Here is a 57,671-nt window from a genome sequence, read left to right as displayed (position 1 = left end):
CGCCGCTACCGAGCCGAACTCGCGGCGCCGGAGGTTCAGCAAGATTTGCGGGATTTGCGCGCCTTGGCCGCCGAAGGTCCGGTCACATTGCTCACGGCCGTACAGGATCCGGCGCACAGCCATGTTCCGGTATTGCTCGACGTGCTGCGTTGAACCCCCGCGACGTGCGGGTTTACGACAAATTCACGGACACGCCTCCCGGTCCCCGAGCGCGGACACCGTAATCGAAGGTAGCGTCGGGTGTGCGGGCCGCGGCGGTGTGGCTCGTACGGGAGGTCCTGACCGTGACTGAGCTACTCAGTACGAGGGGGCCGGAGCCCGGCCCTCGTGGCATCTGACGGCAACGTCGGGTCCATCAGGACGGACCGGTCCAGCGAGATCGTTCGTGCGACTGCCGCGCGAACACAGAGGAGCCCACCGTGACTGCTGCACGCTCCGTTTCCGCTCCCTCGGCGAACTCCAGCTCCGCGAAAGGCGGAGCCGCCGCGAAGGGGGCCCGCCCCTCGCAATTACCCGGCAAAACCTTCGTCATCGACACGTCCGTCCTGCTGTCGGATCCCTGGTCCTTCACGCGGTTCGGCGAACACGACGTGGTGTTACCCCTGGTGGTCATCAGTGAACTCGAAGCCAAACGGCACCATCATGAGCTGGGCTGGTTCGCGCGAGAAGCCTTGCGCAACCTCGACGATCTGCGCCTGCAGCACGGCAGGCTGGATCAGCAGGTGCCGATCGGCACCGAGGGCGGAACGTTGCAGGTGGAACTGAACCACACCGATCCCACGGTCCTTCCGGTCGGCTTCCGCACCGACACCAACGACTCCCGGATCCTGGCCTGTGCGCTCAACCTCGCGGCCGAGGGTCGCGAAGTGGTGTTGGTGTCCAAGGACATTCCGCTGCGGGTCAAGGCCAGTGCGGTGGGCTTGCACGCCGACGAGTACCACGCCCAGGACGTGGTGACCTCGGGCTGGTCCGGCATGGTCGAACTCGATGTCAGCACGGCGCGCATCGATCAGCTCTACGCCGAGTCGGTGATCGATCTCGACGAGGCGCGAGAGCTGCCCTGCCACACCGGCGTTCGGTTGCTCGGCGTCAGCTCCAGTGCGCTGGGCCGGGTCACGCCGGACAAGCGGGTGCAGCTGGTGCGCGAGCGCGAGGCGTTCGGGCTGCACGGCCGGTCCGCCGAGCAGCGCATCGCGCTCGACCTGCTGCTGGACGAGAGCGTCGGCATCGTCTCGCTCGGCGGCCGGGCTGGTACCGGCAAGTCGGCGCTGGCGTTGACGGCGGGCCTGGAGGCGGTGCTGGAACGGCGCACGCAGCGCAAGGTGGTGGTCTTCCGCCCGCTGTACGCGGTGGGCGGCCAGGACCTGGGCTATCTGCCCGGCACCGAGAGCGAGAAGATGGGCCCGTGGGCGCAGGCGGTCTTCGACACGCTCGACGGGCTGGCCAGCCGCGAGGTGATGGAGGAGGTGCTCAGCCGCGACATGCTGGAAGTGTTGCCGCTGACCCACATTCGCGGACGGTCGCTGCACGACTCCTTCGTGATCGTGGACGAGGCACAGTCGCTGGAGCGCAACGTGCTGCTCACGGTGCTCAGCCGCCTGGGAACCGGCTCGCGGGTGGTGCTCACCCACGATGTGGCCCAGCGCGACAACTTGCGCGTCGGCAGGCACGACGGGGTCGCGGCGGTGGTGGAGAAGCTCAAGGGCCATCCGCTCTTCGCACACATCACGCTGACCCGCAGCGAGCGCTCGCCGATCGCGGCGCTGGTCACCGAGATGCTGGAGGAGTACGGCCCCAACGCCTGATCCAGCAGCGCCGTTCGACGGCGTGTTTCACCGCATGTCCGGCGGGTATCATCCGCCGCGATAGCTGATCGGTATGACCCGGTGGCCGCTCGTCGGTCACCGGGTCATCGTCTGACCATCGACCGAGGCTGTGCGCGGCGTCGCGACGGGACCCGTGCTGTGCCTACAGCCCACAGCGAGAGGATGGACATGCACCACTTCGCTCGACGAACGGCTGGATTCACCGCAGTACTCGCCGCGGCAGGGCTGGTCCTGGCCGGCTGCGGCGACGACGACAACAAAGGCGACGGCGCCAAGACCGGTATGGCCAGCATGACCGGTATGGTCACCTCGATCGCGAACCCCACCACCAGCGCCGGGATGACCACACCCACCGGAGCGAGCCCGACGAGCCCCACGGGCGCGGCCGAGGCGACGACCAAGATCGCGACACCGGCGGGCGAGATCGCCGTCGAAGGCGACATCTACGACAAGTATGTGCAGCTCGGCGGCCCTACCGGCCCGCTCGGCCTGCCGCTGCAAGCCGAAGAGGACGCCCCCGACGGGGGTGACTACCAGGACTTCGCGGGCGGCACGATCTACGAGCCCAAGGAGGGCGAACCGCACGTCGTCTGGGGCGAGATCCGCAAGGCGTGGGAAGACAACGGCGGTGCGCAAGGGCCGCTCGGCTACCCGGTCAGCGACGAGAAGGACATCCCCGGCGGTAAGCAGAGTGACTTCACCGGAGGCACCATCACCTGGGTGAACGGTACTATCACCGTCACGCCGAAGTAGGGCCGTCTGCTCGGCGTCCGGGATCGCGGTGTGGTCTCGGTTGTCTGTGAATCCCATCCATCCGTTCCCGCTCCGCGGGCCAAGCCGCTAGGTTGTCTCGGTGCAAACTCTCCTGACCGATCGCGAATTGCTCGAATCGCTCGCGGTGGACGTAGAACTGCTGCTGCGTAAGCACGTGGACGTCGCCGACGGGTGGCAGCCGCACGACTTCGTGCCGTGGGACGACGGGCGCAACTTCGCCTTCCTCGGCGGTACCGACTGGGCGGCGGAGCAGTCCGAGCTCAGCGAAACCGCCAAACTGGCGTTGACCGTTTCGGTGCTGATCGCCGACAACCTGCCCTCGTATCACCGCGAGATCGGCAAGTACCTGCGCACCGGCGCGTGGTGGCGCTGGGTCGGCCGCTGGACGGCCGAGGAGAACCGCCACGAGATCACCATCCGCAACTACCTCATGGTGACCAGGGCCGTCGATCCGGTGGAACTGGAGCGGTTGCGCATGGAGCACATGACCAAGGGCTTCCGCCGCCCGGCGATGCACTTGCTCGACGTGCTGGCGACCTGTGCGTTCGAGGAGGCGGCCAGCGCGGTCCGCCATCGCAATATCGCGGCGCTCGGCGAGAATCCCCTGGTCACCGCCATCGCCGAGCGCATCGCGCTGGACGACGAACTGCAATCGGTGTTCTTCGCCGACCTGGTGGCGGCGGCGCTCGATCTGGCGCCGGACCAGACCGTGCGGGCCATCGCCGACCGGGTCGCCGGCTTCGAGGTCCCGACGGTGACGCTGGCGGACGGCCGCAGCAGCGACGTGGTGCTCGCCGAGGCGGGCATCTACGACCGGGCCAAGGAGGGCGAGCTGGTCTTCGCTCCGCTGCTGAAGCGATGGAACATCTTCACCCGCACCGATTTCGGTCCCGACGGTGCGGCCGCGCGTGACGAACTCGCGCACCTGCGCGACTGAACCGCATCGCGGAACAGCGAACGAACGCCGCCTCGGCAGCCACCGGCTACCGAGGCGGCGTTCGTTTCCGGTGCCGCTCAGTCCTGGTTCTTCACCTTGGCCATGGCCAGCACGTCGAGGCGGCGGTCGAGTTCCTCCTCGGTCAGCTTCTCGTCCAGCAGGCCGCGGTCGATGACCGTCTGCCGGATGGTCTTCTTCTCCTTCAGCGCTTCCTTCGCGACCGCCGCCGCCTCCTCGTAGCCGATCGCCGAGTTCAACGGCGTCACGATCGACGGGGAGGACTCGGCGAGCGTGCGCAGGTGCTCGACGTTGGCGACCAGGCCGCGCACGCACTTGTCGGCGAACAGGCGGGAGACGTTGGCCAGCAGTCGGATCGACTCCAGCAGGTTGCGCGCCATCACCGGGATGTACACGTTCAGCTCGAAAGCGCCGTTCGCGCCCGCGAACGCCACCGCGGCATCGTTGCCGATCACCTGCGCGCCGACCTGGGTCACCGCCTCGGGCAGCACCGGGTTCACTTTGCCGGGCATGATCGAGCTGCCCGGTTGCAGATCCGGCAGCTGGATCTCGGCCAGTCCGGTGAGCGGGCCCGAGCCCATCCAGCGAATGTCGTTGGCGATCTTGGTCAGGCTCACCGCGATCGTGCGGAGCGCGCCGGACGCCTCGACCAGGCCGTCGCGCGCGGCCTGCGCCTCGAAATGGTCCTCGGCCTCGCGCAACGCATCGATGTCGGTGGCGCGCACGAGTTCCGCGACGACCCGCGCGCCGAAGCCATCGGGCGCGTTCAGGCCGGTACCGACCGCCGTGCCGCCGATGGGCAGTTCGCCCAGCCGCGGCAGCGTCGCCATGATGCGGTCGATGCCGGCGGCCACCTGCCGGGTGTAGCCGCCGAATTCCTGGCCGAGGGTCACCGGGACGGCGTCCATCAGGTGGGTGCGGCCGGACTTCACCACGGTGCGCCATTCCGCCGACTTGTCCAGCAGCGCCAGCCGCAGATGCTCCAGCGCCGGGACCAGATCGGTGATCACCGCTTCGGTGGCGGCGAGATGCGTTGCGGTGGGGAAGGTGTCGTTGGACGACTGGGACATGTTCACGTCGTCGTTCGGGTGAACGGTGACGCCCTTCGCCTTGGCCAGCGAGGCGATCACCTCGTTGGCGTTCATGTTCGAGCTGGTGCCGGAACCGGTCTGGAAGACGTCGATCGGGAACTGATCGTCGTGTTCGCCGCGCGCGATCTCGTTCGCCGCGGCGATGATGGCATCGGCCTTCACGGGATCGAGCAACCCCAGGTCACGGTTGACCGTGGCGCACGCCGCCTTCAGCAGGCCGAGCGCGCGAATCTGCGCCCGCTCCAAGCCGCGTCCGCTGATCGGGAAGTTCTCCACGGCCCGCTGGGTCTGCGCCCGCCACAAAGCGTCCACCGGAACCCGGACCTCGCCCATGGTGTCGTGCTCGATGCGGTACTGCGTCTCCTCGCTCATGATCCCGACCCTATGCCGCGGCAGCGGCCCGTGGGGCAGCCACGCCTGAGGTCATTGGCACACCTCGGCAGGCCTGCGCTCGGGAATAGGAACCGTCCGCTCGGGTGCCCGCACCATGGCCCGAAGCTGTGCGTCACGAACACGCGCGGGTACATCGGTCCGCAAGAGGGCACGGTGAAATCAGGTGCCGCGGTTCCCGCACTGCGGCACCACCGACCCCAGCTCCCTATTTGGAGCGAAGCGAGACCGAGCATGCGCCGCGACGAAGTCGCGGCCGAATATCACGGCAGCGGCGGCACCGCGTGTTCGTCGCCGATGAAATCGACCGAGGAGTATTCGCGCAGCTTGGTCAGGCGGTGGTAGGCGTCGATCATGCGGACCGTGCCGGACTTCGAGCGCATCACGATCGACTGGGTGGACGCGCCGCCGCCGTAGTAGCGCACGCCGCGCAGCAGGTCGCCGTCGGTCACGCCGGTGGCGCAGAAGAACACGTTCTCACCGGAGACGAGGTCTTCGGTGCTCAGGACGCGGTCGAGGTCGTGGCCGGCGTCGATGGCCTTCTGCCGCTCCTCGTCGTCCTTCGGCGCGAGCATGCCCTGCAGCTCACCGCCCATACAGCGCATCGCGGCGGCGGCGATGATGCCCTCCGGGGTGCCGCCGATGCCGACCAGGATGTCGGTGCCGGAGTCGGGGCGGGCCGCGGCGATCGCGCCCGCGACGTCGCCGTCGGAGATCAGGCGGATGCGGGCGCCCGCCGCACGCACCTGCTGGATGAGCTCGGCGTGCCGGGGACGGTCCAGGATGCAGACGGTCATGTCGGACTTCGAGGAGTGCTTGGCCTTGGCGACGCGGCGGATGTTCTCCGCGATCGGGGCCGAGATATCGATCACATCGGCGGCGTCGGGGCCGACGGCGATCTTGTGCATGTAGAAGACCGCGGACGGATCGAACATCGCGCCGCGCTCGGCGACCGCCAGCACCGAGATCGCGCCGGGGACGCCCTTGGACATCAGCGTGGTGCCGTCGATCGGGTCCACCGCGAAGTCCACTTCGGGGCCGGTCCCGTCGCCGACGGCCTCGCCGTTGTACAGCATGGGCGCCTCGTCCTTCTCGCCCTCGCCGATGACGACGATGCCGCGCATGGACACCGAACTGACCAGCTGCCGCATGGCGTCGACGGCGGCGCCGTCGCCCCCTTCCTTGTCACCGCGACCGACCCACCGGCCCGCGGCCATCGCCCCGGCCTCGGTCACGCGGACCAGCTCGAGTGCGAGGTTGCGGTCGGGCGCCTCGCGGCGGCTAGGTGTGGGGGAAGTTGCCGTCATTGCGGGGTGCCTCCTGTGCGTCGGGACGTACCGGTCGATTGTCTCATTCGATGTGGCACGGCCGTACACCCCTGCTCGTGGTGTCGGGGTGCGCGGGGCTGCGTCGCCGCACGAGTGGATACTGGGAGCGTGTCGTACCAAAAGCCGCGCATCTTGAACGACTACCGGGATCTGTTCTGGTCGCTGATCCCGTTGGTCCTGATCGCGCTGGTGTTCGCCGGGCTGGCCAGCCAGTGCAGTTTCGCCGCGAACGGTCCGACGCAAGGGCAGATCCCGCATTTCGACGCGCGCGCGGCGCTCACCGCCGACGCTCGTTCCCTGCCCTTCCCGATTCGCAACCCGGACCTGCCCGCGGACTGGACGCCGAATTCCGGCAGTCGCGAGTCCATCGGCGGCAACGGCGGCGGGCCGGTCAGCACGGTCGGCTATATCACGCCGCAGGGCACCTACATGCGGTTCACCCAGAGCAACGCCACCGAGGAGGCGCTGGCCAGGTTCGTGCTCGGGTCACGCTACGCCAGCGGCACCGAGCAGGTCGGCGCCCAGAAGTGGATCGTCTACGCCGAGCAGGGCTCGGAGACCGCGTGGATCACCGACCTCGGTCGGTCCCGCGTGCTGATCACCGGCGCGGGCAACCACGCGGCGTTCACCACGCTCGCCGAGGCGATCACGGCGGCGCAACCGCTGAAGCCCTGAAATCCGCTTGTCGTCGGCGGCGCGCGTTCGTTAGGCTCGCCGCGGTACGAGACACGTGCCGAACCGGTTTTCGGAGGTCGATGAATATGGCTGCTCCCAGCCGTCTTTCGCATGCCCTTCGCCGGTTCGCGCGCCACTGATTCCCCGCAGACGCGGACCGGTCTTCCCTAGACGACCAGGAGTATCACGTGTCTGTTTCCCTTTCCTCCGATCTGCGCACCGAACGGCTGATCCTGCGGTCGTGGACCGCGGATGCGGCGGCCGCCGTGCTCGACGACCGCCGTGACGCCGCGTGGGCGGCGGATTTCCCGGCGGATGGCGATCGCGTCATCGCCGGCCTGCTCGCGGCGCATCCAGCCTGGCTCGGGCCGTTCGGTCACCGGCTCGTCGTCGAGCGCTCGAGCGGGCTCGTCGTCGGATCGATCGGGCTGTTCTGGCCGCCCGCCGACGGCGATCTCGAGCTCGGGTACGGCATCGTCGCCTCGCGGCGCGGTCGCGGTTACGCCACCGAAGCCACCGTCGTCCTCACGGCGCACGCGTTCACCGCGCCGGGCGTTCGCGCGGTGCACGCCGATGTGGAACTGTCGAATCCGCCGTCGGTGCGAGTGCTGGAGAAAGCCGGATTCGAGCGGGTGAGCAGCGCGGACGGCATCGCACGGTTCCGCGCCGCGGCCGCGTCGCACTGACGAGGCCCGGGGCCGTCGTCAGCGGTGGCTCACCACGTTGACGATGGTCCCGCTCGGGTCTCGGACGAAGAAGCGGCGCACGCCCCACGGCTCGTCGCGCAACGGGTAGACGACCTCGGCGCCCGCGGCGGTCACCGCCGCGTGCACGGCGTCGACGTCGTCCACCTCCACGCTCATGTCCGGCTGGAGTTGTTCGGCGTCCGGACCGACGAGCAGCACCTGGGCGGTCGGGTTGGACGGCGAGGCCATCGTCACCACCCAGCCCAGGTCCATCGCCTCCTGGAAGCCGAGCAGCCGGTAGAAGTCGCGGCTGGCGGCCAGGTCGTCGGTGCGGATGTCGGGCGTGGCGCGGCGGATGGTCATTCCCGCCGCTCCAGATCGGTGCGGTGCAGCGCGTCCTCGACACGCTTGCGCGCACCCGCCAGATGTTCTTCGCAGCGGTTGGCCAGCGCCTCGCCGCGCTCCCACAGTGCGAGGGATTCGTCCAGGTCGAGACCGCCTTGCTCGAGGATCTTGACGACGTTGACGAGTTCGTCGCGCGCGCGTTCGTAGCCGAAACCGGCGATCTCGGCGGCGTCGTCGGCCGGGTCGGCGCCCGTCCCGTCGGTTCCCGTGGGCTTGCCGGACTCGGCCAAATCAGTTCCTCCCTGTGTCGGTGTTCTTCACGCCGAGGGCCTTGGTGCCGAGCGCGGCGGCCGAGATGGCGCCGTCGGCGACCCGGATGCGCAGCTGGCTGCCCGCGGGCGCGTCGTCGATCGAACGCACCACCTCGCGTTCCCGCCCGGTGACCCGCTGGACGACAGCGTAACCACGGGCCAGCGTGGCGGCCGGGCCGACGGCGGTGAGTTTCTCGCGCAGATGCCGGGTGGCGGTGGCTTCGGTGCGGATGAACTGCTCGGCGCAGCGGTGCGCGGCCGTGCGCAGGCGTTCGACCTCTTCGCGGCGGCGATCGATCTCGCGCAGCGGGTCGGCCAGCACGGGCCGCGACCGCAGCTGGGCGAGCGCCTTGGTCTCCCGGTCGACCCAGCCCCGCAGGGCGGCTGCGGTGCGTTCGCGCAATTCCCGGATGCAGGCCAGTTCGGCGGCGGCATCCGGGACGATTCGTTTGGCGGCGTCGGTCGGCGTCGCCGCGCGCAGATCGGCGACGAAGTCACTGAGCGGATTGTCCGGTTCGTGGCCGATCGCGCTCACGATCGGCGTGGTCGCGGCCACGATGGCGCGGCAGAGCGCCTCGTCGGAGAACGGCAGCAGGTCCTCCACGCTGCCGCCGCCGCGGGCGAGCACGATCACGTCGACGTCGGGATGCCGATCGAGTTCGGCCAGCGCCGTGAGCATCTGCGCTACCGCGGTCGGCCCCTGCACGGCGGTGTTGCGGACCTCGAAACGCACCGCGGGCCAGCGATTGCGAGCGACGCTCAGCACATCGCGCTCGGCGGCGCTCGCGCGGCCGGTGATCAGGCCGATGGTGCCGGGAAGGAACGGGATCGGGCGCTTGAGCCGGGGATCGAACAGGCCCTCGGCGTCCAGCAGCGCCTTCAGCCGTTCGATGCGGGCCAGCAGTTCACCGATGCCGACCGGCCGGATCTCCAGGACGCGCAGCGAGATCGTGCCGCGCCCGGTGAAGAAGGAGAGCTTGCCGTAGACGACCACCCGGCTGCCCTCTTGCAGGGGAACAGGGGAATTCCGGATGAGGTCGGGATCGCAGGTCACCGACAGCGACATGTCGGCGGACGGGTCGCGCAGCACCAGGAACGCGGTGCGCGTGCCAGGACGAAGATTGATCTGGGTGATCTGGCCCTCCACCCAGATGCTGCCGAGCCGGTCGATCCACTGGGCGACCTTGATGGAGACCGAACGCACCGGCCACGGGTGCTCGGCGGAGTTGGCCGGTGCGGCGGGTTGGCCGGAGGTCTCCCGGCCAGCCGTCGGCGTCGAGGGTGTCCGGGGTTCGGTCACTGGGCCTGCACAGTGGCGATCCGGTTCGTGAGCATGGTGACGAACGGCGCCCTGGCGCGGGTGTGCTGCTCGTACTCCAGCAGCGCGGTGAGGTCATCGATCGTCAGCAGGCGCAGGCGGGCGCGCAACTGGGCCAGGGTCATGTTGGCGTAGTCGTAACGGGTGGCGACTTCCGGTTCGGCGATGACGGGCGCCTCCGCGGCGGGCTCGGGATCGGTGTCCGGGTCAGCCGGTGCCGGGTCGGCCGGGTCCGGCTCTTCGGCCGGTGGTTCGCCGATCGGCGTCACCGAGGCGACATGACCGTTGGTCGCACCGGTGTGGGTGTCGTCCGTGGCGAAGGACTCGGGAGCGAGGGACGGCTCGGGATCGTCGGCGGTGTAGAGGTCGAATCGGCTGGTGCGCAGCGTGCCGGGGCTCGGGTCGTCGGCGAGGTCCTCGTCGAAGGTGGCCCACTCCGGCTGCTCGACCGGGCGGTTGGACAAACGGTCGAAAACCGCGTCGCCCTTCAGGGCCAGACTGGTGACGAACTGCTGAACGTGCATCGTCGTCTGCAGTACCTGACTGATGGCCGTGATCGGGAAATTCATTGCCGCCGTTGGTAGCCGGCGGGATTCCTCGAGGGCGTATACGGCCGCGCCTGCGGCGACCCGGGCCAGAAAGGGTGGTCGAAACATGGTCCTAGCCTGCCCGAAATGGTGTGGTATGCAAAGGAGGGGCGCGCGCCGTCCGGCCATCCACCGGTTGCGGCGCACCGCCGCTCGGCGGGAATCGCGTGGCGGAGTGCTCATAGTGCGGAGAATAGACCCCGGCAGGAGTGTCCGAGACAATCGCGGCGGCCGGTCGTCGGCGCGGCCGTGTCCGCCTTCCCGCCGCTGCGGGGCGAGTTCACCCTGGTGTGACGGGCAACTCCCGCACGTGGCGCGATCCCGGGTCGCACGTATCCTGTGGGCATGTCTTCGGCCATTCCCTTGAACGTCGGAATCGCCCGCTCGGCAGGCGCCGGAAGCGCCCTCGCCGACGGCGGAAAACGCGTGCTGCTCGCGGAGCCGCGCGGGTACTGCGCCGGCGTGGACCGGGCGGTCGAAACCGTGGAGAAGGCGCTGGAGAAGCACGGTGCCCCCATCTACGTCCGCAAGGAGATCGTGCACAACCGGCACGTCGTGGAGACGCTGCGCGAGCGCGGCGTGATCTTCGTCGACGAGACCGACCAGGTCCCGGAGGGCGCGGTCGTCGTGTTCTCCGCGCACGGCGTGTCGCCCGCGGTGCACGCGTCGGCCGCCGAGCGCAGCCTGCACACCATCGATGCCACCTGCCCGCTGGTGACCAAGGTGCACCAGGAGGCGAAGCGGTTCGCCCGTGACGACTACGACATCCTGCTGATCGGTCACGAGGGCCACGAGGAGGTCGAGGGCACCGCGGGCGAGGCGCCCGAGCACGTCCAGCTGGTCGACGGGCCCGGAGCGGTGGACCAGGTCAGCGTGCGCGACGAGTCGAAGGTGATCTGGCTCTCGCAGACCACGTTGAGCGTGGACGAGACGATGGAGACGGTGCAGCGGCTGCGCGAGCGCTTCCCCGCTCTGCAGGACCCGCCGAGCGACGACATCTGCTACGCCACGCAGAACCGCCAGGTCGCGGTGAAGGCGATGGCGCCGGAATGCGATCTGGTGATCGTGGTCGGCTCGCGCAACTCGTCGAACTCGGTGCGCCTGGTGGAGGTGGCGCTCGGTGCGGGCGCAAAGGCCGCGCACCTGGTGGACTTCGCGCGCGAGATCGACCCGGCCTGGCTCGAGGGTGTTCGCACGATCGGCATCACCTCGGGCGCCTCGGTGCCCGAGATCCTGGTCCGCGGCGTGCTGGACATGCTGGCCGAACACGGCTACGGCGACGTCCAGCCGGTCACCACGGCCAACGAGACCCTCGTCTTCGCCCTTCCCCGCGAATTGCGCGACGCCCGGCGCTGAGGCCCGGCCCGCTGCTGTCGGCCCGTGGCGGCTCCGCCTACAGGTTTTCCGGCCTGCGCCGCTCCGGGCGGTTCGAATCGCGTTCCCGATAGCGCACATTGGGCTGGGGATGCGGCGGCGCATCGCGGCGGCGGCTCGCGCCGCGCGGTGGTTCACCTTCGGGCCGCGGCATGGCGGCGGTCGGGCGGGCGGCGCCCCGGGCGGGCGTCCGTCCTTCACGCGGCCGGGACGGGGCGACGCGCGGCGGCGCATCGGCTACTTGCGCCGCCGGTCGGCGGGTAGGCCGCGAAGCGGGCTGGTGGTCCGCGTCGACCGACTCCGGCTCGGCGGGCTCGTCCTTCGGGCGGCGGGTTTTGCGGCGCGACGGATCCGCGGGGCCGCGGGACGAACGGCCGGGCCTGCTCTTCTTCGCAGGCGATTTGCCCCAGCTGTCGCCCCGGCGTGACGACAGCGGCTTGTCGGCTCCCTCTTCGCGGCGGTGCTGGTAGATCCGGGCGCCACCGATCAACAGGACCACCACCGTGGCCAGCGCCATGGTCGGGAACCGGTTCACCAGCGGGATCGCCAGGTTGAGCAGGATGTCCTTGATCGAGGTCGAGTCGCGGCCGGTGAGCTGCTGATAGGCCAGTGGCACGGCGACGAACAGCAGCAGTGGCGGCAGCACCATCGTGCTGAACAAGCCCCGGTAGCGGACGGCGGCGACGGCCGCCACACAGCCGACGACGTACAGCGCGGCGAACGTGCCGGTCAGCTCGGCACTGCCGCCGCTGGCATCGATCAGGAATCCCAGAAACGTGCAGGCAACCGCGATCAGGATCGCCGCGCCGACCGGGATCCCCGGCACCGACGGCAGGATCGAGCGTTGCGGCGCGGGCACCCGGGATCGCACACGTTCGGAAGCAGCCACGATATGCACACTAGTTGCCGCCGCTCGCGGCGGCGTGGCGGCACGGCCATACTCCCGGTTACTCGCCCGCGTCGGCGAAGCTCACCACGCGAGGCCGGGAATCCACGCGCCCTATCTCGGGCACTTCCTGCTCGGCTATCTCCAGCTCGTGCAGTTTGCGCGCGGTGACCATCACCCGCGACTCCACCGAGGCCACGGTGTCATTGAAAGCCTCGACGGCCCTGCCGAGTTGCGCTCCCAGCCGGTCCAGGTGTTTTCCCGTCATGCCGAGCCGGCGATACAGCTCGCGGCCGAGACGCTGCACCGTGGCCATGTCCCTGGACAGCGCCTCTTGCCGCCAGCCGAAGGCGATGGTGCGCAGCAACGCGATCAGGGTGGTCGGAGTAGCGAGGATCACATTGCGGCCGAACGCGTACTCCAGCAGCTCGGAGTCGGTGGTCAGGGCGGCGTCCAGGAACGGATCGCCGGGCACGAACAGCACCACGAATTCCGGCGCGGGGTCGAAGGCGGCCCAGTACGCCTTGTCCGACAGCTGGTCGACATGCGCGCGTAGATGTCTGGCGTGCCTGCCGAGCAGCTCGGCGCGCAGGTCGGGGTCGTCGGTGCCGCAGGCGTCCAGGTAGGCGGCGAACGGCACCTTGGCGTCCACCACGATGTGCCTGCCGCCCGCCAGGCGCACCACCAGATCGGGTCGCACCGTGCGGTCGTCGGCGCCGCGACCGGTGCGGCTCACCTGGGTCTGGAAATCGCAATGCCTGGTCATCCCGGCCAGCTCGACCACCCGCTCCAGCTGGATCTCGCCCCATCGTCCCCGTACCTGCGGCGCGCGCAGCGCCGCGACCAGCTGACCGGTCTGCCCGGTGAGCTGGTGCGAGGTGCGCTGCATGCTCGCGACCTGCTCGCGCAGGCTCGAATACGCCGACAGCCGCTGCCGCTCGACCTGCTGGATGTGCTCGTTCAGCGCCCCCACCGCCGCGCGCAGGGGTTCCACCAGCGCCCCGACGGCATGCGAATGCCTGCGCGCGGCATCCTCGTTGGCCGCGGTGAGCGACTGCCGCAGCAGCCGTTCGTTGTCCGCGGCCACCGCGAGCCGCGCCTCGGCCGCCGCCGCGCGATGCCCGGCCCGCGCCGCGCGGCCCAGCCAGCCGAGGCCGAAACCGGCGGCGAACACCAGCGTCAAGGCGACGAGCATCGGTGCGGTCATAGCGCAGATAGTGCCGTACGTCACCGACAAGAACGAGTATTCGGCAACCGCCCGGCATCGCGTCGGAAACCGGCTGGGCCAGCGCGTTGCCGAGTATTCCGCATACCTGTTCGGCTTCCGGCATCCGGATCGGCCCATGTCACCGGGTTTGGGAGACCAAGAGATGCGCGAGGTTTCGGCTCGTTGCCGAACCGGGACCTGCCCGCTCGAACTCCAGTGGACACGCCGGGCCTGTGCTGGGCGAATCCGGCACAGCGGGCGGGGGCGATTGAAGTCTGTCGGTGCCTTGCCCTACGGTTTCGCGGCATGCGGATGCTGCACACCTCGGACTGGCACATCGGGCGCACGTTCCACGGGGTCGATCTGCTTGCCGACCAGGCTCGTTCACTGAACGCCATCGCGGAGCTGGTGGCCGAGGAGTCGGTCGATGTGGTGGTGCTACCGGGTGACGTGTACGACCGGTCGATCCCCAGCGCCGACGCGATCGCGGTGTGCAACCGGGGATTCGAGGCGATCCGCGCCGCGGGAGCCCGGATCGTCGCCACCTCGGGCAACCACGATTCGCCCGCACGGCTGGGCGCGGGCGCGAGCTTCGCCGCGGCGGGCGGGCTGCATCTGCGCACCACCGTGGCCGACGCCGACCGGCCCGTGCTGCTGGAGGACGAGCACGGGCCGGTGGCGTTCTACGGCATCCCCTACCTGGAACCGGAGATCACCCGCGCCGAACTCGAAGTGCCGCAAGCACGCTCGCACGCCGAGATCCTGGACGCGGCCATGGCGCGGGTGCGTGCCGACATCGCGCGGCGGCCAGGGGTGCGGACGGTGGTGCTGGCGCACGCCTTCGTGGTCGGCGGGGAAGCCACCGGATCGGAGCGCTCCATCTCGGTCGGCGGCGTGGAGACGGTCCCGCTGGCCGCTTTCGACGGCATCGACTACGTGGCCCTCGGCCACCTGCATTCACCGCAGACGCTCGCGGAGGCGGTCCGCTACTCCGGCTCGCCGCTGCCGTATTCGTTCGGCGAGAATGCGCATCGCAAGGCGGTTTGGATCGTCGAACTGGATGCGGCCGGCCTGCACGATGTGCGCCGCCGGGACCTGCCGACGGTCCGTGGCCTGAGCAAGCTGACCGGCACCCTGGACGAGTTGCTGAGCGGCGCTGAGTACGGCGCGGCCGAGGAGCACTACGTGTCCGCCGTGCTCACCGACGTCGCCCGCCCGGTCGACGCCATGCGCAAACTGCGTGAGCGGTTCCCCTACGCGGTGCACGTCGAATGGATGCGGCCCGAGGGCAGCCCGGACCTGCGCTACCGTGAGCGGGTGCACGGCCGCCGCGACATCGAAGTCGCCCACAGCTTCCTCACCGACGTCCGCGGCGCACCCAGCTCGAGCGAGATGACCTGGCTGGAGCGGGCGCTGGCCGCCGCCGTCGCCGAACCGGAGCAGGTGGCCACGGTGGCCGCGGCGGAGGAACTGACCGCATGAGCGCCCTGCCGAGTCCGGGCGTAGGCGCGGCGGCATGAGGCTGCACAAGCTGGAGATGACCGCGTTCGGCCCGTTCGCCGCCACCACGGTCGTCGACTTCGACGCGCTCGGCGCCGACGGGTTGTTCCTGCTGCACGGCCAGACCGGCGCGGGCAAGACCACGGTTCTGGACGCCATCGCGTTCGCGCTCTACGGCCGGGTTCCCGGCGCACGCGGGGAGAGCAAGCGGCTGCACTCCGATCACGCACCGGAGCACACACCGCCGCAGGTGGTGCTGGAGGCGACCTTGGGCGGGCGGCGAGTGCGGCTGACCAGGAGCCCCGAGTTCCAGCGGCCCAAGCGGGACGGCACCGGCATGCGCACGATCAATCCGAAGGCGACGCTGACCTGGCTGGACGGCCGAGGGGAGAACCTCTCCCGCATACCGGATATCGGCGACGAGGTGCTGCGCCTGCTCGGCATGAGCGCCGACCAGTTCTTCCAGGTGGTCCTGCTGCCCCAGGGTGACTTCGCTCGCTTCCTGCGGGCGGACAACGAAGATCGCGAGAAACTGCTCGAAAAACTCTTCGACACACGGCGTTTCGGCACCGCCGAGCAGTGGCTCGCCGACAAACGCCGCGCCGCCGAAGCGGATCTGGACGCTCGTACCGACGGCATCAAGCGGCTGATCACGCAGGTGGGCATGGCCGCGGGAGTCGCGGATTCGGTCGGTACGGGCGAGTGCGTCGGGTGGTCGCAGGATCTGCTTGCCACCGCGCGAGCCGATCTGGCCGCTGCCGTGGCGGAGGTCGAACGGTGCCAACAGGAATCGGCGCGCGTCCGGGAGCAGGCCGAACAGCAGCGCCGGCTGCACGAACTGCGTCGCCGCATGAGCGCGGCGCGCGCGCAACTGGACGACTACGCCGCGGGCGCCGAGCGGCGCGCCGCGCTGCAAGCCGAGCTCGACCTCGCCCGCCGGGCCGAGCCGGTCACCGCCGCCATCGACGAAGCGCGTACGGCGGTGCAGAACCAACGCAGGCGCGAGAGCGACAAGCGGACGGCGGCAACGCGACTCGCGGCCCGCCTGCTGGAACCGGCGAGCGCCGAACTCGGCGGCGCCGAACTGGTCGACGGCGATCGGGTCCGCGACAACGCCGATATCGACACGGCGATCCAACGCTGGAGCGCGCAGATCGGCGCGCTGGACGAAGTGCGGACCGACGTGGCCACCGCCACCCGGCTCGGCGGTGAACTCGACGCCCTGCGCACCGAGGACGCGAGGCTGGCCCGGCGCGTCGCCGAGCTCGCCGCGCGGCGCGAGGAACTGCCCGCCGCGCTCACCGTGGCCGAGGCCAGGCTGCGCGAGGCCACCGAAGCGGTCGCCGCACTGCCCGGCATCACCGCCGAGACCGAACGGTTGCAGGCCGCCGCCACGGCCGCCGTCGAGCTGGCCGCCCGGCGCACCGCGCTCGATCACGCCCGCGTCGAGTTCGACGCCGCCCGCGCCGCGCATCTCGACGCCAAAGAACTCGTGCTGGACCTGCGGGAGCGCAGGTTGAGCGGAATGGCCGCCGAACTGGCCGGCGAACTGGTCGACGGAAGTCCCTGCTCGGTCTGCGGTTCGACGCGGCATCCCGCACCCGCCCAGCCGACCGACAGCGCGGTGTCCAAGGACGAGGAGGAGGCCGCGGCGGCGGCCGAGCGCGCCGCGGAGGACACTCGTGATCGCGCACTGGCTCGCATCACCGGCCTGGAGCGCGAGATCGAAGCGCTGGTCGCGCGCGGCGGCGACACCGACCGTGTCGAACTCGCCGCGGCACTGCGCGCCGCGACCGACCGTTACGAGGACACCGCGGAGTCGGCCGCCAACGCCGATGGGCTGGAAGCCGAACTCACACGTCTGCGCGACGACGAGGCGCGCCTGCACGACGAACTGCGCGCATCCGAAGCGCGCCGCAGCGCGGTGGCCGCCACCGTCGACTCGACCGAGAAGCGCCTCGCCGAACTCACCGACCGGCTGCGCAGCGCGGCGGGCGCGGACCAGACCATCGACCGCCGCCGTGCCCGGCTCGCCGCCCTCGTCGCCGAGGCGACCGCCCTGCGCGATGCCCGCGCCGAAGCGACGGCGGCGCGTGAGCGGGTGTCCCTGATGGCTGATCGTGTCGAAAACCTCGCTCGCGCAGCCGGTTTCGTGCCAGAAGGTGAGTGCGGCGGTCTGCTGTCGGCTCCTGGCTCCGCGACTGCCGCCGCCGAGGGCGCGGCTCTGTCCGGGGTAGGTTCGGCTCCGCCCGGTGAGACGGCCGCGGCTTCGGGTTTCGTCGGCGCCGAGGAGCCGGCGCTTCTCGGCGTCGGCGCTCACAGCGCAGGGCGAGACGATGTCGCACGCTTGACCGCCTACGCGAAAGTCGTCAACGCCGCGTCGCGTGATCCGCGACGGCAGGCCGAGATCGAAGCGGAACTGGTCACCGCCGACCGTGCCCGTGCCGCGGCGGAAGCGGTGCTGGCGGAACCGGAGATCCGAGCGGCGTCGGAGCAGGAGCCCGGCGATCCGGCCGAACTCGACGCGCTGGTGACGGCCGCGCAGGCCGCGCTCAACGCCGCGGTGGCCGCCCATGCCGAGGCGAGCAGGCGAGCGAGCCAGCTCGAGGAGCTCGGCGGCCAGCTCTGGGCCGCCGTGGACCGGATCGCCCCGGCACAGCGAGCGTTCGAGGAACTCGACGGTCTCGCCGACCTGGTCGCCGGGCGTGGTGCGAACAACCGCCGCATGTCGCTGCACTCCTACGTTCTGGCCGCCCGCCTGGAAGAGGTCGCTCAAGCGGGATCGCTGCGACTACGCCGGATGTCCGGCGGTCGATACGAATTCGTCCACTCGGACAAGGCCGGACCGCGCGGTCGACGAGGCGGCCTCGGCCTGGACATCCGCGACGACTACACCGGAGCCATCCGCCCGGCCAAGACGCTGTCCGGCGGCGAGACCTTCATGGCCTCCCTCTCGCTGGCGCTCGGCCTTGCCGACACCGTCGCCGCCGAATCCGGTGGCCTCGTGCTCGACACCCTGTTCATCGATGAGGGTTTCGGCAGCCTGGACGCCGACACCCTCGACGCCGTCATGGGCGTCCTGGACGACCTCCGTGCGGGCGGCCGCGTGGTCGGCGTGGTCAGCCACGTGGACGAGATGCGCCAGCGCATCCCCAGCCGCCTGCACGTCGTGCGCGGCCGCGACGGCTCCCACCTCCAGGCGACCATCGCCTGAGCGCGGGCTGCTTCCGGCCCGATAGCGTCCAGCCCGTCCCACGCAGCGTTGGCGATACCGGGCTTGCGGGCGTGAGCTTCTGCGGGCGGTGGTCGCGGGACAGGACATGAGTCGGCGGACTACCCGTGTCCCTGCTCGGTGCCCCGCCGGAAAGGCGGACCGAGATCATCGACGCCCTGCCCGGTTTTCCGTCGCTCGAACGGACTTCCGCCGAGGCATCAGCGCGGGACAACCCGCATAACTCCGCAGGGCTGACCTCCGTCCGCAGCTGCCTTCTCCGCTCACCCCTCGTGGTCGAGCAACCACCGTTTGACCGGCAACCCCCAGCGGAAGCCGCCGAGTGCGCCGCCGATGCGCAGGATCCGGTGGCAGGGCACGAAGAGAGCGGCGGCGTTGCGGGCACAGGCGTTGGCCGCGGCGCGGGTGGCGTCGGGGCGGCCGGCGCGAGCGGCGAATTCGGTGTAGGTGAGTGGGCTGCCCGCCGGGACGGCGCGGAGTACTTCCCAGGCGTGCACGAGGAATTCCCCGGACTGCTGGCGAACGGGAATCGGGTCGATCGCGGTGAGATCGCCTGCGTGATAGGCGGTGACGGCGCCGGTCACCTCCCCCAGCGAATCTCGCTGCCGCAATCGGCCGGGCCGCAAGGTGGGATGGATCAGGCCGCGCAGGTTTTCCGCGTCGGAAGTCCAGCCGGAGGCCAGTACCGCGCCGTCGGAGTCGACGAGTGTGGTGAACGGACCGAGGGGTGTCTCCGTAACGGCGAAATCCGCTGTGGCGGTGGAGGCGCCGACGAGGTCGGTACGGACGGCGATGCTGGCGTTCATGGTTCGACACTGCCTTTCGTGGTGGCGAGCGCGGGGACATCGGAAGGTGTGGCGCGGTTGGTCAGTGCCGTTTTCCACAGGTGCATGGACAGGTACGACCGCCACGGCGCCCAGCGGGCGGTATCCGTCAGGTCGATGCCGAGCAGGCTCGCGCCGCGGCGGACGACCAGGTCGGTGCCGAGCAGGACGTCCGGATCGGCCAGCAGGCGCATGGTCACGTAGTCGGCCGTCCACGGCCCGACGCCGTCCAGGGCGAGTAGGTCGCGGCGCAGGTCGGCGGCGGTGCGCCCCTGGTGCAGCGCCAGCTCGCCGGAGGCGAGCGCCTCGGCGGCCGCGATGATGGAACGGACACGCCGCGCCGGTCCGGTCAAGACCTCGGCGCCACGTGCGGCGATCAGCTCCGGCGCCGGGAACAGCAGCGGGATCGGCCCGTCCACCCGTTCGCCGAGCGCCTCGACCAGGCGCGCGGTGTGCGTCGCCGCGGCGGATACCGAGATCTGCTGTCCGATCATGGTGCGCAACAACAGTTCGGCGCCGTCCACGCATCCGGGCACGCGGATACCGGGGGTGAACGACGGACGACCCACCTCGCCCGGGTCCATGTCGGGCAACGCTTCGCTCTCGGGCGGCGGCCCCGCTCCCGCGTCCGGCAGATATTCGGCGGCCTGCTCCGGCGGCCGTTTCGCGGAACCGCCGCGCGGCGTGGGCGCGACGCCGAGTGCTTCATCGACTCCGACCGGGTCGGCATCCAGGTCGAGCAGGTGCCGCAGCCTCGTCACCGTGGGTGCGAGATCGCGCATGTCGTGCAGGGACAGCTCCGCTCGCACATGGTCGCGCTGGAAGCTCAACCGCGCGGTGGCGTGCCCATGTGGCGTGCGCAGGTTCCTGGTGTAGGTGCGGTCCTCCCACAGCTCCATGCCCGGCACCACGTGCGCGGACAGGAACCATTCCAGCCAAGCTCGGTCGAGCGGCTCCCGGTAGGGCAGCCGCAGCGTGAGCGATCCGCTGCCGGACAGCACGGGACGCGCGGGCGCGCCGGTCTTCGCGCGCTGCGCTTCGAGCCGCATGGTGGTGGGACTGACCGCGAAGACCTCGCGCACCGTGTCGTTGAACTGGCGGATCGAGGCGAAACCCGCCGCGAACGCGATGTCGGACATCGGCATCGCGGTGGTCTGGATCAGCAGTCGCGCCGTGTGCGCACGGTGCGCCCTGGCCAGCGCCAGCGGCCCCGCGCCGAGTTCGGTGGTCAGCACCCGGGTGAGCTGCCGCTGGGAATAGCCGAGCGTGGCGGCCAGCCCGGGCACCCCGGCCCGCTCGACCACGCCGTCACCGATCAATCGCATCGCACGCGCGGCCAGATCCGCCCTCGTGTTCCACAGCGGCGAGCCGGGCGCCGCGTCCGGCAGACAGCGGCGGCAGGCGCGGTAGCCCGCCTGCTGTGCCGCGGCGGCGGTCGGCAGGAACGACACGTTGGCCCGTTTCGGCGTGATCGCCGGACACGAAGGGCGGCAATAGATTCCGGTGGTTCGCACCGCGGTGAAGAATTGCCCGTCGAATCGCGAGTCCCGGGTCGACACCGCCCGGTAGCAACGTTCGAAATCCAATGCCGTGATCGTCACGCACACCACAATGGCAGCTGCGGCGAACCCGTGCTAGCGGGAATCGGCCACCATCGCTGGTGGTACTCCCGACCTCGCACGACGGCCATCACATCGCACAACGGTTGCCCGGTCGACACTTGTGGGAACTACCGAACCGGTATGTGGCGACGCGCGCAGAAATACTTATCCGGTCAGCAGCACCGGTTGGCGGGATTGCGATCCGCCTCGGCATGCCGCTGGCGCCAGTACTCGCGCTCGGTGGGCACGGCGCAATCCGGATGCTCGCGCCGCAAGTGCTCCACGTAGCGCTGGTAGTCCTGCCCGCCCAGGATCGAGTCGAAGTACCAGACGCCAGCTAGTACCGCGTCGCCGCAGGCGCGGGCCGCGGCGCGCAGCCGGGCGCCGACCGGTCGCGCGGACCGTTCGGCGCCCTGCATCGCGGAGTCGCTCATTGCGCGTGTACGGGTGCCGCGCCGGAGGCGCGCACCTTACCGGCCGCGATCAACTCGTCCCACTGCTGCTGGACTTCCTTTTCCGCCGCGGTCGCGACGAACCCGCTGGGCGCGAAGATCTTCGACGGCTGTTCCGGCGTCTCGGTGGTCGTCGTCTCCCCGGAGCGCCAGGCGCGGAAGGCCACCAGCGCGCCGACCACGGCCACGATCAGCACCAGTACCGCGAACACGATCGACAGTGTGCCCTGGATGAAGGTGTTGCGCACGATCGCGTTCATATCGTCCTGCGTCTTCGCCGTCAGGCACAGCTTCCCGGCCTCCTGCGCGGCCTGGCAGATGCTGTGCTGCTTCCAGTAGCCGAGCTTGGGATCGGCGGAGAAGATCTTCTGCCAGGACGCCGTCATGGTCACCAGGAGGTCCCAGACCAATGGAATCGCCGGGATCCAGGCCCATTTCGCGAGGCCCTTCTTCACCACGATCACCAGCACCACGGTCAACGCGATGGCCGCGAGCAGCTGGTTGGCGATGCCGAACAGCGGGAACAGCGTGTTGATGCCGCCCAGCGGATCGGTGACGCCCATCAGCAGGATCGAACCCCACGCGCCCACCACGACGGCCGAGCACAGCCACGCGCCGATCCGCCAGGACGGATCGCGGAACTTCTTCGCCGCACCGCCGAAGTTGCCGAGCGCGTCGGAGAGCATGAACCTCGCCACCCGGGTGCCCGCGTCGATGGTGGTGAGGATGAACAACGCCTCGAACATGATCGCGAAGTGGTACCAGAACGACTTCATGCTCGCGCCGCCGAGGAACTGGTGGAACACCTCGGAGATGCCGACCGCCAGCGTCGGCGCGCCGCCGGTGCGGGAGATGATCGATGATTCGCCGACATCGCTCGCGGCCTGGCTCAGCTCGGCGGGAGTGATCGCGGGACCGCTGAGCCCGAGGCTGTTGGTGTAGGCCGCGGCCTTCTCCGCCGTGCCGCCGGTGAGACCGAGCGGCGCGTTCATCGCGAAGTACAGGTGCTGGTCGATGATCGAGGCGGTGATGATCGCCATGACCGCGACGAACGACTCCATCAGCATGCCGCCGTAGCCGATCATCCGCGCGTGCGATTCCTTCTCCAGCAGTTTCGGCGTGGTGCCGGAGGAGACCAGCGCGTGGAAGCCGCTCAGCGCGCCGCAGGCGATGGTGATGAACAGGAACGGGAACAGCGAGCCCGCGAAGGCCGGTCCGGTGCCGCTGGAGGCGAACGACGAGACGGCGGGCGCGTGCAGCACCGGCAGCGTGACCAGGATGCCGACCGCGAGCAGCACGATCGTGCCGACCTTCATGAACGTCGACAGGTAGTCGCGCGGGGCCAGCAGCAGCCACACCGGAAGCACCGAGGCGACGAAGCCGTAGGCGATCAGCAGCCAGGAGATGGTCACCGGCGAGAGCGTGAACCAGTCCGCGCCCCAGTCGGTTTCCGACACCCAGCCGCCGCCGACGATGGCGAGCAGCAGCATGGCGAACCCGAGCACGGAGACCTCGCCGACCTTGCCGGGCCGCAGGAACCGCAGGTACACACCCATGAACAGCGCGATCGGAATGGTCATGCCGATCGAGAACACGCCCCACGGGCTGTGCGCGAGCGCGTTGACGACCACCAGCGCGAGCACCGCGAGCAGGATCATCATGATCACCAGCACGCCGACGATGGCCGACCAGCCGCCGATCACGCCCAGCTCGTCGCGGGCCATCTGCCCCAGGCTGCGCCCGCGCCGCTTCATCGAGACCCACAGCACCAGGTAGTCCTGCACGGCGCCGGCCAGCACCACGCCGACCACGATCCAGATGGTCCCCGGCAGGTAGCCCATCTGCGCGGCCAGCACCGGACCGACCAGCGGACCGGCACCGGCGATGGCGGCGAAGTGGTGCCCGTAGAGCACCCGCCGGTCCATCGGCATGTAGTCCTTGCCGTTCTCCAGGATTTCGGCGGGCGTGGCCAGGTCGTCGCGTGGTTTGACGATCTTGCGTTCGATGAACCTGGCGTAGAACCGGTACGCGATGATGTAGGTGCTCACCGCCGCGATCACGATCCACACCGCGTTCACCGATTCGCCCCGTGAGATGGCGAGCACCGCCCAGGCTATGGCGCCGAGTACGGCGATCCCGGCGAAGATCAGTTTTTTGGCCGGTGTGATCGGGGACTTGTCGACCACGCCGACGGGCGGCAGATCGGGGTCGGTCCGCAGATATTCGATTGTCGCCATCTGCCTACTCTCCTGTAAAACGCGCAGGATCTTGCTGAAACACGTGACAACGTATCCGATCGGTGGGCGCCGTCGTGCCGATTCCGGACGCCGGGCGGGCACCGTGAAATATTGTTCATGTGTCGGCCGTCACCATGTGATTGCCGAACGTATGCTGCCATGCGGTTCGATGAGCTCCACATCCGCCCCGGAGGAGGGCTGTGTTGCGTGCGAATCCCGTCGCCCGGGTCCGTCGCCGGACGCTGCTCGCCTCGGCGCTGGCCGCGCCGCTGCTGGCGAGCGGCGGGTGCGGCTCCGATGACGACGCGCTGACCTTCTTCTTCCAGGCCAGGCCGGAAGAGGCCCGGGTCCGGCTGAAGATCATCGATGAATTCCGGAAGCTGCATTCCGACATCGGGATTCGCACCATCATGTCGGGGCCCGACCCGCTGCAACAGATGCTCACCTACTGCGCGGGCGGCAAGTGCCCGGACGTGCTGATGGCGTGGGAGCTGACCTATTCGGGGCTGGCGGAGCGCGGCGTGCTGCTCGATCTGAACACTCTGCTCGACCGCGATCCCCGGTACGCCGCCCAGCTCCGCGCCGACAGTTACCCGGCGCTGTACGACACCTTCACCTACACGGGCGGGCAGTACGCCTTGCCCGAGCAGTGGTCCGGCGTGTTCGTGTACTACAACCGGGCGCTGTTCGACGAAGCCGGAATCGCCCCGCCCGCCCGTTGGCGCGACGCCTGGTCGTTCGACGAGTTCCTGGCCGCTGCCCAGGCGTTGACCAGGCACGACTCGTCTCGAACCCGGTGGGGCTTCGCCGACGCCTGGGTGCCGTACTTCTCGGCGGCCTGTTTCGGCATGAACAACGGCGCCGAATGGTTCTCGCCCTCGGTGAACCCCACCAGGACCAACCTCGGCGATCCGCGGTTCGCCGAAGGATTCCAGTTCTACGCCGATCTGGCCGTACGCCACCGGGTGGCGCCGAAAGCCGCCGATACGCTCTCCGTCTCGGCTCCCGATCTGTTCCGGCGGGGCCGTGCCGCGATGGCGCTGGGCGGGCACTGGCTGTATTCCGAATTCGCCGGGCACGACGATCTCCCGATCGACGTCACGGTGCTGCCGGTCGGCCCACACGGCGGCCCAGGGGCCATCACCGATGTCGGCAGTACGGGGCTGGCCATCGCCGCGGACAGCCCGCGCGTCGAACAGGCCTGGGAGTTCGTCAAATTCGCGACCGGGCCGGTGGGGCAGGCGATCATCGCCGCGTCCGGACTGTTCGTTCCGGTGCTCGAGTCCGCGATGAACTCGCCGGGATTCGCCGCCGCGCACCGTGCCATCCGCAATCTGGAGGTGTTCACCGCCGGTCCGGCCAGTTCCCGCCCGCTGCCGGTCACCCCGGCCTGGGGAAAGGTCTCCGCCCTGCTCGAACGCGGCTCCAACCGAGTGCTGCGCGGCGCCGCGAGCGCCGCCTCCTTGAACGGTCGTTTCGCCTCCGACGTCGACGCCCTGCTGGAGACGCCATGACGGGAGCGCGGCGATCGCAAACACCCGGCAAAGCGCGTGTCGCGTCCCGATTGGCGCGGCGGCGCGAGCGGGCCGGTTGGGCATTCGTCGCGCCGAACGTGGCGGCCGTCGCGATTTTCCTGTTGTTCCCGTTGGGTTTTTCGCTCTATCTGAGTTTTCATTCGTGGGACCTGTTCAGCCCCATGCGATTTGTCGGTGTGGACAACTACCGGCGGTTGTTCACCTCGGACCCGTTGTTTCTCATCGCAATTCGCAACACCACCGTTTTCACGCTGTTGACCTTGGTGCCCACGGTGCTGATCGGTCTCGCCGTCGCCGCCGCGCTGAATCGAAAGCTGGGCGGTATCGGCATATTTCGCACCATCGCTTTTCTCCCGTTGGTCGCCTCGGCGGTCGCGATGGCGGTGGTGTGGCGGTTCCTGTTCACCGACGACGGATTGTTGAACGTCGCGCTCGGCTGGATCGGCATCGGCGCGGTGCCCTGGCTGACCGACCCGGACTGGGCCCTGATCTCGCTCGGTATCGTCACCGTGTGGAAGAGCGTGCCGTTCGCGACGGTCATCCTGCTCGCCGCCATGCAGGGCGTGCCGGAGACGCTCTACGAGGCCGCGAAGATCGACGGAGCCGGGGCGCTGCGGCGGTTCTCCGCGATCACCGTGCCGCTGATCCGGGGACCGCTGTCGTTCGTCTTCATCATCACGATCATCAATTCGGTGCAGGCGTTCGACCAGGCATACGCGCTGACCGGCGGTAACGGGGGACCGGAGACGGGAACCTACCTGCTGGGGATCATGCTGTTCCAGAACGCGTTCGGCTTCTACGAGGTGGGTTACGCCTCCGCGCTCGCCTGGGTGATCTTCGCGATCCTGTTCCTGCTGACGCTGGTACAACTGCGGATGGCCCGGCGGTCGGAGGTGGAGCAGTGAACACCTGCGAGGTGGTGCGGCGCGCGCTGCCGGTCCGGCGCGACCGCGCGTTCGCCGTGGTCGGTCGCGTCGACCGGGCAATCGTGCGGCGAGCGGTGCGCGGGATCGCGATATACGCGGTGCTGGTCGGCATCGCGTGGTGCGCCCTGTTGCCAATCCTCTGGGCGGTGTCCGGCTCGCTGAAGCGGGACGGCGAGATCGTCGACGCGGCCTTCCTCCCGCAGCGGCCGCAGTGGTCGAACTACGGGAAAGTTTTCGAGCTGCTGCCGATGGGGCGGATGCTGCTCAACACCACGATCTACGCGCTGTGTGTCACGGCGGGACAGGTCTTCTTCTGCTCACTGGCCGGTTACGCGTTCGCGCGCCTGCGCTTTCGCGGGCGCGACATGCTGTTCCTCGCCTACCTCGCGACGCTGATGGTGCCCCTGACCGTGACGGTGATCCCGCAGTTCCTGCTGATGCGGGCGTTCGGCTGGGTGGACACCCCGTGGGCGATGATCGTGCCCGGCCTGTTCGGCAGCGCGTTCGGCACGTATCTGATGCGGCAGTTCTTCCGCACGCTGCCCGAGGAACTCGAGGAGGCCGCCATCCTCGACGGCTGTTCCACCTGGCAGGTCTACTGGCGGGTCCTGCTGCCGCACACCCGTCCGGCTTCGATGGTGCTCGCCGTGCTCACCTGGATCACCGTGTGGAACGACTTCCTCTGGCCGCTGGTCATGATCCAGCGCGACGACGTCGCCACCGCGACACTGGGTCTGGTCCGGCTGCAAGGCCAGTACTACACCCAGTGGCCGATCCTCATGGCCGCCGCGGTCGTCATCCTGCTCCCACTGCTGCTGATCTATGCGGTGGCCCAGCGCGCGTTCATCCGGGGCATCGCGATGTCGGGGTTCGGCGGGCGGTGACCGGTGGCGGCTTCGCTTCATCGGCGCGGTACCGCGGCCGGGCGGAGGTCGTCGCCGGGCCGCGGTCGCGCTCTGGGAAGGGGTTTGTCGCCGGGCCGATCAGGCGCCCCAGTAGGTGCCGAAGCTCCAGAGGTTGCCCTCCCGGTCGCGGACCGTGAAGCCGCGTGAGCCGTACTCCTCGTCGCGCAGACCACGGACCACTTCGGCGCCCGCGGCGGTGGCGCGGGCGAACAGCGCGTCGGGCTCCTCGCAGACGAGATAGACCGAGTCGGTGCCGGTCGGGCGGGCGCTGAAGGGGCTGTCGTCCTTGCCTGCCGAGCCGAACATGACACCGCCGCCCAACGGCCAGCGCAGTTCCGCGTGCTCGACGATCGACGGGTCGTCCTCGCGGGTGTAGAGCGCGGCCTCCCGGAAGCCGAACGCCTCGACCAGGAAGGTGGCCATCGCGCGGGCATCACGGAAGGTGAGTGTGGGCCAGACCGCGGTGCGGGTGCTGGTTTCTGTCGGATTCGTCATGCGTTCATCGTCATCCGGCGGACTCGTCCGGGGCTTGGACGGATGGAACCTCCTCGGCCAGCCACGCCGTCGGGCTGGTCCCGGCGAGGCCGGCGAAGTCGCGATCCAGATGGGCCTGGTCGTAGTACCCGCACGTGGCGGCCACCTGGGCGATGGTGACGTAGGACGGCGTGTGTGCGAGCATCCGGCGGGCCCGTTCGAATCGGGTGATCCTGGCCGCGAGCTTCGGGCTCAAGCCGAACTCCCGATTGAACCGCCGCGTCAGATGCTGTCTGCTCCAACCGATTTCCTCGGCCAGCGGGCCGACCGCGATGCCGCCGCCGGAACCGACCACCGCACGCCACGCCCAGGTGAGTGCGGGACCGACCGCGCGGTCCGGATCAGCCAGCGCCGAGAGCACCCGATCGCAGACGCCGAAACGCTCCGGCCAGCTCGGCGCGTACTGCAACCGCTCCCACAGCTCCGATCCGACGGGTCCCACGACGTCGGCGAATTCGACCGACGTGTCCCACAGTGCCGCCGCGGGCATGCCGAACAAGACCCGGCAACCGAGCGGCGTGAGCGACACGGCCACGCCTTCCTGATGACCGCCGTGCGCGATCAGTGCCGTGCTCGCTTGCAGGCCGCTCAGCACGCACCGGTAGTTCTGCGGCGACTGTCGCGGGTCGGTCTGCTCGACGACGTCGATCGTGGGTCCGATCGCGACGATGAAAGTCATGTGCCGCGACGGCAACCCCCGATGGATTCCCGCCGAGAACCCGGACATGCGATAACCGACGTACCGGTCGATGAACGCGGCGAGCGCGGATGCCGGACGCGCTGTCACCACCTCGGAGGTCGGCTCCATGCGCCCACGCTACGCCGGAGGACCGACAGGTGAAGTAGCGATCAGTTCGCGATGTTCACGTGCTTGCGGATCGCCGATCCGTCGGTGACCGAGTCGAGCAGGCAGGTGGCCAGGTCGTCGCGGGTGACGCGGACGCCGAACAGCACGTTGCGTTCCATCGCGGTGCGGTAGGAGCCTTTCGCCGCGTTGTCGGTGAGGTGTGGTGCGCGCACGACCGTCCAATCCAGCGCCGAATCACGGACCACCTGCTCGGCCGCGGCCATGTCGGCCAGGCTGTGCCGCAAGAGCGGGCGCAGGATGAGCGGCTTCACCACGAAGCGGGTGAACCAGTCGTCGCCAGGTCCGGCGACCCGGGCGCTGTTGCTGACGATGACCAGCCGCTTCACCCCGGCTGTCGCCATCGCCTCCGCGATGGACCGGGCGGCGTCGGTGCGGACGGTAGTGGCTCCCTTTCCCGTGAACCGATGGTGTCGGTCAGGGGCGGACGCGGCGCCTCCGGCAGCTCTCCGCTGGTTCCGAGCAGCGGTGAGATCTACCACTACAGTGCGTAGTTGACTGTCCTCACCTGCCGCGATCCGGATACCGTTGCGCGTTCTGACGAAATCTGGAGGTGTGATGCGGCGGGTGCAGTACGAGCGCAGCGGTGGTCCCGAGGTGCTCGAGCTCGTCTCGGTCGAAGTCCCGACACCGGGGCCGGGTGAGCTTCTGGTCCGCGTCGAGGCGGTCGGAGTGACCCTCCCGGTGGTGCGGAAGGTGCGTGAGCAGCGCGAACCGATCGCGCTGGGCGGCGAGGTCGCGGGCGAGGTGGTCGCGGTTGGTGAGGGCGTCGACCGATACGCGCCCGGCTACCGCGTGACCGGCCTCGTGTTCGGACACGGCTACGCCGACTACGCCCTGCTCTCGGCGGCCATGGCGTCGCCGATTCCGGACGGCGCGTCGGCCGTCGACGCGGTCGCGCTGGTGCGCAGCGGCCTGGTGGCGCTCGGCGCGCTCAGCGCCGCATCGCCCCGGGAGGGCGAGTCCGCCCTGATCACCGCGGCCGCGAGCGGCGTCGGCCACCTCGCGGTCCAGTTGGCGCGGGTGCGTGGCGCGGCGCGCGTGGTCGGCGCGGTGTCGGATCTGGCGAAGGCGGAGTTCGTTCGAGAACTCGGAGCCGACGACGTGGTGGAGTACGGCCAGGACTCCTGGGGCGCTCCCGCCGACTACGCGCTCGACGCGGTCGGCGGCGACCTGCTCTCACCCGCGCTCGCCGCGCTGGCCCCCGGCGGCCGGTTGGTCGCCTACAGTTCCGGCGGCGGCACCATCCAGGCCTACGACCTGCTCGTCGGCGCGAAATCCGTCATCGGCTTCCAAATGGCCCGCATCGCGCAAACCCAGCCCGACGTCTACGAACACTGGCGCCAAGAACTCTGGCAGTACTACGCCTCCGGCCAACTACGCCCCGCCGTACACGCCGAATACCCCCTCGACCAAGCCGCCACCGCCCACGCCGTCATCGAAGCCCACGCCAACCTAGGCAAAGTCGTCCTCACCCCCTGAAATGGGCCGCGAGTGGCACATGGCTGCGGCAAAGTGCGAGAAGCCCCTCCACCATGTGCCACTCGAGGGAGGGCGGGGCGGGTGTGGCGCGTAGACTCTGTTCCTCGTGAGTCTCACCCTCGGAATTGTCGGTTTGCCAAACGTCGGGAAGTCGACGCTGTTCAACGCGCTGACCAAGAACGACGTGCTTGCCGCGAACTACCCGTTCGCGACCATCGAGCCGAACGTCGGCGTGGTTCCGCTGCCCGACCCGAGGCTGGGCAAGCTGGCCGAGATCTTCTCCTCCGAGCGGATCGTGCCCGCCACCGTGTCGTTCGTCGACATCGCAGGCATCGTGAAGGGCGCTTCCGAGGGTGCGGGTCTGGGTAACAAATTCCTCGCCAACATCCGCGAGGCCGACGCCATCTGCCAGGTGGTGCGGGTGTTCGCCGACGACGACGTGGTGCACGTCGACGGCCGCGTCGACCCGAGCGCCGACATCGAGGTGATCGAGACCGAACTCATCCTGGCCGACCTGCAGACCTTGGATAAGGCGGTCGTGCGGTTGGAGAAGGAGGCGAAGGTCAAGAAGGACCGCAAGCCGGTCGCCGACGCCGCCAAGGCCGCGCAGGAGATCCTCAACAGCGGCACCACCCTGTTCGCCGCGGCCGACAAGGTCGACACCGAGCTGCTGAAAGAACTTTCGCTGCTCACCACCAAGCCCTTCCTCTACGTCTTCAACGCCGACGAGTCGGTGCTCACCGACGAGGCGAAGGTCGCCGAGCTGAAAGCTTCCGTCGCTCCGGCCGATTCGGTGTTCCTCGACGCCAAGGTGGAAGCCGAACTGCTCGAACTCGACGAGGAATCCGCCACCGAACTCCTCGAATCCATCGGCCAGACCGAACCCGGCCTGCACGCCCTGGCCCGCGCCGGCTTCCACACCCTCGGCCTGCAGACCTACCTCACCGCGGGCCCGAAAGAGGCCCGCGCCTGGACCATCCACCAGGGCGACACCGCCCCGAAGGCCGCAGGCGTCATCCACACCGACTTCGAACGCGGCTTCATCAAGGCCGAAGTGGTCGCCTTCGACGACCTCGTCGAGGCAGGCTCCATGGCCGCCGCCAAAGCCGCGGGCAAGGTCCGTATGGAAGGCAAGGACTACGTCATGGCCGACGGCGATGTGGTCGAGTTCCGCTTCAACGTCTGACATTCTGTGAGTAGGTCAGCGCATCGCTGCTGGTAGAGACTCTGCTGAGCCCCTCCCGGTGCCCTGGGGGCTCGGTCGTTCGCCCGGCACCGCGCGGCGGCCGGTTCGGTCGGCGCGGTATGCGGCTGAAGCGGATGGTCGGGAGGCTGGTGGTCGACCCTTCCGTAGGGGATGACCACCGCGGTCGCCGGTATGGTGCTCGCGACGGCCGTGGAGATGAGGCGTGATGACGAGGGAAGACGGCTTCGATCGTCGGATCGAACCGTTCCGGACGGAGCTGCTGGCGTACTGCTATCGGATGCTGGGCTCGGCGCACGACGCAGAGGACCTGGTCCAGGACACGTATCTGCGGGCGTGGCGGGCGCGGGAGCAGTACGACGAAACGCGCAGCTCACTGCGCACCTGGCTCTACCGGATCGCGACCAACGTCTGCCTGACCGCGCTGCGGACTCGCGGCGGCCGACCGCTGCCATCTGGACTGGTGGCAGCGGCGGATCCGCTCGGGCCGTTCGTGCGGGGAGAGCACGCCGCCTGGCTGCAGCCCTTACCGGATTCGTTGCTGGACAACGCCGATCCGTCCGGGACCGTGATCGATCACAGCAGCCTGCGCTTGGCATTCGCTTCCGCCCTGCAGCACCTGTCGGCGCGTCAGCGCGGTGCGCTGATCCTGCGTGAGGTGCTCAGCTTCTCCGCGGCCGAGACGGCCGAAATTCTCGGCACCACCGTCGTATCGGTGAACAGCTCCCTGCAGCGGGCGCGCACCCGCCTGAAAGAGATCGGGGTCGGGTTGGAACGGGTCAGCGAACCGTCCACGACCGAGCAGCGCGCCTGGGTCGAGCGCTACATGTCGGCGTTCGCGCACGCCGACATCGAGGGCCTCAAGCGTCTGCTCACCGAGGACGTCATCATGGAGATGCCGCCGATGCTCAACTGGTTCTCCGGCCGCGGCAACTACGGCCGATTCATGGAATGGGTCTTCGAGGTGGCCGGGAAGGACTGGGTTCTCCAGCAGGTCGCCGCCAACGGCGGCCAACCCGGATTCGCCGCCTATCAGCGCGTCGGTGGCCGCTACGAACTGCATACGCTCCAGATCTTCACAGTCACCGCCGAGGGCATCAGCCGGAATTCGGTGTTCCAAGATCCCGAGGTTTTCGCGACTTTCGGCCTGGCGGCCCGACTCGACGCTTAGACCCGAAGTTTCCTTCCAGCGGCGCGATGAGTTCGGATGCCGCCGCCGGTATGTATTCCCGAGGTCGCCGGAACACTGCAGGCGATCCGACCAACAAGGGAGACTCCGATGTCGAACCATCGCGCCGCAGACGAGACCGCGATCCAGGCCGTGCTGGCCGATTCCTACAAGGCGTGGGAGGCGGGCGACGCCGACGCCATGGTGGCCAACTACACCGCCGACGCGACCGCCATCATGACGGGCTCGCTCCGCGACAGCCGCGAGGTGATCCGCCAGAGCATGGCACTGGCCTTCGCAGGACCGCTCGCGGGCAGCTCGACCTACAACAAACAGCTCAGCGTCCGCTTCATCGGCGCGGATGCCGCGATCGTCATCAGCGAATCCGCCATCCTGTTCGCCGGCGAGACCGAGGTTCCCACCGACGAGCGCAAGGTGAACGCGACGTGGGTCCTCGAGAAGCGCGACCATCAGTGGCTGATCGCCGCCTATCACAACAGCCCGGTACTGGCGCCTTCCCAGTGAGCCGCGGGGTGAACCAGCCACCGCACTGACTGGACGCCCCTCATCCGCCGATGTGGATGAGGGCCGTCCGTCGCAGGGTGTATCGCGCCCTCGCGCTCTCCTGTGGGTTCGACCTCTCGCCGGAGGATGCCACGTTCTTCGATCAGAACCAGAGCTACGACCGCGGCTTCACCGCTACCCACCTGAGAGACTCGTGTGAATTCATGTAGGGCTCACACGGCATACGGTCAACCGTGTTGCTGCTGGTTCGGTCAGCGCGATCAGCGGAAGGGCGGGTGGTGGCCAGCGGAGATGTAAAACCGGGTGCTGCCGCGGTCGGCGGCAGCTAGATTTGCATGATGCTGATGACGAAGCAGGAGGCGAACGAACTGCTTGCGAAAGCAGTTCTCTCCGAGGCGCTTAACGTACAGCTGGACAAGGTCGAGCCGGGGAAATCGAAAGTCCCAACTCCGGACTTTCGTACCAAGGACTCCTCGATCTCTGTAGAGGTCAAGGGACTGACGAGCCGAGAGCACATCGCTGTCACAGAGGCGATGCGGACAACAGAGTTTAACGTTCGGTCGAAGCTTTCTTGGCTGTGGACCTACCTCGTCATAACACCCAACGCGCTCGAAGCTATCACTGAGGATTGCCAGGCAGACGCCTTGCCGAGGGGCAGGAAGCTTGAGAAGATGCTTGAGCCGCACCTGCTGGTGCTCGAACGGAACGGCATCGAGGATTGGCGATTGCTCCCCGCGGAGCCAAACGAGGCGTACTGGGCATGTATGAATGTTGGCCGCCTAGTGCGTGGTGGGCAATGCGTTCGTATGAAGGACATTCCTGCCGGTCTGGGGCCGGGGATGTTTGCCCTGAGTGTTGGATTCGGGCACGCGAGAGCACTGGACTCCAATGGGATCATCGAGATCCTGCAGACATACCTCGACGGGGACCACAGCAAGAACCTGCGGAAGTCGCTCGGCCGGGAGGCGGGACAGCGCCACGCGGTACTTGTTGCCGACCTGACCGTCGGTGACTGGCACACCGTTGAGGAACTCGGTGAAGCGTACCTGCCCACCGAACCGCTTGCGGTTCCTGCAGAGATCGACTACCTATGGGTAATTATCCACGGTCGATGGCTGTGCTATAACGGCCGTGAACGCTCGTGGACCGCTGGTGCTGTCCCCGATCATCCATCTGCGAAGAAGTAGCACCTCCTCGCATGATCGCGCGACGGGACGGTCTCTCGTGGAAGACGACCATTGCGACTGAAGCGCTTCGGTTCTTCTCGCCGTTCAGGCAGGATGCTGTGCTGCCCGTACTTGGCATCGAACGGACTGGCTACGCACAGGTGCTCAACGCCCGCCAGTTTGCTGACTACCTCGGTAGGCGCGACGTGCGCGACGTCTGGACACATCCTGCGGATATCGAGAGACTGCTCAATGAAATGGTCCGGGTTGGGTTGTTGACTAACCTCGGGCGAGTGCATCGAACACCGGTCCTTGCACACGCATATTCGACGTCCGAGCCTCCGACGACCGCTCAGTTCTCGGGCGATCTCTGGCTCGCGGATGTGCTCGGCGCGGAGCTGATCATCCATCGCTACAGCGCGGCCGCTGTACCGCTTACAGGTACGAACGCAGCTGGTGACGTTGGGATAGGTAGTGGCATCCTCGTCGATGACGCCCATGTGTTGACGAATGCGCACGTCGTAGAAGATATGACCTTAGACGATGAGATCGAGTTCCCAACGGCGCTCGTTCCAGGAAGCGACGGCGAAGTATCTCCGGCGCGTCGGGTGCGGGTTGTCGATGTCAAGGTGCACGGTCGTATCGACGTGGCAGTTGTGAGCGTGGAACCGTCTGGAAACGATCAGACTCTCGCTCCGCCCCGAGGAATGGCGTGGCGCGCACCTGAATGGGCTGACGAAACCTACGTTTTCGGCTACCCGCCTGTTCCGACAGCCGCTAGTGCTTATTTGACTGTTCAGCGCGGCGATGTGGTGAACCCGGCAATGGTCGCGCAAGATGGAACGTCGTACTCCTTGTATTCGGCGATCACTCGGCCTGGAAACAGCGGCGGCCCAATAGTTGCGCACGACGGTCGGGTCATCGGCTTGGTTGCACGAGAGGCTTTCGACAGAGGCCGCCCTAATGCTGCGCCATTCTACTGCGCCATCCCGACGGGCGAGCTAGTGAAAGCGTTGAACGAGATCGGATTTGATGATCTTCTCTGCGTCGAAGATTGGGAGCGACCAATGCGTCTTGAGTTTCACCGGTCGCCCTCAAAGCCCAACGACGCACAGGCGTAGTGGGGTTCGTTGGGCATAGCAAGTGCAGTCTGAGACGCATCGAGATGGGCCTTGACGGATTGAACTACTGTTAGGAATCTCTTTATCGTTCGGTGATGACGTTTTAGAACGAAAGCGTTATCTGGTCGAGCGTTGGCAGTGTTTGATAGGCGGTTCTGGCACGGAAATTTTTCGTTGGCTGATATTCTCAGACCGGAATGTTTGAATCTTGATTCGGCAACTAGCATGACCTACCTATGGAGCTTGATTGAGGAAAAATCAAAAACTGAGGATCTGGTGGGATTCGGGTACCTCGGAGTTCCGCAGAAGTGATGACCGAGTTGTGGCGAGGTCGGACAACTTGGTGGACTTTGATGCCAACTTTGAAGACGTGCGGGATCTAACGGCCGCTGAGCTATCTGCCGCAATGGGTGAGTTGCTGCCTTTGGACAAGTTGGTAGACGAAGCTTATGTGGGATGGAATATTTTTTACCATCCTGAAGCCGTTGGAGTTACCAACTCACTGTGGAGTTCTCATTCCAGTGTTGTGCGTGACCTGATTATTTTAGACTACAGCACGCGGGGATTGGTATTCATTTCCGAAATAGCGTTGCCGAGTCGAATTTTTCTAGATGCGGCAGACGTGAAAACCATTCTGGAGCCATTCCTGAACTCTATGGGTATGGCCTATGTGGAAGTATTTCTGGGTCAGAGTGCCGACAATGTAGGATCGATTTACTGCGCGCCTCTAGATGGGGAATGCAACATCGAAAGAATGGCGTTTGTGGCAGCGGTGCTCCATGACTACCTCTTGGTAGGGAGAATTGCGGCATCGCCGGAGGAAATGTATTCCTCGGTACTTTCTGGCACTCCGCATTTACTACTCGGTCGTGCTGAATCCGATCTGTTCGACGCCAAGCGTACTCATTATCCCAAGGGTGACGAAAGGAAACGCTTAGAGTTGGCTGTCGACGTCGCCGCGTTTGCGAACACTGCAAGAGGCGGGTTGCTGCTGATTGGGATTCAGACGGTCCGGGATTCGCACAATCGAGATGTTGTGGCTGATGTTGATGGTTGTGAAATAGATCATGGCGCCGAAGCTAGGTATAGATCGGCAATTGATAGTCTAGTCTTTCCGGGTGTGGCAGGCTTGGCGATGTGTCGCGTGTCGGCTCGCCGGGGTGAAATATTTGCCATTCTGGTACCACCTCAAAGTGGGGACCGTCAACCATTTGTAGTTCGCGGTGGGACGTCTTCAGTAGGGCGAATCAGCTCGGCCATGTTTCAAGTTCCCATCCGGCAGGGGGACGCGAATGCATCGCTGAGAATCGAAGAAATACACAAGAGGTTGAGATCATGGGGTGATGGTTAGATTTCTTCTGAGTCAAACATTGCTCTCTTTGGCTCGCGCCTATCGACGCCATTACGTTACTCGCTGGCGGGCGCATCAGAAACCACAACGCTGAAGCCATCCGCACTCACAGAGCTGGGAGCCGATGGTCTCCGATGCCGTGGCGGATTCTTCACGTCCGCTGAGCGGCGGAGTCCGACATTTGGCTGTCGTCGCGCGCCCGCGGCCGGTACGCGACCCGTGTGAACACATGGACGCCTTCTTGGGACCGTCGTTATCAATGACCCGGTATCGGGTATTTCGTCTCAGGACGACTGGCCTGACTGTTGTGCACGCGTCGAGAGTATAGAAGTCGTCCCCCTACCGAATCCCGTCGGCACGGCAAAATGCATGTCGGGTTCCTGCGTGGTCCTTGATGCAGGGACACCAGCTCTATGGATGTTGTAGAGATTCTGAGGGGTCGAGGATCGTTAGACAAGTCGGAAGCCGGTAGTCAAATCTGCTGACAAACTCTTCATCTTCGTCCGTGATTTGTGACGCCCTAACTTCGGATGCGATAGCCAGATACTCTGTGGCAAAACCTCCCGGGATGGGTGAAAATCTTGAGAGCAACGGAATTCCCGTAGCAAGGAAGAATAGCACTGCCTCAGTAAGTTCCAGGCGTGCAGGTAGATAAAATCGTACGGCCGAGCTATGCATGAACTCCTGAACTTTTGGGTCGTAATGTTGAAATGACTGCATCTTGTTCCACTCATTTATATTCTCCCAATAGAATGGATAAGCAACGTACTTAATACCGCTCCATTCGAAAGCTTGCTCCATAAAGTGGATGATCCTGCCGGGAGCGTTAGCAAGGCCGCCGGGTTTCGGCCAGTTCTGGTCGTGGCGGTAGCTTGTGTCTGGCCACCATCCTCCCAAGAGGTTTGAGATACAGATGTGTCGGCAGACCGTATCGAGTGGGGGAATGGGAACTCCGCTACGGTAGATCCGCCCTGGATCGGGTACCAGGAACTCCAGTATCAGGCGCCTTTCTTTTCTCCGGTTCAATGTAGCTGTCCAGATCGAGTCGACCCATCTGTAAATTTCAATTTTGCTGCCTGTGCCGTCAGAGTTATCTCGCACGCGAGTGCAAGATTCTTCAATTTCAGTATGCGCTCGACAAGCTATACGGTCGACAGAGTGTTCGCGAACGCGCTCGACGCCGCGCTCCAGCACATCATGCGCAAACTCGGAAGCCCTCTGGCGGGCCTCTCGAATAATACTCGGATACCCTGGATCTAAACCTAGTAGCATAGGACCACGGTGAGTTTCAATGTGAATGCACCTGTCGGCCCCGGCTAAGGAATTCGCGATCATAGTGGTATGTTGCTTCATGGAACATCGCTGCTGAGTTGCAATATCGGTTGGACCACCTGTGGTGGTTGAGCACGGGCTTGAAATTTTACATCCGTCGATGACGGAATGTCGATTCTGATATGCCGTGACTTCACCTTGTATGAAGCTCTTCACATCCGATATTTCGCTTGACTCGTAGCCTGCAATGCTGTCTCGAACAACGAATTGATCGCAGATTCTGAGCGGAACTGCAAGGGCTTTCCGGGGCACCCATTGATTGTCCTTGATTATTCTGCCAGGAGTTATGCACAGCGGGTGTTTGTATATCCAACTGGACACCGTTGACGTCGAAACTGCAGATGGTAATTCCCGGGCTACCATCGCCGATATGAGCTTTTCGCAGTAAATGAGGAAATTGATAAGCGGGATCTCGGCGCTGAAACTATTTCCTGTCGGTCCATATGCCCATCCTCCAGGGGTGTAAATCCATACAAGCATCCAGAAATTATCTATCACGTTGAAACGTAACTCCTCGATTACTCCGTCCAGTAAGTCGGGACTCCATTTCGAAGGATCCTCGGTTAGGTGGCTTCGAAGATCGTCGAAGGTGAGCGTATCTTTGAAATCTGGAGAGCTGATCCAACCGTGAGTTAGTTCTATAATATTCCGCGCATGCGGCTCTCGATCCTTTTTAGGATTGGTGCCCTCAATCTCTTTTCCTTCGATGAGGATAATCGGTGAGATCGCATCGCTGAGTATCGCAGGTCGTAGTGCCGAGAATTGAAATAGAATATTCTCCATCGGGTGCCGACCTCCTCGGTTGTCATTCTTTAGAGAATAAGTCAAATGTAATAAAAGTCGCGGCTCAATCTGTTGTTACATATCGGCCATTGATATGGCCTGCAGGGCGCTAGAGTAAGTCGCGAGCAGTGTACTACTCGATCTTGCGCAACATGATCATTCTCGGCCGGTACCCTGCCGGGGTCCGGTGCTCCCGATGTCGGCTTTAGCGACCATCTACCGCCGTCGGCGGCACGCTTAGCGGTATGGCTGGACGGAAAACCTCTGATCGTGAGCTCCAACGACTACAACCGCATCCGGCGCCAGTTCATCATCGTCGAGTCGTCTCCGACCCGCTGTCCGGCGATACGATCATCTGCGATCTCGGAGCGCTCGGGGTGGCGCTCACCGGTGCGCCGTTCACGGTCGGACCGGCCTGGTTCGCCGGGGACCGAGGAACCGATTGCGGCCGTCGATGTGGCGACCGCGCGCCGGGCCGCCGACCAGATCCGGGCCATCCTCGAACCGTGACCAGCGCAGGCTTTCGATATTCGACCTCATGTGAGAGGGCTCATTTCCCGGACGTGGAAAGGGCCCGGCAGCAAGGCCCTTCCTCATCTTCAGGGTCGGTGCTTACTCCTACCAGCCTGCAGGGCACCTCGACCTGGTAAAACTGTGGTGCGCATACTGGAATCGATCTAAGCCGCACTGGAGCGCATCAAGATCGCAACGTATACCGATCGATAGCAATGTGTTTTACAATTTTGCATACTCCTGACTGGGGTTTTGACTAGTCAGGACAGTGTTCGCAGTGTTTGATCTCATAATCCACTGCTCTGGGGTCGTCGGCTCTCACTTCGGGATAATGCGCACAGACTGGGGGCGAATGCCTTTCGCCCGCGCGGTGCCGAGTACAAGCGGACCTCGCACAACAACTCGATCACCGCTCGGCGGGCGGCGAGGTCGGCTTCGTTGAAGGCATCGGCCGGCGGAGGGGCACGCAAGATCTCGGATGCGGCCGTGCCCGCTGTGAGGCCGATTCGTTCAGTTTCCAGAGCTGCGATCTTGTCTTCCGTCTCTTGCTTGATCTCGGCGAATAGCTCGCCATCGATCAGTTCCGCCTTGTAATCGGCACGTGCTCGTTTGAGTCGATCACGTTCTGTCTGTTCTGCCCGGACGAGTGTTTCGATCCGGTCATCGTCCTGTTTGACGAGCAGATCAGCGAGGTCCGGTTGGGCGAGTCTCCGTTCAACGAACTGCAACACGAAGCTGTCGACCATGTTTCGGACTCGCATGATGTGCCCTGCACAGCGGTATCGGAGACCGTGCGCCCGGACGGGCGAGTCGCAGACACCGCAGAGGTATAGGCCGGATCCAAGGTGTTTGCGTTCGGTACCCGCGCGGTTGGACTTCCGCCGCGGGTCGTCCAGTCTGCGTTGCACATCAAGCCAGAGCCTGTCCGGCACAATGGCTTCCCAGATGCCGTGCACCGGTGCCCCGGTCTCGTCGCGAACTACTTCCCCATCGAGCATGCTCCAGCCCGCGTACCGCGGGTTTCGAAGTATCGAGATCACAGATGTTGGATTCCATGGTCTGCCGCTACGTGTTGGCAGCTGCGGAACCGACTTTGGGAGATCCTGGACCATAGTTCGGTCGGCTACTGCACGAACGGTCGGCTCGGCGCCGGAGAGTGCAGCCGCTATGGCCTTCAGCGATGATCCATTTGCGAAGGCTTGGTACACCGCCCGGACCGCTTCGGCCTCGTCCGGTATCAGCTCACCGTCGAGGGTGTACCCAGTGGCGCGGATACCCCGCGGAGGTCGGCCCTTGGCAGCTCGCTGGCGTTGAGCGCGGCTTTGTCGTGCACCCTTCCGTTCCATTTCGGCCCGCGCGACCGCTGCCTTGATACGGGCGTACATCCGGCCACCGTCGGTTTGCAGGTCAGCCTCACCGTTGGCGGTGACGAGCCGAAGCCCTTGCGTTTCAGCCGCATCGATCCAGTCCTCGAGCTGGCGAGGCTGGCGTGTAAGCCTGTCGAGGTCCCAAGTGATCAGGGCGTTGAACCGGCCGGCCTTGTAGTCCTCGACCATCTGGTCGTAGGCGGGCCGGTTCTTCGCCTTGTTGAACGCGGAGATGCTGTTGTCCGTGTACGTTTCGACCACCGTCCACCCCTTGGACTTGGCGATTGCCTCGCAGTCCTCGCGCTGGCGCTCGACGGCAAGCCCTTCGCCGGTCTGATCGAGGCTCACCCGAAGGTAGATCGCGGCGCGGCAAGGAACGACGTGATTCTACTGCGTAACGTGGTCGAGTTCCGCTTCAACGTCTGAGGCGCTGCGAAGAAGTAGGTCGTGCTGATCGTTCGCTGCTGGTAGAGACTCTGCTGAGCCCCCATCTGGTATCTGGCAAAGGCTCCGTCGTTCCGCCAGCACTGCCCGCTGGCCGGTTTCGATCAGCGCGCTATGCGGCTACTCGAGACTGGTGGTAGGGCTTGATCCCGGCCAGGATCGGGTCTAGGTGCCCGGTGGGGGCTACCCATCGGTTTGGTATCGGCCGTCGGCGGCCGCGGTGAGTCGGTAGGCCAGGGCGCGTACGGCGTCTTTGAGGGTGTCGGGGTGTTCGATGACGAACGGGAGATTCAGGCCGGCGAGGACTGGGGGAATCCAGTCCAGTTGTTCGGCCCGGATTCGGACCCGGACCCACGGGCGGGTGTCGGCCGGCGGGGATTCGATCTCGTACACGGTCGCGATCGTCGCGGGGAGCAGCGGGCGGACCTGGCTGACCGTGCCCTGCACTCGGATCGATACCTCGTGCCGGTAGGGCGCCGTGGCAAGTGCGGACAGCAGGTGAGCTGCCGGCTCGAAGCCGGCGGGCGGAGTGAACGTTCCGGGCAGTGGGGTCACCGCGGTGATGCGGTCCACTCGGAACTGGCGTAGTTCGTCACTGTTGCTGTCCTGCCCGGTCAGGTACCACCGGCCGGAGTGGTCGACGAGCCCATAGGGGTGCACGGTCCGCTCGCTGGGCCGCCCGTTTCGGTCGGTGTAGTCGATCGCGACCGGTCGGTGCTCGCGGGTGGCCTCGGCGAGGCGGAGCAGGACGGCGGTCTCGACAGCGACTTCCGGGCGAGCCTCGGCGGTGAACTCGACGGTGTTGACCAATGCGTCCAGCCGGGCCGTCAGGCGGGCGGGCAGGACGCGGCGGAGTTTGGCCGTCGCGCTGTCGGCTGCGCGGGCGGAAGCTGTCGATCGGTCGGCGCCGCGGTTGGTGAGGAGTCCGAGTAACACCGCCACCGCCTCGTCGTCGGTCAGCATCAGCGGCGGCATTCGGTATCCGGGGGCGAGCTGGTAGCCCCCGTAGCGGCCCCGAACCGATCGGACGGGGATATCCAGGTCGGTGAGATGGGTGACGTATCGCCTGACGGTGCGTTCATCGACGCCGAGCCGTCCGGCCAGTTCACCGACGGTATGGGTACCGCCGGCCTGCAACAGCTCGAGCAGGGCCAGCACTCGGGCGGTGGGGCGCGTCATCGGGAATTCTCGCATCTATACCGGGCGGAAAGTGTCCGGTATCGAACCTACCGTGGCATGCGGCGGCGGAACTTCCGCCTCATCCGACAGCAGGAGCACACAATGAAGCTCGTCTCGATCCGCCTGATCACCGATGACATCCAGCGGTTGGTCAGCTTCTATCAGCACGTGACCGGTATCGAAGGAACCTGGGCTACACCGGATTTCGCCGAAATCGTCACACCGGCCGGCACACTCGCGATCGGAAGCATCCGCACCGTGGCGCTGTTCGCGGCAGGCAGCGCGCGCCCAGCCGACAACCACACCGCGATCATCGAATTCCTGGTCCCCGATGTCGATGCCGATTACCGAAGGTTGCGGGATGCGGTCGAGGATTTCGTCAACGAGCCCACGACGATGCCGTGGGGGAACCGGTCGTTGCTGTTCCGCGATCCCGACGGCAACCTGATCAACCTCTTCACGCCGGTCACCGCGCAAGCCGTCGCAAAGTTCGCTTTTTGACATCCGCTGTTGCGTCCTGATGCGCAGCGCCGGCCACCGGCTGGTGTCTTCGCCTCACAGGAGGTCGGCGACCTTCTTCGCCGTCTCCTTGGCGGACCAAGGGTTCTGGCCGGTCACGAGGTTCCCGTCCACGACGGCGTAGGAGACGAACGGCAGCTTGGCCTTCTCGTACCTGGCGCCACGCTTCTTCATCTCGGCCTCGACGTTGTAGGGCACGAGCTTGTTCACTCGAGCGAGGACTTCCTCCTGCCATGCGAACCCAGTGAGCTTGCGTCCGGCGACTAGGTACGTGCCGTCGGAGAGCTTGGTATTGAGCAGGCCGCAGTAACCGTGGCAGACCGAAGCTACGATGCCGCCGCGTTCGTAGATCTCTCGGGTGATGCGCTGCAGACCCGCGTTGTCGGGGAAGTCGTACATCACCGCGTGCCCGCCGGTGAAGTAGATGGCGTCGTAGTCGGCCGGTTCGATTTGGTCGGGGTGGGCGGTGCTCTCCAGAAGCGCCATTCGTGCCGGATCGGACCGCCAGGCCTTCGCGGTCTTGTCATAGCTGGGGAACTTCAGCGACCGCGGTTCCAAGGGCGTGGGGCCGCCCGCCGGGCTGACGAGGGTCTGCTCGAATCCGTGCTCTTCGAAGACACGCCAGGCATGGGTGAGCTCGGACAACCACAGTCCGGTCGGGTGGGACGGGTCGTCGTAGTGGCCGACGTTGGTGACGACGTTCAAGATGCGCTTGGTCATGCGTGATCTCCTTCGTGCGTCGTTGGTTCTACTTCTTCACGTGGTCTCATCGCTGGGGCGCGTTCGGTCGACTCAGTGTGCACCCACTCGTCGTAGTGCCTCGAGGGCGAGGGCGAGGGTGAGGATTCGGGACCACCGGTCATGGCTGACACCGCGGGGTGGGCTGAAGCCTTGCACGCGCTGGTGCGCGACGGTCTGGGGCTCGGTGTACTTCAGCAGCCCTTCGGCGCCGTGCCTGCGACCGAGACCGGAGTCGCCCATGCCACCCATCGGCGCGTCGATGCTGCCCCACGCGGCGGCGAAGGCCTCGTTGACGTTGACGGTTCCGGCGTGCAGCCGGGCTGCGACTGCGCGGGCCCGGGCGCCGTTGCGGGACCAGACGCTGGCGTTGAGCCCGTACGGGGTGGCGTTCGCCATCGCGATCGCCTCCTCCACGTCGCGGTACGGGTAGATCGACACCACAGGACCGAAGGTCTCGTGGGCGAAAAGCGTCATCTCCGTGGTGACGCCGGCCAGGATCGTCGGCTCGTGGAACCAGGCGGGCGGCGCTGCGCGCGTAGTAGCGCGCGGTGATGGCGATGTCGATGACTTCGAGGAAGGCATCGCGACGAGTCTTGCCGCTCTCGGCCTGCATCAGGTCCAGCGCCTCGTCCTGGCGCTCGAGCACCAGGTCGTGGAAGCGCAACAGGATTCGCTTGCGCTCGCGAACCGGGACCGCTGCCCAGCGGGCCTGGGCAACGCGGGCGCGGGCGAACGCATTCTCGACATCCGCGGGAGTGGAGACGGGGAAATCGGCCAGCGGCGTGCCGGTGTACGGGGCGTTCGTGGTCGTCCTCGCAGCGTTCGGGGCCGCCGCCACCAGCGAGATCAGCCGACCGACGAGTGAGGAGGTCAGGGTGGTGGGAAGGGCGAGGGCATGGTCGATGGTCATCGCAGGGCTCCGTGGGGACTACGGACGGAGGTGGGGACCGGCATGTGGAGGGCGTTCTGCCCCTCGGTCACGACGTCGAGCTGGATGGTCCGGAACGGCCGCAGCGAACGAATGTCGTCGGAGACACGACCGGCGCCGAGCTGCAGGTCGATGCCGCGGGGCAGCCGCGTGGTCCCGGCCGAGAGGACGTTGGTCTGGCTGAGCGTCGAGTGCCACGCACCGTTGATCGTGGTGTACGAGGTCATGCTCGAGACCTGTTCGCCCGAGGCATGCGCTGTCTGGCGAGGAGTGCGCGCGGAGAAGGCCACGTCCGTTTCACCGTCGCCGTTCGCGACACGCGCCGTGGCGCGGCTCGCGTCGATGTCGACCTCGATGTCCGTGACCCACTTCGGGAAGCCGTAGCCGTCGTGGCCGCGCACCTGGGCGATGTCGCTGTTGACGGGAAGGGAGAGGACATAAGAGTGGAGGTGGTCGTTTTTCAGCCCTGCGAGAAGGTCGAGGAACCCGAGTCCGCGGTGGCGCGCGGGTTTGACAGCGACGCCGACGGCGGCCTCGGTGTAGAAGTCGATGTCGCACACGTCGTACCGGAAGAACATCACCGAGATGAGGCCGAGGCCGGGCGCGAGTTCCAGCGGAGCCAGCTCTTCCGGGAGCCGGGAGCGGATCGCACGCGACGGCGCGAGCATCGTCAGGCGTGCGGTGGAAATGCGGTAGTAGAAGTTCGGCGTCCAGGTCGGGCCGATCGGAGAGTCGACCCGCGCCTTCGGCAGCTGCCGGAAGAAATCGACACTGCTCACCCGTGGATCGGCCGCGACGACGTCCAGGTCGGTGTCCATCCGAAAGCGGTCGTACAGGCCGCCCTCCGGGACATCGACCGAGCGGCCGCCCAAATCGACGGTGACCGCCGCATGCGTAGTCCGCGCCATAACCATCTCCTAGATGTTAACGTTGCTTACATCGGTGATGCTAAGGCGACGATGTGAGCGCTGTCAACATCTGTCCGGATGTGCGGAGGCGCACTCCGGGGCGCTGGTCTACTGCGGGCGCGCGGACAGGATCGCGGCGAACGCGGCTCGCACGCGATCGGCCACCTCATCGCTCGACTGCGCCGGCAGCTTGCCGTCCATGTGCAGGAACGCCAGTCCGTGGGCCAGGCCCCACCCTGCAGAGGCCAGCGCCTCGGCGTCGCCGTCCGGGAAGACTCGCGTCATCCCGAGTTGCAGCAGGTCGTGGATTTCGCCTGCCGCCTGGACGCGCTCTTCACTGCCCTCGTCGCAGGCGTTTCCGAACATCAGGCGGAACAGTGCGGGTCGGCGCAAGGCGAACTCGACGTAGGCGACCGCGAACTCGCCGAGGTCGGCTACCGATGTCGGGAGTTCGCGCCCGTTGACGAGATCTGCCTTCAGGTCGCGTAAACCTTGCGCGGCCAGCGCGGACTCCAGTGCGTCGCGGTCGGCGAAGTGCCGGTAGGGCGCGGTCGGCGAGACGCCCGCCGCGCGAGCGAGGGCGCGCAGCGAGAACGGCTCGCCGGCTTCTAGCATGCGCATCGCCGCCGTCAGGAGCGACGCCCTCAGGTCGCCGTGATGATAACCACTCTTCGTCGATGTTGACACCGCTCACATCCCTTTCTAGGTTCATGTTAGCAATGTAAACATACCGCGCAGGAGTAGCGATGCCAGCAGCAGCCCCCATCCCCGCCGGTCTCGGTTCGGAACAGACTTCACCAGTCTTCGCGCCGTTCGCGCTCCCGAACGGCTCCGTGCTCCCGAACCGGCTGGCCAAGGCCGCGATGGAGGAGAACATGGCCGCATCCGGTCAACTCCCCGACGAGTCCCTGTTCCGGCTCTACCGGCGCTGGAGCCGAGGCGGGGTCGGCCTGATCATCACCGGCAATGTCATGGTCCACGCAGAGGCGCTCACCGGGCCGGGAGGCGTCGTCCTCGACGTGGACTCGCCGCTGGACCCGTTCCGTCAGTGGGCTGCCGCCGCGAAGAGTGGCGGCGCGCGGGTGTGGATGCAGATCAACCATCCGGGCCGGCAGGTGCGCGCGGACATGCCCGGCGTCGCCTGGGCGCCGTCGGCTGTCCGTGTCGATGTCGGCAAGAACAGCAAGCGGTTCGCCGATCCGCTCGAGATGACCGCGCGGCAGATCGAGGAGACCGTGGCGCGCTTCGCCGAGACGGCTCGTCGCGCCGAGGAGGCCGGGTTCGACGGTGTGGAGATCCACGCCGCGCACGGCTATCTGCTGTCCCAGTTCCTTTCGCCGCTGGCCAACCGACGCGCCGATCAGTGGGGGGGCAGCCTGGAGAACCGGGCCCGGCTGCTGCTCGATATCGTTCGTGCCGTGCGGGCCGCGGTCGCTCCCACGTTCGCCGTTGCGGTGAAGCTCAATTCGGCCGACTTCCAGCGCGGAGGTTTCGAAGCCGACGACGCCGCGACCGTGATCGCGATGCTGGCTCCGCTCGGTGTCGACGCCGTCGAACTCTCCGGGGGCAGCTACGAGGCGCCGGCCATGACCGGGCAGGCCGGTGACCAGCGGACCCGAGCCCGCGAGGCCTACTTCCTCTCCCTCGCCGAAGAACTGGCGAAGAGCAGCCCGCTGCCGCTGATGCTGACCGGCGGTGTCGTCCGGCGACCGGTGGCCGAGGAGATCCTGGCCGGCGGCATCGATCTCGTGGGCATGGGCAGCGCGCTGGCGGTCGATCCCGATCTGCCGAACCGGTGGCGTCAGGACCCCGGCGCCAAGGTCGAGCTGTCGCCCGTGAAGATCGAAGACAAGGCTGTTGCGTCGGCCGCAGGCATGGCCCGTGTGCGGCAACAGCTTCGCCGCCTCGGCGCCGGTCGGCGCACGCGCCCCGGGATCAACCCCAAGGCCGCCCTGCTGAAGGAGACCTTGCTTCAGCGGCGCGCACTACGCCGCTACCGCACTTGGCTGAACAGCCGCGCCGCGTGATGTTTGCACGGGACCGGCAGGAGTCAGGCTCGGCGGTTGACGCCTGTACCTGGCGGTCGACGCCGCGCGGCGGTGGTCGTCGCGGGATAAAATGTAGCCGCATGGTTTCCGGCGCCGATGATCGTTTTTCAGTCGAGGGAGTCCGAGCGGATGGATCGCCGGAAAAAGGAAATCAGCCGGCGAAGTGCCCTGTTGGCGGCCGGAGCCTCGATCGCACTCACCGCGATGGCGCAGCCGGCGCAGGCTGTGACGATCTCGCGGAAAGTGTCCGCGGGCCCGGAGGAGCCCGGGAAGCGGGCGGAACTGGCGGAACAGGCAGTCGTGCGGCGGCACGTGCGCACGCTCTGGGGCCGGCCCCAGATGCGGCTTGGCACGCTCGTCTGGCCTTCGTCCGTGCTGGACCAATCGTTCGTGCGGTGGTGCTACTGGTGGCAAGCCCACCTGCTCGATTGTGCGGTGGACGCCGCGTACCGGGCCCGCACACCCGAACGCATAGACCGGGTCGTCGCCCTCGCACGCGGGATTCGGACCCGCAACCTCACCGGCTGGACCAACCGGTACTACGACGATATGTCGTGGCTGGTGCTGGCGCTCGAACGCGCCGACCGGCTGCTCGGTGTCCGGTTCGGCGACGCTGTCGGCGAGCTGCGGGCAGGCTTGATCGACGGCTGGAACCCGGCCGTCGGTGCGGTGCCGTGGCGGTCCGGCGACGAGTACTACAACACTCCCGCGATCGGTCCGACGGGTATCGCCCTGGCGCGTTTGGGTGAGCTCTCCCGCGCGGGAGAGCTCGCCGATTTTCTGTACACCCGATTGCGCGACAGCGACCGCGACCTGATCCTCGATGGTGTCCATGAGCCCGGCGGGCGGGTGGATAGGACCGTCCACACCTACTGCCAGGGCGTGGCCATCGGACTGGAAACCGAGCTGGCGCTGCGCACGCGTGAGCCGGGCCATCACCGGCGCGTGGCAGATCTCGTTGCCGCAGCCGGGGACGGGCTGACGGACGGGGGAGTGATCGCCGCGGCCTCCGGGGACGACTCCGGGCTGTTCATGGGCATCCTCGCCAGATATCTCGCGGAAGCCGCACTGTCGCTGGGCAATACCACCGCCGCGAATATCGTGCACACTTCCGCGCGGGCGGCCTGGGAACACCGCGCCGAGGTGGACGGGCTGCCGCTGTTCGGTATGGACTGGACCCGCCCGGTCACGGTGCCGGAGCATCCGGAAACCTTTCCCCAGCTCACGCACTCGTCCGCCGCTGCGTCGGCGAACCTCAGCCGCGATCTCTCGGTACAGCTGAGCGGGTGGATGCTGCTCGAAGCGGATTACCAACTCACCGCCGCGGGACGCTGAACCCACGGCGGCCTGCGCCGCAACGGCAGCGCACCCGGCCTGCGAACACCCTCAGGATGACATTCCGTAGCAGCTGGCGACCGCCGCGGCACGATCGCGCAGGGACGCGCGCAACCACTGCGGACTCAAAGCTTCCGCGTGCGCGGCGAGCTGCCACAGCGCCCATTCGGCGTGTCTCGGATCTTGGAAGGTCACTTCCAGCCGCAGCCGGCCGTCTGCGTCGGCTTCTTCGGCGCGGACGGCCAGCGCGGTGCCCACCAGCTCCTCCCGCTGGGCCGGGTCCACCCGTACCAGCACGGTGACTTGGTCGCCGCCGGTCCGGAACCGCGTGCTGCGTTCCTGCCAGGCGCGGTCCAGGTCGACCCGGTCCGGTCGCTGGGCGGGTTCGGGGAGTTCCTCGGCGGCCGAGACCCGGGACAGCCGGTAGGTGCGGTCCGCGCCGGATCTCGTGGCCAGCAAGTAAGCCTGGTCGCGCACGGTGACCAGGCCGATCGGGTCCACTGTGCGCCACTTCGGGGCCTGGTCCACAGCCGCGTAGCGGATGCGCAGCTTGTGTCCGGCGAACACCGCGCGCCGGATCTCGGTCACGATGGTTTCGGGCATCTCCTCGGCGACCAGCCTGCGTGAGAAGAGGTCGGTCTCCGGGTCGATGAGCAATCGCTGAGCCGCGCCGGTCGCGGTGGTCCGATAGCTTTCGGGTAGCGCGTCGACCACTTTGCGCATGGCCGAAGCGAGCGCCGAGCCGAGGCCGAATGCCTGTGCGCCGCGCCGTGATCCGGCGACCAGTAGGGCGAGCGCCTCGTCGTGGTTCAGTCCGGTGAGCTCGGTCTGGAAACCGGGCAACAACGCGAAACCGCCGTGTCGGCCGCGTTCGGCGTAGACCGGAACGCCTGCTGCGGACAGCGCCTCGATGTCGCGCAGCACGGTGCGGGTGGACACCTCCAGCTCGCGGGCCAGCGTGGCCGCGGACAGCCGGCCGTGCCGGCGCAGCAGCAACACGAGCGAGACCAGCCGGTCGGCGCGCATACGGAAACCTTTGCGGAAATACACGACACAGGATGTCGTGATTCGTTGGGAGGCTATGAGTATGACAAACAAGATCGTGGCCACTGATCCGAACGACCTCGGTAGGTACTTCATCGAGCGCGCCAACGCAGGCGACGTCGACGGGCTGGTGGCGCTGTACGAGCCGGACGCCGTGCTGGCGTTTCCTCCGGGCAACCTCGCGGCCGGACATGCGGAGATCCGCAAGGTGTACGAGCAGTTCGTCGCCGCTGCGCCGGTGCTCTCGCCGGGTAGGCAGCATCCGGCGCTGGTGAGCGGCGACCTGGCGCTGACAGCGTCCACGCTGACCACCGGCGAGGTGACCGTCGAGATCGCTCGCCGCCAGCCGGACGGGTCGTGGCTATGGGCCGTCGATCAGCCGGCTCTCGTGCCATAGCGGAGGGGCTGGGCGGGCTCGGCGCGCCGGAGAACTCCACCGGCGCGTCGAAGCCGCAGACGATCGAAGTGGCGGCCGATCTCACGCAGTGAGGTGGCAGTGGGCATTGATACCGTGAAACTTGGGCGACTCCGAACCGCGATTCACGGACTGAAACCTCAAACGGAGGTGCGAGCTGCGACCGATCGACCTCGCCCGCGAGCACGGGTTGTCCGCACAGGCGATCCGCAATTACGAGGACGCGGGCATCCTCCCGCCGACCGAGCGCAGCGAGACCGGTTACCGGCGCTACACCGTTCTGCACGCGCAGGCGCTGCGCGCCTTTCTCGCGTTGCGTGGTGGCCACGGACACCAGCAGGCAATGGAAATCATGCGTGCGGCCAATCGCGGCGATACCGAGTCCGCCTACCGGCTCATCGACGCGGCGCATGTCGCGCTGCTCGCCGAACGCGACACCCGCACCGAGGTCGCGACGGCCCTCGGCAGCCTGTCCACCACGATGCCGACCCGGGTTCACGGTCGAACGCTGACCGTGGGCGAACTCGCGCGCAGGCTCGGCGTGCATCCGGCGACGCTGCGCACCTGGGAAACCCAGGACATCCTGCGCCCCGAACGCGACCGGGCGACGGGTTACCGCGAATACGGACCGGACAGCGTGCGCGACGCCGAGATCGCACGCCAGCTGCGCCGAGGCGGGTACCCGCTGGCGCAGGTCGCGCAGTTCATCGAGTCGCTGCGCGAGGCGGGCGGGGCGGAGGCGTTGAGCGCTTTCCTCGACTCGTGGCAGGACCGGCTGACCGCGCGCAGCCGCAACCTTCTCACGGCCGCGGCCCAGTTCGATGCCTACCTCACCATGCTCGATCAGGCACGGCGGCCGTCAGCCGGCGTTGCGGATCTGGGTCAGGAATTCGGGGTTGGTCCCGGTTTGCCGGAGGCCGGTCAGCAGTAGTTCGAGCGCTTGCTGCGGTTCGCGGCCCGAGAGGGTCTTGCGCAGGGATCCGATGGCGGTGAGCTCGTCGGCGGACAGCAGCAGTTCCTCTTTGCGTGTGCTCGAGCGGTCGATGTCGATCGCGGGGAACAGGCGGCGGTCGGCGAGGTGCCGATCGAGCTTCAGCTCGGCGTTTCCGGTGCCCTTGTATTCCTCGAAGATCACGGTGTCGGCGAGCGAGCCGGTCTCGACCAGGGCGGTGGCGATGATGGTGAGGGACCCGCCGTGCTCGATGTTGCGGGCGGCGCCGAGGAATTTCTTCGGTGGCGCGAGCGCCCCGGCGTCGACGCCGCCGGAGAGGATGCGCCCGGACCCGGCGGCCGCCAGGTTGTAGGCGCGGGCCAACCGGGTCAGTGAGTCCAGCAGCACCACGACGTCGTGACCCATTTCGACGAGGCGTTTGGCGTGTTCGATGGCCAATTCGGCGAGCGCGATGTGCTCGTGGGCCGGCTGGTCGAAGGTCGCGGCGGCGACCTCGGCCTGCACCGCGCGCGACAGGTCGGTCACCTCTTCCGGGCGTTCCCCGACCAGTACCAGCATCAGCTGGCATTCGGGATGATTCTTGGCGATGCCGTGCGCGATGGATTGCAGCACAGACGTTTTGCCCGCCTTGGGCGGTGCGACGATCAAGGCGCGCTGGCCCTTGCCGATCGGCATGACCAGATCGGTGACGCGGGTGGTCAGTTCGTGCGGCTCGGTCTCCAGCCGCAGACGGTCCTGCGGATAGATGGGGACCAAATCGGCGAAGTGCGGCCGCGCTCCGGCATTTCCGGGTGGCAAGCCGTTGATCCGATCGACTCGGATCAGCGGTGCGAGTTTGGCACCGTCCCGTTTGGGTCCGACTGCGCCGGTGACGGTATCGCCGCGACGCAAGCCGTATTCGCGGACCAAACGCGCAGGCACATGAGCGTCGCGTGGTCCGGGTAGGTAGCCGTCGACGTGCAGTGCGGCATGGTTGTGGACGATGTCGATGAGCCCGGTGACCGATGTCGTACGGTTCTCGCCTGCTGTGGGATCATCTGGGTGAATAGTGTTGTCTTGCATGGCTTTTCTCCTTGGCGGAAGCTATGGATGCGGCGGGTCGCCGTGAATGCCGCCTGGTGGAATGACGCTCGATGCATGCGTCGATGTATGGCTGGACGATGTCCGTGCGCACATGCTGCCGAATGCGTGGCATACGAGATCGCCGTGGCGAGTGTGGACTCTTGTGGGAGGGAGCTGTCACCTACATCCACAAGATGGAGACCGCACCTACGGTAGCGGCGCCAGGCACGACACGCAATAGCGCCCGCTTATTCCCCCGTACATCGCTTGGATCGCCCAACCGGCATGGTGCGGCCGCAACGATCGCGTTTCCGGTACGGAAGCTGGCGATCCGGCGGATCGGCCGGGTATTGATCGAGCGCACCCGCGGATGCTCCTGGCCTGCCGGTTGCGGTTTCCGATCGAACCGCGGGTGCTGTGCGTAGGCGTATTTCCATCCGGCACAAAGGAAATCGTGGACAAATTTCGAGTCCCACCGGAAGCGGGGTCGTCCGGTGGTGTACAGACGAGGATGATGAGCCGATTCCATTGCCGCATCGATTGCCGGGCTGGCACCGAGAATTTCAATATTGAACGATTCGGGTAGACATAACCGGTAGGCCATTCGTTGTCCCGGCACCGAATGCGGGAATGTCACGCCCAACCCATGTGCTCCGCACATCGGGCCCCGCTGTGGTCGCGAAGGTTTGCGCTGGTCAGCGGGGTTGGTGTGGTAGAGGGCGAGAGTGCGCAGGCCGGACTCGTGACGAGATCGAGGCGTGCTCGACTATTGCGGTGACCGTGTCGTGCGGTCGTATACTCCCTTTATGGCGGATGGATCTTCCTCCACCGAATTGTCCGAGACGCCGGTTCTCGTGGTGCAGACGCGGGAACGCGTCTATCGGCTCCGCGCAGGAGGCGCCTATAACGTCGGTCGCGATCCGGCGGCCGATATCGTCGTTTCCGATCCCCGCGTTTCGTCGTTGCACGCCGTTCTGGAGCGTGGTGCGGACGGTTGGAAAATCGAGGACGCGCACAGTCTCAACGGCACGTTCTTCGACGGTCACCGCGTCGATCGGATGGTGATCGATCACGACGAGACGTTCCAGCTCGGACACGCGGTGGACGGCGAAAAATTGGCTTGCTCGGTGGAAACCCCACCCGAGCAGGAACCCGATGGCGATTCCGGCGGCGACACGATGGTCGTCCCGAATCCTGGCTACGCCCTCGACGACGAAGCCACGGTCACGAAGTTCGAGCCGGGCCTGCCCCGGCGGGTGTCGCGATCGGCGCCTCCGGCGGACCACCCCAGCGCGGTGGTCCGGATAACGTCGCCCACTCTCCGGATCGGACGCGCCGCGGACAACGACATCGTCGCGCACGATCTGATGGTCTCCCGCCATCACGCCGAGTTGCGGACGATCGGTGCGGGCAGATACCGGATCGTCGACCTCGACAGCCACAACGGCACCTACGTCAACGGAGCCCGCGTCGACGCCGCCGATCTCTCGGAATCCGACTTGATCGGCATGGGGCACACCACCTTCCGGCTGGTGGGCGACGAACTGCGCGAGTTCGTCGACACCGGTGACGTATCGGTCTGCGTGCAGAACATCACCGTCCGGACACCCGAGGGCAAGGTGTTGATGGACAGCGTGCGGTTCCCCATCCCGGGGCGATCGCTCGTGGGAGTGATCGGGCCGAGCGGGGCGGGCAAATCGACACTGCTCGGCGCGATCACCGGGTTGCGGCCCGCGACCGAGGGGACGGTGCTCTACGACGGCCGCGATCTGTACACCAACTACGACGAACTCCGCCACCGCATCGGATTGGTACCGCAGGAAGACATCCTGCACAACCAGCTTCCGACGCGGCGGGCGCTGCTCTACGCGGCCGAGCTGCGTTTCCCCGGTGACACGGGCCGCGAGGAGCGCGAGCAGCGGGTCGACGAGGTCCTCGACGAGCTCGGCTTGGCGCGGCACGCCGACACCCGCATCGATCGGCTCTCGGGTGGGCAGCGCAAACGCGTGAGCGTCGCACTGGAACTGCTGACCAAACCCTCCTTGCTGTTCCTCGACGAACCGACATCCGGCTTGGATCCCGGCCTGGACAAGACGGTCATGGAAATGCTGTCGGGACTGGCGCACGACGGGCGTACGGTCATCGTCGTCACCCACAGCGTCGCGAACCTCGATGCCTGCGACCGCCTGCTGGTCCTGGTGCCCGGCGGCCGGCTGGCCTACTACGGACCGCCCGCGGAAGGGTTGCTGCAGTTCGCCGCGGGGAGCTGGGCCGAGGTGTTCCAGGCTTTCGACCGCGAGGAGGAGCGGGACTGGGCCGGTGAGTTCCGGGAGTCGCCACGCTACGAGCGCTACGTGGCGGTCGGCCCGACCGACGATGTCGTCCCCGCGGAAGTGCACACACCGACGCCGCCGCCACCGTCGCAGTCCAAGTTCAGCCAGCTCAGCACGTTGTGCAGGCGCTACCTCGCGGTGATCGCCTCGGACCGCAGTTATCTGGCGCTGCTCGGTGTCATGCCCCTGCTGCTCGGTGGGTTGATCGCCGCCGTGCCGGCCGGTCAGGGCTTCACCGGAGCGCCGGGAACGAACGTCGATGCCGCGACCAAGCTCATGATCCTGGCGTTCGCGGCATGCTTCGTCGGCACCGGCAACTCGATCCGGGAGATCGTCAAGGAACAGACGATCTATCGCAGAGAACGCGCGGCAGGATTGTCGGCCGGAGTCTATTTGATGTCGAAACTCCTGGTCCTCGGCGTGATCACCACGCTGCAGGCGGTAGTGCTCGTCCTGATCGGCACCATCGGGGTCAGTATGCCGCCCAAGGGGCTGTTCACCTCGGTCGAAGTGGAATTGATGCTGATGATGGCGTTGCTCGGCATCTCGTCGCTGGCACTCGGCTTGCTGGTGTCGGTGGCGGTGAACACCTCGGAGAAGACGCTGCCGTTGCTGATCGTGCTGTCCATGGCGCAACTGGTGCTGACCGGCGGGCTGGTACGGCTGCCCGGCACGCCCGTCCTGGAGCAGCTGGCATACATCGCGCCGGCTCGGTGGGGATTCGGTGCGGGAGCCGCCACTCTCGACCTCGACACCCTCTCGCCGCACGAGGGTGGGCCCGACCCGCTGTGGAAACACACCATCGGCACGTGGCTGCTCGACATGGGAGTCGTCGCCGGGTTGGGAGCCATCTTCCTCGCGCTGGCCTGGTATCGCCTCTACCAGCTGCGTCCGCGACGCCGCGGCGCCCGCCGCCCCGCGACGATCTGACGTCTTACCGCGCCGCGCGAGCCCGCATCGATGTGGCTGCTCGAAGCTGCTACTCCCACAGGCGGGAAAAGGGCACGCGGCGTTGCGGAATACTCGACGGCGTCGGACCGGTAGGCCACGCACGGCCTGGTGAGCGTTGTCAGGCGTGAGGTGATGATGCTGGTATTCGCAAGGCCACGGCCGACCGGGGCTCGGGTGTCTCGATGAGCACCGAGCGGTGGGTGGTCGAGCTGGACCCGCCCGCGGACGCGAGCCCGGGCCTGAAGGCGGTCATCGAAGTGGGCCGCCAGACGATCCAGACGTCGGCGGATCTGCTGGCGACGGGTTCGCCTTCGCAGGCGCCCGATGTGGTGAAGTTGCTGCGCGACGAGAAGCTCGTCACCGGCGACGAGAAGAAGTCGGCCCTGGCCGAGGATTACGCCAGCCGCGCGCAGGAGTTCGACGACATCAAGAACGACATCCGCAAGCAGGACGACAACGTCGACTTTTCCGCCTACGGCACCTACGGCATCTCCAGCGGCACCTTCGCCGCTATCAGGCAGCACGTCAAAGATTTGCAGGCGACGCTGGACGCGGCTCCCGCGGCGAGTCCGGGCAAGCAGTACATCGCCACGGACATCGAGATCAGGCTGGCGAACGCCGTGCTGAAGACGATCGACGACGTACACGACGAGATCGCGAAGGCCACCGACCGCGTCCAAGTGCACGCGAAGAACATCGACGGCGCCGCGCCAACGTACACCCCCGCCTCGGCGGCCGGCAACTACGTGCCGAGCAACTACATGCAGCGCAGTTATTCACCCGGCCCTGGCTTCGTTCCTGCCGCGACGAGCGCTGATTACGCCCGCTACCAGGGCAACGTCTCGGTCGACGCCGCGATCGACGGCGCGCTCGACGCGCTCGGCATCACCGATCCGGTGGCTCGCGAGTACTGGAAGCGCGGCTACCGGGTTCTGATCGAACGAGAATCCGGCGGAAATCCCAACGCCGTGAACAACTGGGACAGCAACGCCGCCGCCGGACATGCGTCCAGGGGACTTACCCAGACGATCCCCAGCACCTTCCTCGGCTACCATGCCGCTGGAACCTCCAGCAACATTCACGATCCGGTGGCCAATGTCGCCGCCAGCATGAACTACGTCATGGAGCGGTACGGTGTCTCCCGCGACGGCCACGACCTGCAAGCGAAGGTTCAGCAAGCGGATCCGAATCGTTCGCCGAAGGGCTACTGAGCCCGGGGACGGGAGCGATCCGGATGGGACCTGGGATCCGTCCTGCTGGATTCGTTCCGCTGCCCCCGAGCGGCTCCGATTGCTCGTCGGGTCGAATGGATTTCGATGACGAGTTATCTTTTCGTTCTCGGCCGGGTCGGTCGTCTGGTTCGGCGGATGTGGTCGACGGCCGGGGCAGCAATGGCGCGCTGCGTCTGGAACACTCGACCGTCGGAAAGGTTCTTTGCTGATGTTCCGTCGTTTCACGACCCACGCGCCCACCGGGGCGCCGCCGGTGGATGATCTGGTGGCAGGCGCGCTGCCGGACCGGGTGCAGATCGCGCATGAGCGGTTGGCCCACCAGGACGATCCGGCGCTGCTCGAAGCATTATCCGAGCGTGAGCTCGCCGCCTCCCGTGAGTTGGCCGAGCTCGTGCGTGACTATGAACGCCACGAGAAACGGGCGCGCATCCAGGCGGCCGCCGACGCCGCGGAGCGGGTCCGGCGCACGGCCGCTGAACTGGCCGAACGCGAAGCCGCCGACTTGCTGCGTGCCGCGCAGGCGATCGGTGAACAGCGGCACAGCAGCAGCCCGCACGCGAAAGTCGCTCGTCTGCATCAGCGCAAGCCGCGGGTGCTGGGCCTGCTGGCCGGAGTCGTGGCATTCTCGATGCTGTTCTCCGCGGTCACGGTGCAGCAGAACATCGCGCCGAGCGGCGGCGCGAGCAATCCGATGTTCTGGCTGTCCTACGGGCTGGAAGCGCTGATCAGCGCGGTACTCGTCGCCCTAATGCTGTCCACCGGCGATACCGCCGAGTGGGGTGTGATCGATCGGCTGTGGCAGGTCTACACGGTCGAGGGCGTCCTGCTGACGGCGAGTATCGCGTTGAACACGTTCCCCTACTTCAGGTCGGGCGAACTGGCCGGGATCGGCATCCACGCGATCGCACCCATCATGATCGGCGTCGCGCTCGTCACCCACCGGCTCGTGGCCGAGCGATACGGGCGCGCGATCGAGCAGGCGACCGCCGCCGTGCCCGACCACGAGGATCTCCAGGAACGACTCGCGGCGCTCACTCAGGTCGGCGGAGCCGGCAACCAGATCCTGCCGAGCATCCTGATGGAGCCCACCACCGCTCGCCGCGCGAACGAATCCGCGAGTGAACCGCCCGCACCAGGTGGGGACGCGGCCCCCGATGCTCCGCGGCAGGGACAGGGCAGCGCGGCCGCGGGGCAGCAGCCCGCG

Annotated in this window: 50 protein-coding genes and 3 pseudogenes (1 of these 53 running past the window's edge); 27 read left to right on the top strand and 26 right to left on the bottom strand. The window is 67.0% G+C overall.

What is annotated here, in order from left to right; translation table 11 throughout:
• The 4 genes from ON21_RS23315 to ON21_RS23300 all read left to right on the top strand — a co-directional run.
• Positions 1-153, top strand: the 3' portion of a protein-coding gene (locus tag ON21_RS23315) for a DUF488 domain-containing protein (RefSeq protein ID WP_039800720.1). The gene continues 216 nt to the left of window position 1, outside the view; the window shows 153 of its 369 coding nt (coding positions 217-369); the start codon falls outside the window, past its left edge; its stop codon occupies positions 151-153.
• Positions 154-419: 266 nt separating this feature from the next.
• A complete protein-coding gene (gene phoH2, locus ON21_RS23310) occupies positions 420-1,805 on the top strand; it encodes an RNA 5'-3' helicase PhoH2 (RefSeq protein ID WP_039800718.1) in 1,386 nt (461 codons plus the stop codon).
• Positions 1,806-1,994: 189 nt separating this feature from the next.
• Positions 1,995-2,579 (top strand): LGFP repeat-containing protein, encoded by a 585-nt coding sequence (locus tag ON21_RS23305; protein WP_039800758.1) that lies wholly within the window; start codon positions 1,995-1,997, stop codon positions 2,577-2,579.
• A 100-nt stretch (positions 2,580-2,679) separates the two neighbouring features.
• Entirely contained in the window at positions 2,680-3,537 is an 858-nt protein-coding gene (locus ON21_RS23300; protein ID WP_039800717.1) for an acyl-ACP desaturase, read from the top strand.
• A gap of 77 nt (positions 3,538-3,614) precedes the next feature.
• On the opposite strand, the gene ON21_RS23295 is transcribed toward ON21_RS23300, so the two are convergent.
• Positions 3,615-5,018 (bottom strand): class II fumarate hydratase, encoded by a 1,404-nt coding sequence (locus ON21_RS23295; RefSeq protein ID WP_039800715.1) that lies wholly within the window; start codon positions 5,016-5,018, stop codon positions 3,615-3,617.
• A gap of 281 nt (positions 5,019-5,299) precedes the next feature.
• Positions 5,300-6,343 (bottom strand): class II fructose-bisphosphatase, encoded by a 1,044-nt coding sequence (gene glpX / locus ON21_RS23290; protein WP_039800712.1) that lies wholly within the window; start codon positions 6,341-6,343, stop codon positions 5,300-5,302.
• 129 nt (positions 6,344-6,472) lie between these two features.
• Here glpX and ON21_RS23285 point away from each other — a divergent pair, with 129 nt between their 5' ends.
• Complete coding sequence (locus ON21_RS23285; RefSeq protein ID WP_039800710.1) at positions 6,473-7,039, top strand: DUF4245 domain-containing protein; 567 nt, start codon at positions 6,473-6,475, stop codon at positions 7,037-7,039.
• Between the two features lie 188 nt (positions 7,040-7,227).
• Positions 7,228-7,725 (top strand): GNAT family N-acetyltransferase, encoded by a 498-nt coding sequence (locus ON21_RS23280; protein WP_039800708.1) that lies wholly within the window; start codon positions 7,228-7,230, stop codon positions 7,723-7,725.
• An 18-nt stretch (positions 7,726-7,743) separates the two neighbouring features.
• Here the strand turns inward: ON21_RS23280 and ON21_RS23275 are convergent, their stop codons facing one another.
• From ON21_RS23275 to ON21_RS23260, 4 genes are read right to left on the bottom strand one after another with little or no spacing between them, the layout of a single operon-like run.
• Positions 7,744-8,088, bottom strand: a complete 345-nt coding sequence (locus ON21_RS23275) for a VOC family protein (protein WP_039800705.1) — start codon at positions 8,086-8,088, stop codon at positions 7,744-7,746.
• A complete protein-coding gene (locus tag ON21_RS23270) occupies positions 8,085-8,360 on the bottom strand; it encodes an exodeoxyribonuclease VII small subunit (RefSeq protein ID WP_039800703.1) in 276 nt (91 codons plus the stop codon). The genes ON21_RS23275 and ON21_RS23270 overlap by 4 nt, the downstream gene beginning before the upstream one ends.
• Before the next feature lies 1 nt (position 8,361).
• On the bottom strand, positions 8,362-9,681 hold the full coding sequence (xseA, locus tag ON21_RS23265) for an exodeoxyribonuclease VII large subunit (RefSeq protein WP_039800701.1): 1,320 nt from the start codon (positions 9,679-9,681) through the stop codon (positions 8,362-8,364).
• A complete protein-coding gene (locus ON21_RS23260; RefSeq protein WP_039800698.1) occupies positions 9,678-10,355 on the bottom strand; it encodes a lipid droplet-associated protein in 678 nt (225 codons plus the stop codon). The genes xseA and ON21_RS23260 overlap by 4 nt, the downstream gene beginning before the upstream one ends.
• A 276-nt stretch (positions 10,356-10,631) precedes the next feature.
• Here ON21_RS23260 and ON21_RS23255 point away from each other — a divergent pair, with 276 nt between their 5' ends.
• Positions 10,632-11,642: a 4-hydroxy-3-methylbut-2-enyl diphosphate reductase gene (locus ON21_RS23255; protein WP_039800695.1), complete on the top strand. Its 1,011-nt coding sequence runs from the start codon at positions 10,632-10,634 to the stop codon at positions 11,640-11,642.
• A gap of 37 nt (positions 11,643-11,679) precedes the next feature.
• On the opposite strand, the gene ON21_RS23250 is transcribed toward ON21_RS23255, so the two are convergent.
• Positions 11,680-12,549: a DUF6542 domain-containing protein gene (locus ON21_RS23250; protein ID WP_218004135.1), complete on the bottom strand. Its 870-nt coding sequence runs from the start codon at positions 12,547-12,549 to the stop codon at positions 11,680-11,682.
• Positions 12,550-12,607: 58 nt separating this feature from the next.
• On the bottom strand, positions 12,608-13,753 hold the full coding sequence (locus tag ON21_RS23245) for a DNA recombination protein RmuC (protein WP_039800690.1): 1,146 nt from the start codon (positions 13,751-13,753) through the stop codon (positions 12,608-12,610).
• A gap of 306 nt (positions 13,754-14,059) precedes the next feature.
• Between ON21_RS23245 and ON21_RS23240 the strand changes: the two genes are divergently transcribed.
• On the top strand, positions 14,060-15,235 hold the full coding sequence (locus ON21_RS23240; RefSeq protein ID WP_039800687.1) for an exonuclease SbcCD subunit D: 1,176 nt from the start codon (positions 14,060-14,062) through the stop codon (positions 15,233-15,235).
• 34 nt (positions 15,236-15,269) lie between these two features.
• A complete protein-coding gene (locus tag ON21_RS23235) occupies positions 15,270-18,467 on the top strand; it encodes an AAA family ATPase (protein ID WP_039800685.1) in 3,198 nt (1,065 codons plus the stop codon).
• Positions 18,468-18,748: 281 nt separating this feature from the next.
• Here the strand turns inward: ON21_RS23235 and ON21_RS23230 are convergent, their stop codons facing one another.
• From ON21_RS23230 to ON21_RS23215, 4 genes are all read right to left on the bottom strand, one after another.
• Positions 18,749-19,291: a methylated-DNA--[protein]-cysteine S-methyltransferase gene (locus ON21_RS23230; protein ID WP_039800684.1), complete on the bottom strand. Its 543-nt coding sequence runs from the start codon at positions 19,289-19,291 to the stop codon at positions 18,749-18,751.
• Positions 19,288-20,910, bottom strand: coding sequence for a DNA-3-methyladenine glycosylase 2 family protein (locus tag ON21_RS36015; protein ID WP_373281147.1), 1,623 nt, complete (start codon positions 20,908-20,910; stop codon positions 19,288-19,290). The genes ON21_RS23230 and ON21_RS36015 overlap by 4 nt, the downstream gene beginning before the upstream one ends.
• 173 nt (positions 20,911-21,083) lie before the next feature.
• Positions 21,084-21,329: a YbdD/YjiX family protein gene (locus tag ON21_RS23220; protein ID WP_373281148.1), complete on the bottom strand. Its 246-nt coding sequence runs from the start codon at positions 21,327-21,329 to the stop codon at positions 21,084-21,086.
• Between the two features lie 11 nt (positions 21,330-21,340).
• The gene (locus ON21_RS23215; RefSeq protein ID WP_039800681.1) at positions 21,341-23,599 is read right to left on the bottom strand and encodes a carbon starvation CstA family protein; all 2,259 of its coding nucleotides are present in this window, start codon (positions 23,597-23,599) and stop codon (positions 21,341-21,343) included.
• Between the two features lie 203 nt (positions 23,600-23,802).
• On the opposite strand from ON21_RS23215, the gene ON21_RS23210 reads away from it, so the two are divergent.
• Genes ON21_RS23210 through ON21_RS23200 form a run of 3 tightly spaced genes read left to right on the top strand, consistent with a single transcriptional unit; the run spans position 23,803 to position 26,944 of the window.
• Positions 23,803-25,113, top strand: a complete 1,311-nt coding sequence (locus ON21_RS23210) for an ABC transporter substrate-binding protein (protein WP_039800751.1) — start codon at positions 23,803-23,805, stop codon at positions 25,111-25,113.
• A gap of 50 nt (positions 25,114-25,163) precedes the next feature.
• Positions 25,164-26,039, top strand: coding sequence for a carbohydrate ABC transporter permease (locus ON21_RS23205; RefSeq protein WP_039800679.1), 876 nt, complete (start codon positions 25,164-25,166; stop codon positions 26,037-26,039).
• Between the two features lie 56 nt (positions 26,040-26,095).
• Positions 26,096-26,944 carry a carbohydrate ABC transporter permease gene (locus tag ON21_RS23200; RefSeq protein ID WP_039800749.1) on the top strand — a complete coding sequence of 283 codons (849 nt, stop codon included), beginning with the start codon at positions 26,096-26,098 and terminating at the stop codon, positions 26,942-26,944.
• A gap of 99 nt (positions 26,945-27,043) precedes the next feature.
• Here ON21_RS23200 and ON21_RS23195 read toward each other — a convergent pair whose 3' ends face one another.
• Genes ON21_RS23195 through ON21_RS37310 form a run of 3 tightly spaced genes read right to left on the bottom strand, consistent with a single transcriptional unit; the run spans position 27,044 to position 28,882 of the window.
• A complete protein-coding gene (locus ON21_RS23195; protein WP_039800677.1) occupies positions 27,044-27,460 on the bottom strand; it encodes a VOC family protein in 417 nt (138 codons plus the stop codon).
• 10 nt (positions 27,461-27,470) lie between these two features.
• Complete coding sequence (locus ON21_RS23190; RefSeq protein ID WP_039800675.1) at positions 27,471-28,307, bottom strand: helix-turn-helix domain-containing protein; 837 nt, start codon at positions 28,305-28,307, stop codon at positions 27,471-27,473.
• Between the two features lie 41 nt (positions 28,308-28,348).
• Positions 28,349-28,882: an NAD(P)-dependent oxidoreductase gene (locus tag ON21_RS37310; RefSeq protein WP_308417992.1), complete on the bottom strand. Its 534-nt coding sequence runs from the start codon at positions 28,880-28,882 to the stop codon at positions 28,349-28,351.
• Positions 28,883-28,922: 40 nt separating this feature from the next.
• Between ON21_RS37310 and ON21_RS23180 the strand changes: the two genes are divergently transcribed.
• The 7 genes from ON21_RS23180 to ON21_RS38635 all read left to right on the top strand — a co-directional run bounded on the left by ON21_RS23180 (position 28,923) and on the right by ON21_RS38635 (position 36,381).
• Positions 28,923-29,846, top strand: a complete 924-nt coding sequence (locus ON21_RS23180; protein ID WP_039800674.1) for a quinone oxidoreductase family protein — start codon at positions 28,923-28,925, stop codon at positions 29,844-29,846.
• A gap of 106 nt (positions 29,847-29,952) precedes the next feature.
• Positions 29,953-31,032, top strand: coding sequence for a redox-regulated ATPase YchF (gene ychF / locus ON21_RS23175; RefSeq protein ID WP_039800672.1), 1,080 nt, complete (start codon positions 29,953-29,955; stop codon positions 31,030-31,032).
• Between the two features lie 226 nt (positions 31,033-31,258).
• A complete protein-coding gene (locus ON21_RS23170) occupies positions 31,259-32,221 on the top strand; it encodes an RNA polymerase subunit sigma-70 (protein ID WP_039800670.1) in 963 nt (320 codons plus the stop codon).
• A 108-nt stretch (positions 32,222-32,329) separates the two neighbouring features.
• Entirely contained in the window at positions 32,330-32,743 is a 414-nt protein-coding gene (locus ON21_RS23165; protein ID WP_039800668.1) for an SgcJ/EcaC family oxidoreductase, read from the top strand.
• Positions 32,744-33,087: 344 nt separating this feature from the next.
• On the top strand, positions 33,088-33,930 hold the full coding sequence (locus ON21_RS23160) for a hypothetical protein (protein ID WP_157170931.1): 843 nt from the start codon (positions 33,088-33,090) through the stop codon (positions 33,928-33,930).
• 11 nt (positions 33,931-33,941) lie between these two features.
• On the top strand, positions 33,942-35,030 hold the full coding sequence (locus ON21_RS37305; RefSeq protein WP_083880824.1) for a S1 family peptidase: 1,089 nt from the start codon (positions 33,942-33,944) through the stop codon (positions 35,028-35,030).
• Positions 35,031-35,370: 340 nt separating this feature from the next.
• The gene (locus ON21_RS38635) at positions 35,371-36,381 is read left to right on the top strand and encodes an AlbA family DNA-binding domain-containing protein (RefSeq protein WP_157170930.1); all 1,011 of its coding nucleotides are present in this window, start codon (positions 35,371-35,373) and stop codon (positions 36,379-36,381) included.
• A 411-nt stretch (positions 36,382-36,792) separates the two neighbouring features.
• Here the strand turns inward: ON21_RS38635 and ON21_RS38630 are convergent, their stop codons facing one another.
• From ON21_RS38630 to ON21_RS23145, 3 genes are all read right to left on the bottom strand, one after another.
• The gene (locus tag ON21_RS38630; RefSeq protein WP_157170929.1) at positions 36,793-38,496 is read right to left on the bottom strand and encodes a hypothetical protein; all 1,704 of its coding nucleotides are present in this window, start codon (positions 38,494-38,496) and stop codon (positions 36,793-36,795) included.
• 800 nt (positions 38,497-39,296) lie between these two features.
• Entirely contained in the window at positions 39,297-40,736 is a 1,440-nt protein-coding gene (locus ON21_RS23150; protein ID WP_039800662.1) for a recombinase family protein, read from the bottom strand.
• A gap of 267 nt (positions 40,737-41,003) precedes the next feature.
• The gene (locus tag ON21_RS23145) at positions 41,004-41,999 is read right to left on the bottom strand and encodes a helix-turn-helix transcriptional regulator (RefSeq protein ID WP_039800746.1); all 996 of its coding nucleotides are present in this window, start codon (positions 41,997-41,999) and stop codon (positions 41,004-41,006) included.
• A 102-nt stretch (positions 42,000-42,101) separates the two neighbouring features.
• Between ON21_RS23145 and ON21_RS23140 the strand changes: the two genes are divergently transcribed.
• Entirely contained in the window at positions 42,102-42,500 is a 399-nt protein-coding gene (locus ON21_RS23140) for a VOC family protein (protein WP_039800744.1), read from the top strand.
• Positions 42,501-42,554: 54 nt separating this feature from the next.
• Here ON21_RS23140 and ON21_RS23135 read toward each other — a convergent pair whose 3' ends face one another.
• From ON21_RS23135 to ON21_RS23120, 5 genes and pseudogenes are all read right to left on the bottom strand, one after another.
• Positions 42,555-43,238, bottom strand: coding sequence for a type 1 glutamine amidotransferase domain-containing protein (locus ON21_RS23135; RefSeq protein WP_039800660.1), 684 nt, complete (start codon positions 43,236-43,238; stop codon positions 42,555-42,557).
• 72 nt (positions 43,239-43,310) lie between these two features.
• Positions 43,311-43,733 (bottom strand): aldehyde dehydrogenase family protein, encoded by a 423-nt coding sequence (locus tag ON21_RS40835; protein ID WP_051021247.1) that lies wholly within the window; start codon positions 43,731-43,733, stop codon positions 43,311-43,313.
• Positions 43,734-43,835: 102 nt separating this feature from the next.
• Positions 43,836-44,169, bottom strand: a pseudogene (locus ON21_RS40830) (aldehyde dehydrogenase family protein); the annotation flags it as partial.
• Positions 44,166-45,101, bottom strand: coding sequence for an acetoacetate decarboxylase family protein (locus tag ON21_RS23125; protein ID WP_373281146.1), 936 nt, complete (start codon positions 45,099-45,101; stop codon positions 44,166-44,168). The pseudogene ON21_RS40830 and the gene ON21_RS23125, both read right to left, overlap by 4 nt.
• A 102-nt stretch (positions 45,102-45,203) precedes the next feature.
• Positions 45,204-45,782, bottom strand: a complete 579-nt coding sequence (locus tag ON21_RS23120) for a TetR/AcrR family transcriptional regulator (RefSeq protein ID WP_039800656.1) — start codon at positions 45,780-45,782, stop codon at positions 45,204-45,206.
• 59 nt (positions 45,783-45,841) lie between these two features.
• Here ON21_RS23120 and ON21_RS23115 point away from each other — a divergent pair, with 59 nt between their 5' ends.
• Together ON21_RS23115 and ON21_RS23110 are read left to right on the top strand one after the other, a co-directional pair.
• Entirely contained in the window at positions 45,842-47,122 is a 1,281-nt protein-coding gene (locus tag ON21_RS23115) for an NADH:flavin oxidoreductase/NADH oxidase family protein (RefSeq protein ID WP_051021245.1), read from the top strand.
• Between the two features lie 393 nt (positions 47,123-47,515).
• A complete protein-coding gene (locus tag ON21_RS23110) occupies positions 47,516-48,478 on the top strand; it encodes a glycoside hydrolase family 76 protein (protein WP_306307712.1) in 963 nt (320 codons plus the stop codon).
• A 51-nt stretch (positions 48,479-48,529) separates the two neighbouring features.
• Here ON21_RS23110 and ON21_RS23105 read toward each other — a convergent pair whose 3' ends face one another.
• The gene (locus tag ON21_RS23105; protein ID WP_039800738.1) at positions 48,530-49,504 is read right to left on the bottom strand and encodes a helix-turn-helix transcriptional regulator; all 975 of its coding nucleotides are present in this window, start codon (positions 49,502-49,504) and stop codon (positions 48,530-48,532) included.
• Positions 49,505-49,565: 61 nt separating this feature from the next.
• Here ON21_RS23105 and ON21_RS23100 point away from each other — a divergent pair, with 61 nt between their 5' ends.
• Together ON21_RS23100 and ON21_RS23095 are read left to right on the top strand one after the other, a co-directional pair.
• Positions 49,566-49,919, top strand: coding sequence for a YybH family protein (locus tag ON21_RS23100; RefSeq protein WP_218004134.1), 354 nt, complete (start codon positions 49,566-49,568; stop codon positions 49,917-49,919).
• A gap of 175 nt (positions 49,920-50,094) precedes the next feature.
• Positions 50,095-50,868, top strand: coding sequence for a MerR family transcriptional regulator (locus tag ON21_RS23095; RefSeq protein WP_083880823.1), 774 nt, complete (start codon positions 50,095-50,097; stop codon positions 50,866-50,868).
• Here the strand turns inward: ON21_RS23095 and ON21_RS23090 are convergent.
• Positions 50,797-51,891: pseudogene (locus ON21_RS23090) on the bottom strand (transcription termination factor Rho, short form); the annotation flags it as partial. The gene ON21_RS23095 and the pseudogene ON21_RS23090 sit on opposite strands and share 72 nt — an antisense overlap.
• A 241-nt stretch (positions 51,892-52,132) precedes the next feature.
• Positions 52,133-52,594, bottom strand: a complete 462-nt coding sequence (locus ON21_RS39310) for a hypothetical protein (protein WP_169332724.1) — start codon at positions 52,592-52,594, stop codon at positions 52,133-52,135.
• A gap of 163 nt (positions 52,595-52,757) precedes the next feature.
• On the opposite strand from ON21_RS39310, the gene ON21_RS23085 reads away from it, so the two are divergent.
• From ON21_RS23085 to ON21_RS23075, 3 genes and pseudogenes are all read left to right on the top strand, one after another.
• Positions 52,758-55,214 (top strand): FHA domain-containing protein, encoded by a 2,457-nt coding sequence (locus ON21_RS23085; protein WP_039800654.1) that lies wholly within the window; start codon positions 52,758-52,760, stop codon positions 55,212-55,214.
• 203 nt (positions 55,215-55,417) lie between these two features.
• A complete protein-coding gene (locus ON21_RS40190) occupies positions 55,418-56,446 on the top strand; it encodes a transglycosylase SLT domain-containing protein (protein ID WP_051021242.1) in 1,029 nt (342 codons plus the stop codon).
• A 229-nt stretch (positions 56,447-56,675) separates the two neighbouring features.
• Positions 56,676-57,671, top strand: a pseudogene (locus ON21_RS23075) (hypothetical protein); the annotation flags it as partial.

Origin of the sequence: Nocardia araoensis NBRC 100135 (genome assembly GCF_000308435.1) — a bacterium.
GTDB lineage: Bacteria > Actinomycetota > Actinomycetes > Mycobacteriales > Mycobacteriaceae > Nocardia > Nocardia araoensis.
The sequence above is the reverse complement of the archived record's forward strand: the minus strand, read 5'-3'. Positions and strand labels throughout refer to the sequence as shown.

Bases quoted from the DNA above. Each gene is read 5' to 3' on its own strand.
- ON21_RS23305 (WP_039800758.1), top strand. From the start codon at position 1,995: ATGCACCACTTCGCTCGACGAACGGCTGGATTCACCGCAGTACTCGCC.
- ON21_RS23295 (WP_039800715.1), bottom strand. From the start codon at position 5,018: ATGAGCGAGGAGACGCAGTACCGCATCGAGCACGACACCATGGGCGAG.
- glpX (WP_039800712.1), bottom strand. From the start codon at position 6,343: ATGACGGCAACTTCCCCCACACCTAGCCGCCGCGAGGCGCCCGACCGC.
- ON21_RS23275 (WP_039800705.1), bottom strand. From the start codon at position 8,088: ATGACCATCCGCCGCGCCACGCCCGACATCCGCACCGACGACCTGGCC.
- ON21_RS23260 (WP_039800698.1), bottom strand. From the start codon at position 10,355: ATGTTTCGACCACCCTTTCTGGCCCGGGTCGCCGCAGGCGCGGCCGTA.
- ON21_RS23255 (WP_039800695.1), top strand. From the start codon at position 10,632: ATGTCTTCGGCCATTCCCTTGAACGTCGGAATCGCCCGCTCGGCAGGC.
- ON21_RS23245 (WP_039800690.1), bottom strand. From the start codon at position 13,753: ATGACCGCACCGATGCTCGTCGCCTTGACGCTGGTGTTCGCCGCCGGT.
- ON21_RS23240 (WP_039800687.1), top strand. From the start codon at position 14,060: ATGCGGATGCTGCACACCTCGGACTGGCACATCGGGCGCACGTTCCAC.
- ON21_RS23235 (WP_039800685.1), top strand. From the start codon at position 15,270: ATGAGGCTGCACAAGCTGGAGATGACCGCGTTCGGCCCGTTCGCCGCC.
- ON21_RS23230 (WP_039800684.1), bottom strand. From the start codon at position 19,291: ATGAACGCCAGCATCGCCGTCCGTACCGACCTCGTCGGCGCCTCCACC.
- ON21_RS23220 (WP_373281148.1), bottom strand. From the start codon at position 21,329: ATGCAGGGCGCCGAACGGTCCGCGCGACCGGTCGGCGCCCGGCTGCGC.
- ON21_RS23215 (WP_039800681.1), bottom strand. From the start codon at position 23,599: ATGGCGACAATCGAATATCTGCGGACCGACCCCGATCTGCCGCCCGTC.
- ON21_RS23195 (WP_039800677.1), bottom strand. From the start codon at position 27,460: ATGACGAATCCGACAGAAACCAGCACCCGCACCGCGGTCTGGCCCACA.
- ON21_RS23190 (WP_039800675.1), bottom strand. From the start codon at position 28,307: ATGGAGCCGACCTCCGAGGTGGTGACAGCGCGTCCGGCATCCGCGCTC.
- ON21_RS23180 (WP_039800674.1), top strand. From the start codon at position 28,923: ATGCGGCGGGTGCAGTACGAGCGCAGCGGTGGTCCCGAGGTGCTCGAG.
- ON21_RS23170 (WP_039800670.1), top strand. From the start codon at position 31,259: ATGACGAGGGAAGACGGCTTCGATCGTCGGATCGAACCGTTCCGGACG.
- ON21_RS23165 (WP_039800668.1), top strand. From the start codon at position 32,330: ATGTCGAACCATCGCGCCGCAGACGAGACCGCGATCCAGGCCGTGCTG.
- ON21_RS23160 (WP_157170931.1), top strand. From the start codon at position 33,088: ATGACGAAGCAGGAGGCGAACGAACTGCTTGCGAAAGCAGTTCTCTCC.
- ON21_RS37305 (WP_083880824.1), top strand. From the start codon at position 33,942: ATGATCGCGCGACGGGACGGTCTCTCGTGGAAGACGACCATTGCGACT.
- ON21_RS38630 (WP_157170929.1), bottom strand. From the start codon at position 38,496: ATGGAGAATATTCTATTTCAATTCTCGGCACTACGACCTGCGATACTC.
- ON21_RS23145 (WP_039800746.1), bottom strand. From the start codon at position 41,999: ATGACGCGCCCCACCGCCCGAGTGCTGGCCCTGCTCGAGCTGTTGCAG.
- ON21_RS23140 (WP_039800744.1), top strand. From the start codon at position 42,102: ATGAAGCTCGTCTCGATCCGCCTGATCACCGATGACATCCAGCGGTTG.
- ON21_RS23135 (WP_039800660.1), bottom strand. From the start codon at position 43,238: ATGACCAAGCGCATCTTGAACGTCGTCACCAACGTCGGCCACTACGAC.
- ON21_RS40835 (WP_051021247.1), bottom strand. From the start codon at position 43,733: ATGACGCTTTTCGCCCACGAGACCTTCGGTCCTGTGGTGTCGATCTAC.
- ON21_RS23125 (WP_373281146.1), bottom strand. From the start codon at position 45,101: ATGGTTATGGCGCGGACTACGCATGCGGCGGTCACCGTCGATTTGGGC.
- ON21_RS23115 (WP_051021245.1), top strand. From the start codon at position 45,842: ATGCCAGCAGCAGCCCCCATCCCCGCCGGTCTCGGTTCGGAACAGACT.
- ON21_RS23105 (WP_039800738.1), bottom strand. From the start codon at position 49,504: ATGCGCGCCGACCGGCTGGTCTCGCTCGTGTTGCTGCTGCGCCGGCAC.
- ON21_RS23100 (WP_218004134.1), top strand. From the start codon at position 49,566: ATGACAAACAAGATCGTGGCCACTGATCCGAACGACCTCGGTAGGTAC.
- ON21_RS23085 (WP_039800654.1), top strand. From the start codon at position 52,758: ATGGCGGATGGATCTTCCTCCACCGAATTGTCCGAGACGCCGGTTCTC.
- ON21_RS40190 (WP_051021242.1), top strand. From the start codon at position 55,418: ATGAGCACCGAGCGGTGGGTGGTCGAGCTGGACCCGCCCGCGGACGCG.